Raw genomic sequence first — 57,671 nt, 5'->3', positions numbered from 1 at the left:
GTGCCTAAAATTTTTTTGGTTACAATAAGAAAAGTAGAACTAGAAATTACCAGATAAATTAGTTATTGCTAATTTAGTCGTACATAAGTTGTAGAAAGCTTGTTCTATTTTATTCAAAAATATCATATTCCTTCTAGTAGGAGGGCGTTTAGGAAATGAGTAGAAGTCGGTTAAAAGTCTTAGCATTCGTTATGGCATTATTTCTAGCAATTTTAGTAGTTAGAAATCAATATACTAATCAATATGTGAGGAACTTATCTTCAAAAACGTCATTTGTAACAGCAAAAACAGATGGGTTATTTGATGAAATCAAAACAAAAGCGCCAACTTTCGAGATACCTCCAAAAGATGCCTATGTGGACTCGGTTTGGAAAGCAATACCTGGCTATAACGGTTTAACAGTCGATGTTAATGCGTCATATAAGAAAATGAAGGCAAATGGTAAGTTTGATGAGAATAAACTAGTTTTTAAAGAGGTTTCTCCAAAAGTTCATTTAAAGGATTTACCACCATCACCAGTGTATAAAGGGAATCCTGAAAAACCAATGGTAGCATTTACTATCAATGTTGCATGGGGAAATGAATATATTCCGGAAATGTTAGAAGTATTAAAGAAGCACAATGCAAACGCAACTTTCTTTCTTGAGGGTAGATGGGTAAAAAATAATCCAACTGTCGCTCAACTAATCACTGCTGCAGATCAAGAAGTTGGGAACCATTCTTATACACATCCTGATATGGCAAGATTAGGTAGTCAGCAAATAAGAAATGAAATAACCCAAACTAATTCAGTCATACTAGCTACAACTGATCAAAAAGTTGTATGGTTTGCTCCTCCAAGCGGTAGTTATCGTGATGAGGTAGTTAAAATCGCTTCAAGTTTAGGCTTAAAAACAATTATGTGGACAGCAGATACGATTGATTGGCAGAAACCGCCAAGAGAAGTCATTATTAATCGTGTTATGAAAAAAGTAGGCAATGGTACAATCGTTCTTATGCATCCAACGAAACCGACAGCTGAGGCACTTGATGAACTAATCACAAAAATAGAGGCATCAGGCCGAAAAGTTGTAAATATTTCAACTTTATTAGATGAAAAAAGGTACGATACAATTAAAAAAGTTGAAAACAAATGACAATTACTTTCAGCTTTGTTAAGATGATTGTAAAATATAGTTAAATTTTTCAATCTTATTACAAAAGTGTAAATAGATGGTGTATACATAGGAGGCATTACATGATTGTACGACATACTTGCAAAAATGGAGTTAGAGTAGTTATTGAAAATATTTCAACTGTTCGTTCAGTTGCACTTGGAGTCTGGATTAAAACAGGTTCAAGCAATGAAACGTCAGAACTGAATGGTGTTTCACATTTTCTTGAGCATATGTTCTTTAAAGGTACTAAAACACGCAATGCGAAAGAAATCGCTGAAAGTTTCGATTCAATTGGTGGACAAGTAAATGCATTTACTTCAAAAGAATATACTTGTTATTACGCTAAAGTATTAGATACTCATGCGGATTACGCTTTAGAAGTGTTAGGAGATATGTTTTTTAATTCAACTTTTGATGAAGGTGAATTAGAAAAAGAAAAAAATGTAGTACTTGAAGAAATCAAAATGTATGATGATACACCAGATGATTTAGTACATGATTTATTAGGTAAAGTTATGTATGAAACTCATCCATTAGGTTATCCAATATTAGGTACAGAAGAAACTTTAAAATCTTTTAACAGCGATACTTTACGTCAGTACATGAAGGATTTTTACACTCCGGATCAAGTAGTTATTTCAATTGCGGGTAATATTGATGAATCTTTTATTAAACGTGTTGAAGATTTATTTGGAAATTATGAGGGTAAAAAGAAAGATATCAACTTTGGAATCCCTACAATCCATTATGGACAAATTGCTCGCAAAAAAGAAACAGAGCAAGCACATCTTTGTGTTGGCTATAGAGGTCTTGAACTTGGACATAGCGATTTATATCCATTAATTGCTTTAAATAATATACTTGGTGGTAGTATGAGTAGTCGTTTATTCCAAGATGTTCGTGAGCAAAAAGGACTTGCATATTCAGTATTCTCTTATCACTCTGCATACCATGATAGTGGTACAGTTGCAATTTATGCAGGTACTGGAAAAAGCCAACTAAATCAATTATTTGAAACAATCCAAGAAACTTTAAAAGTATTAAATGCAGATGGAATAACAGAAAAAGAATTAAATAATTGTAAAGAGCAATTAAAAGGTAATTTAATGTTAGGATTAGAAAGTACAAATAGCAGAATGAGCCGAAATGGTAAAAATGAATTAATGCTAGGTAATCACCGTACTTTAGATGAAGTAATCCAACTAATTGATGGAGTAACAATTGATAAAGTAAATGATATTGCGAAGTTTGTTTTTACTGACGATTACGCAGTTTCATTAGTAAGTCCTGATGGAGTAATTCCAACAAATATTAAACAATAAGTTGATAAATTAGGGGGCCTTTATAGGGCTCTCTTTTTTATATTTCAAATGACCGAGAATAGAAATGCTCAGATTTAAACAGTTTTTTATTACTGCTCCTTAATTTTAGAAAGAATCTTCACCAATGCAATGGAAGATTCATAAGATATTTAGGAGAAAGATGTTAGGCGGTAGTCCTGCTTACAGAGATTAATTTCCATTTACCATAGTGAAGTAAAGAAGGTGAATGCTGCATGTTAACTGGCTTGCATATTGCTGTTATTGGTGGGGACGCCAGACAGCTAGAAGTTATTCGGAAGTTAACAGAGTTAGACGCAAAGGTAACATTAATAGGCTTTGAACAATTAGATAGTGGCTTTACAAGTGCATCAAAAGAATTAATGGCAGATGCAAATTTTGAAGATCTAGATGCAATCCTTCTACCTGTACCAGGTACGAATATTGAAGGAGTTGTCGATACAATTTTTTCAAATGAGAAAGTCGTGCTGACAAAAGAAATTTTAGACAGTACTCCTTCGCATTGTACGATTTACTCTGGAATAAGTAACTCATACTTAGATAGTATAGTTACAGCTTCAAATCGAAAGTTAGTAAAATTATTTGAACGAGACGATGTAGCTATTTATAATAGTATTCCAACCGTTGAAGGTACGATTATGATGGTTATTCAACATACGGAATATACAATTCATAATTCGAAAGTAGCCGTATTAGGTTTAGGTCGTACAGGAATGAGTGTCGCAAGGACTTTTCATAATTTGGGTGCAAAAGTAAAAGTAGGGGCTCGTAAATCAGAACATATTGCTAGAATTGTTGAAATGGGCTTAGAAGCTTTTGAATTTAAGAATATTGAAGAGGCCTTAAAGGATGTAGATGTTGTAATTAATACTGTTCCAGTTCAAATCGTGACAGCAAGTGTTATTTCAAAATTACAACCTCATTCATTAATTATTGATTTAGCCTCTAAACCTGGAGGAACAGATTTTCGTTATGCTGAAAAAAGAGGTATTAAGGCATTACTAGCACCAGGTTTACCAGGAATCGTTGCTCCTAAAACAGCAGGTCAAATAATTGGAAACGTACTAACACAGCTATTAAAGGTAGATTTAGATAAAAGGAAGGAGCAACAAAAATGACGTTGAAAGGTAAGAAAATTGGATTTGGTATTACAGGATCACATTGTACTTATGAAGAGGTAGTACCACAAATTCAAAAGTTAGTGGATGATGGAGCTGACGTATACCCTGTTGTTACATTTACTGTAAAAAGCACAACAACTCGATTTGGTGTAGGAGAAGACTGGATCGAAAAAATAGAAGAAATTACAGGGCGTAAAACAGTTGATTCAATTGTAGGAGCAGAACCATTTGGTCCAAAAGTACAATTAGATTGCATGGTAATTGCACCGTTAACAGGAAATTCAATGAGTAAGTTTGCTAATGCTCAAACTGATAGCCCTGTATTAATGGCAGCTAAGGCTACATTAAGAAATGGAAAACCTGTTGTTTTAGGTATTTCTACAAACGATGCTTTAGGTTTAAATGGAACTAATTTAATGTGACTTAGATGGTAATACCAAATCAGTTAACAAGATCACCTGGGGAGCTTTGGGTAAAGTATAAGTGTAAAATCATCTAGTTTTTGATGTGGCTCTTTTTGATACTCAACTTTAAATAAAACTGATTTAAGGAGACGATTTTTAAGTTCTATATCGGTTGTTTTGTAATATAAATCTAACACTTTTTCAAAGGTTGGAATAAATTGTTCGTTTAGCAACTCTCTATTGTGATATTTAGCTAGTTCATCCGAAACTAACGTCTTACTATTTGAAAGTTCCTCTAGTCGGTTAGAGAGGATTTCAGAACGTTCATTGTAAATCGATTCATCATAAACACCACGTTCTAGTAAATTAAATAAATTATTTTTTTGTTTTACTACTTCATTTAATTCATTTTCGATTTGTTTAAGTGCCTGTTTTTTTAAATTAATCACATCAAAATCTTTCTCGTCGGTTTGATTTGTAAAACTTATTTTGTATTCTTTTAACCAAATTTCTAACCCCTGTAAGAGTTTCTCTTCAATTAAATGAGTGTAGGAAGAGCGGGTGTTACAACGGTTATTTGTACAAACAATTTGTCTAGGCTTGCCTTTTGGATAACGCTGCTGTAATTTTGAACCACATTTACTGCAAAACATTATTCCAGCTAGCTGATTACTTAATTTAGTATTATAAGGGGCATGGTAACGACTATTTAAAATATTTTGTGCTGAGTTGAATATATCAAGATCAATGATTGCTTCATGTTTTCCATCAACAATCAACCAGTCAGATTTTGGTTTTCTTATACCCTTACTTGATTTTTTATTCCAAGTCACCTTACCGATATAAATAGGATTTTTTATCATCTCCAAAATGGAATGGTAACTCCACTTTTTCCCTGTATAGGACGGGATATTCATTTGATTTAAACGGTTAGCAATTTCATTTGCACCAATCAAATCCTTCGTATACCATTCAAAAATACTTTTTACTACCTTTGCCTGATTGCTATTAATACGTAAAGAGCGGAATTCCTTTGTTTCATAAATCTCATAACCATAAGGTGCAAAGGTTCCTAAATAATTTCCTCTTTGGACTGATAATACTCGACCTCGTTGAAGCCTTCGAGTAATTATTTTTAATTCTTTCCGCGCCATAAATGCCTCAAATTCACTGTATTCCTCATCAAACTCATCATGAAGGTCATAGGTCTTTCTTGGTGTAATAATTTTTGTTCTAGATGATTTAAAGGTTTCTAAAATAATGCCTTGCTCCTTCATATTACCGCGTCCAAGACGGTCCATATCCATTACTAACACGCCATCATATTTAAATTCTTCAACTTCTTGTAAAAGCTTTAACATTTCTGGCCGGTAAACAAGCGATTCACCAGATGCAATTTCCTGTCGGATACAAATTATATTTAAATTATGGTCCTTAGCGAATTTTAAAAGCTGCTCCTTATGCTTTGATAAGGTCTCACCTTCACCTCTAGCCTCTGCATCTAGATCTGCTCGACTTTTACGCAAGTACAATGCAATTCGTTCCATTTAATCACCTCATAGACTATATATATGTCTAATTAAGGAATTAATTAATTTTTGAATCAATCGGCAACAAATGGTTGGTTAGTCCGTCATAAAACGAAACATACAATGAATTATGGGGGTGGTGATACTGAGTAAACAAACAGAATTTACTGCTACCTATCAATTTGGAAAAACAAAAGTGAATATAATTGCGCCAAATGATGTTACAGAAGAAAATAGAAAGAAAATTATTAAAGAAATTCATACGATTGGCTGGAAGATTGTTAAAGAAGAATTGTATAAGAAAGATGATCAGTAAGATGAATTTAGTAAGCACCAAAAAAGGGTGCTTTTTTTATTTTATAGTTTCTATTGACCTAGAAAGAATTAGCGATTATTCCAAATGACAGGATACCTTAGGGAAACAATATTTTTTGTACTTTTACAACGGTAAAAAACTAAATATGCAATCAATTTAACTGTAGATATAATAGTGACCATGATCAAGGTGATTCATGTATTTCAGAAAAATTCTGAGACAGATTACTCAAAAATCTGTCATTTTTTTTACATAACGATCGTAATTATAGTGATAGTGATTCTAAATATTCATCATAGAGAGGAATGTTGGTTATTATCGAATATCATTTAAAAAAACAATTTTTTTCAAAGGAAAAATTGATCGAACGTAAGCTTGCTGATCATTTAATATTAAATGTAAGAATAAAAGATGTCATAGAACTAGCTTATCAAAACTGGGCTTTAGATTATGCTAAAGGTGTAGTTGCTTTTAATCTTACAAATGGTGAATTAATCGGTTATTCACTTAAGGGTGCAAATAATAGAACTAGAAACGACAATGAGATTATTATTTTTGAACTAGATGCAAATGTTGACGTGGAAGATGTTACTGTTTTAATGGGGAATATTGGTGTTCGAGCTGTACGGACATTTTTTGAAATCGACGATGAAACTTTTTCAAACAATATGGTATTTTGGACTGAAACCTATTTACGGTTTCATAATTTGACGATTAAATCAATTAGAGATCGGTTTTTAAAGGTACTATATACTGATTATAAACAAACCTTTTATAATACTTGCATTAAAAAACAACTTGATACTGTTTACGCTAAATATATTGTTCATTACAATCTTAGGGTGAGATCTTAAAAATTATTTTACTAAGGTTAATTTTTGTTTCAATCCCCTTTTAAATCCTTTAATCGGCTCCTATTAATGTCAATTTTTTACTGTCCCAAACCAATGATATTCCATTTATAGGTATTATCCTCTAAGTCATAATTTAATGCGTTTAATGAGTACAAAAAATATCTATTTTATTCCCTTTGGTCAAGATGATCCAATAAAAAAACCGAATTCTTTAGTGGCAAGAATGGAATCATTGCTTGATACAGTGAAATCTTCTATTGAAGGAAAACAACTTCAACCTGTTTTAGTTGAAAAATATCGCGATCTCCAATAAATATTTTAGAAAAAATAAGACTGAATTATTTTTTCTATGTTAGAATGAAGAAAATTGAGTATGTGTCATTAGGATACATACTCGTTACTATGAAATCAATTATTCAAGCGAAAACCTTTGAATATAAACTTCATTTGACGTAAACTATTTAATAAAAGTGAAAACAGGGATGGTGCAAAAAAAGTGGGGAATAAACAAAGTTATGTAGTAGCTGTAGTAGGTGCAACTGGAGCAGTTGGACAACAAATGATTGCAACATTAGAGAAAAGAAATTTTCCAGTAAAAGAAATTAAATATTTATCTTCAAAACGTTCTGCAGGAACAAAGTTAACATATAAAGGTGAAGAAGTAATCGTACAAGAAGCTACTCCTGAAGCTTTTGAAGGTGTTGATATTGCTTTATTTAGTGCTGGTGGCTCAGTATCAAAAGATCTAGCTCCTGAAGCAGTTAAAAGAGGGGCAGTAGTAGTAGATAACACTAGTGCATTTAGAATGGCTGAAGATGTACCTTTAGTTGTACCTGAAGTAAATGACAAAGATTTATTTAATCATAAAGGTATTATTGCAAATCCTAACTGTTCAACAATCCAAATGGTTGTTGCCCTAGAACCAATTCGTCAATCAATTGGTTTAAATAAAGTAGTAGTTTCAACTTACCAAGCCGTTTCTGGTGCTGGAGTTACAGCAATTGAAGCATTAAAGGATCAGGCGCAAGCATTCTTAAATGGCGAAGAAGCAACTCCATCAGTATTACCGGTAAAAAGTGGTGAGAAGCATTATCAAATTGCTTTTAACGCAATTCCACAAATCGATGTATTTACTGAGAATGGATATACTTATGAAGAAATGAAAATGATTAATGAAACGAAAAAAATCATGCATTTACCTGAATTACAAATTAGTGCAACTTGTGTAAGACTTCCTGTAATTTCTGGTCACTCAGAGTCAGTTTACATTGAAGTTGATAAGGAAATATCGGTAGCTGAACTTAAATCACTTTTAAGTGATGCACCTGGAATCGTTTTACAAGATGATCCAGAACAACAACTATATCCAATGCCATTTTACAGTATTGGAAGTAATGAAGTGTTTGTAGGACGTATCCGTAAAGACCTGGATAATCCATTTGGATTCCATTTATGGATCGTTTCAGATAATCTATTAAAAGGTGCTGCTTGGAATTCAGTGCAAATTGCTGAAAGATTAATTGAGTTGAGCATCATTTAGTGAAAACTGCTAGAGAGGTGCAAGAATGAAAATATTAGTCCAAAAATTTGGAGGAACTTCAGTACGTGACGAAAATGGAAGAAAGCACGCACTTAAGCATATAAAAGAAGCATTAGAAAAAGGATATAAATTAGTAGTAGTTGTTTCTGCAATGGGACGAAAAGGTGAACCATATGCAACAGATACACTATTAAATTTAGTTGGCGCAAAAAAAAGTAAGGTAACACAAAGAGAACTTGATTTATTAATGTCATGTGGTGAAACAATTTCATCAATTGTTTTTTCAAATTTATTGAATGAAAACGGTATTCATGCCATGGCAATGACAGGTGCATCTGCAGGTTTCCGAACAAATGATGAATTTGGAAATGCAAAAATTCTTGATATGAAATGTGGCCGTCTAATTAAAGAGCTAGAAAACTATGATGTTGTAGTAGTCGCAGGATTCCAAGGATCAACATCAAATGGTGATATCACAACATTAGGTAGAGGTGGAAGTGATACTTCTGCATCTGCACTTGGGGTTGCTGTTGGCGCAGAAACAATCGAAATCTTTACTGACGTTGAAGGTGTAATGACAGCAGATCCAAGGATTGTAAAGGAAGCAAGACCTTTATCAGTTGTGACTTATGCAGAAATATGTAATATGGCATATCAAGGAGCTAAAGTAATTCATCCTAGAGCTGTAGAAATCGCGATGCAAGGGAAGGTACCTATTCGAATTCGTTCAACTTATTCAAATAGTTTAGGTACACTAGTAACATCGAATCCTACCCAACGAATTATTGGTGAAAATATTCATGATCGTTTAATTACAGGAATCGCACATGTACCGAATGTTACACAAATTAGAGTAACTTCAAAGGAACATACTTTTGATTTACATTCTCAAGTATTTAAAGCAATGGCAAATAAAGGAATAAGCGTAGACTTTATTAATATTTCACCTAATGGTGTAGTATACACTGTAAGTGATGAAGTTGCTTCAAAAGCGATTGAAGTATTAAAAGGTATTGGCTATGAGCCTTCATACATTACAGGGTGTGCAAAAGTATCAATAGTTGGAGCGGCAATTGCAGGAGTACCTGGCGTAACTTCAAAAATTGTAACTGCATTAGCTGAAAAAGGGATTCAGATTTTACAATCAGCTGATAGTCATACAACGATTTGGGTACTTGTCAAAAATGAAGATATGGTCGAAGCAGTTACTGCACTTCATGATGCATTTGAACTTAGTTCAGTTAAAATGGATTAATATTTGATCGGAGTGGAACAATGAGTAGATTTGGTAAAATTTCAACAGCGATGGTAACACCTTTTGACTCAAAAGGAAATATTGATTTCGCAAAAACAACAAAACTGGTGAACTACTTAATTGAGAATGGTACTGATTCTATCGTAGTTTGTGGAACAACTGGAGAATCTCCAACGTTAACTTCTGAAGAAAAGTTAGCTTTAATTAGCCAAGTTGTTTCAACTGCAGCTGGAAGAGTACCAGTAATCGCGGGTACAGGAAGTAATAATACTCGTGAAACAGTTGAATTAACGAAAAAGGTTTCTGCTTTAGGTGTAGATGCAATAATGGTAGTTGTGCCTTATTATAATAAACCGAACCAAGAAGGCCTATATCAACACTTTAAAGCGGCAGCTGAAAGTACTGAACTGCCTGTAATGTTATATAATGTACCAGGTAGAACAGTTGCTAGCCTTACTGTAGATACAGTTGTAAGATTAGCAGAAATTTCGAATGTAGTTGCAATTAAAGATGCGACTGGTAACTTAAGCATAATGACAGAAATTATTGACCGTACTCCTGAAGATTTTGAATTATACTGTGGTGACGACGGCCTAACACTTCCTGCATTTGCAATTGGCTCAAAGGGAACGGTTTCAGTTGCATCACACGTGTTAGGAAATGAAATGCAGCAATTAGCTGAAAGCTTCTTCACAGGAGATATGGCTAAAGCACAATTCTTACACCGTAAACTATTACCATTATTTGAAGGATTCTTCATGGCTCCAAGCCCAGGTCCAATCAAAACAGCTTTACAAATGAAAGGTTTAGATGTTGGTGGAGTTCGTTTACCGCTTGTACCACTTTCAGAAGCTGAACGCACAACAATCGGTATATTAATAAATAAATTAGACGAAGCATTACAAAGTAATTAATAACAAAACCACTTACAAATAATCCGATTAATTTGGATGGCGTAAGTGGTTTTTATTAATCTATGGACTCATCCTCAAAAAAACAGAATATTCCTAATGAATCACAATAAATGGTCTCATCATTTCATAGTCCTCGTGTTCCAACATATGACAGTGCCAAACATATAATCCTGTGAATGGCCCAAACCTCATAATTATTCTAGTTACTTGATTTGGATTAGCTTGAACTGTATCCTTCCAACCACATTCTTGTGGCTTTGGTGGAGTCGGTGGATCTGTGTAATGAATGATCCTTTCCTTTTTATACTTTTCTACATCAAAGTTTCTTCGATCTAAGATTTGGAAATCAATTAAGTGGAGATGGATAGGATGAGCATCTGGCGTTAAGTTAATTAAATACCATATTTCGGTCGTTCCCAATTTCGGATTTTCTGTAATGGGGGCATCCCAATGTTTATTATCCAATAACATAATTTCTCGTCCATACTGATCCAACCTGTGATCTAATGTTAAGTATCGCTTAATTGAAGCAGACTGTTCATTTATTTTTGGAATAGTCACCATATTAGCTGGTATCATACTCGTATCCACGTTTGACAATGGCAATGAAACTAGAAATTGCATCACAGTTCCCGTATTTTCATCAACAGGTTTTCCAGATGGAAATGGGGTAGGAGCATCATTCTGCATAATAATCTTCTTACCTTCAAGATTAGTAAAATCGATGATTACTTCTGCTCGTTCTGCAGGTGATAACATGAGCTCATTTATTCCAATCGGATGCTGCATGAATCCACGCTCAGTTGCGATTTGATACATAAGTTGACCAGAATCAAGCTTAAATCGAAAAAAGCGTGAATTAGAACCGTTTAATAACCTAAATCGATATTTTCTTGGTTCAACTTTTAAATAAGGATGAACTTTACCATTCACGATTACTGTATCACCAATAAATTCAGGGATAATAGACATTTGTAGTTCTTTGATTGGTTGATCTGGTTGTTCTGGTTGTTCTGGATAATAAAGTGAACCATCGTGATTAAAACTTTTATCTTGTATCAATAGTGGCAAATCATATTTCCCATTCGGTAAATTAAATGAACTTTCCTTTTGATCACTAATTAGATAGAATCCTGCTAAGCCAGCATAAATATTAAGCCTTGTAATACCGAGTGCATGATCATGGTACCAAAGCGTAGATGCACAATTGCAATTATCATATCGATATACTTGCTTTCTAAAATAACGACCAACTTGTTTATAATCTTTTGTAAACCAAGCTTCAGGATAGCCATCGCTTTCAGGTTCAACACAAGCACCATGTAAATGTACAACTGTCCTTACATGAGGGACATCTTTTTGAGCACCATGAACAGTATAATCTATCGGAAACAGGTGTTTGTCCGGGAGATCATTGATCCATTTAATAAACACGATTTCACCTTGCTCTACTTTAATTGTAGGTCCAGGATAGCTTCCTTCATACCCCCAAACAGTTGAGTCATTTAACTCACTATGGAGCGATTGCTTAAACTCCTTCATCGTTACTTCATAATAAGTATAAAAATGATCTTTCCAGCGAGGTTTTAAAATTGGTGGAATGGGTAGTTCATCAACGAATTTAGAAAGATTCATTTTTGGCGGCTCTCTGTCATTAAAATTCATATCAGTCCTCCTTTTCTAACCTATTCATATTCCAGCAATAAGCAATAATTGACCATTCAATTACTACAAAATAAAGAAATTCAATAAAGACACTTTTTTAACAACACCCCTAGAGCTAACTTTGTCATTTTCTCATCTTAGAAAGATCTATTAATTGGTTTATTAAGAAGTCAAAGGTAACCCATCTTTTTATCGCTTAATTCAAGTAATCTTAACTCCTATGTTAAGTAGAAAGATGAAGTGGAAATAAGAATTTTCCTTTTTAAAATTAGCTTTAACAACCTGAGCGTTAAAAAATGATTAAAAATACATCCCCAAAGTAATCCGATTTTCCTATTTAAGGAAGAATGTATCTTGTTTTACCTGTTCGGACTAGGATATAATGTTTGTAAGATTTTGAACGGTCTGTAAATTTAAAGAACTTACTAGGAGGAACAGGTTGTGGTGAAGGAAATGAAGGAACAAGTAAAAGTTTTTGCCCTTGGTGGGGTAGGTGAAATCGGAAAAAACATGTATATTGTCGAAGTTGGTGAATTGATTTATGTGTTAGATGCAGGATTAAAATTTCCTGACCAAGAAATGTACGGAATAGATCATGTTATACCTGATGTAAGTTATTTAGAGAAAAACGCACATAAAATAGTAGGTGTTTTTATAACACATGGACATGAAGATCATATTGGTGCGATTCCATATATTATGAATAAACTTCCACAAGTAAAGTTTTACACGAATAAATTAGCTTATTTATTTATAAGGGAAAAATTAAGTGAAAAGGGTATTAAAAACCTTGAGCAATTGGAACTATATGACGAAACTACTTTATTAACATTTGAAAATAGTTCAATTAGTTTTTTTAGGACTACTCACAGTATTCCTGATTCATTTGGATTTTGTGTAAATACACCACAAGGTGCGGTCGTTTTTACTGGAGACTTCAAATTTGATCAATCGAAAAGTCCTTATCCAGGTGCTGATTTAGGTAAACTAGCATTAATAGGAGATAAAGGTGTCTTATGTTTGCTATCTGATAGCACAAACGCAGAAAGGCAAGGGTTTTCGGGTTCTGAGAAGAAAGTATCGGAAGAAATTAAAAAAGAAATAATGTTTGCAAAAGGAAGAGTTTTAGTAGCTTGCTTTTCTTCAAATATATATCGGATCCAACAGGTTATTGATGCAAGTGTAGCTTCTGGTAGAAAACTAGCAGTAGTCGGAAGTAGTATGATGAAATCGATTGAACTAGCGAAGGAATTAGATTATTTATCGATTCCTGATGATTTAATGATTTCAGTTGTGGATACAGATAATTATAAAGAAAGAGATATTGTCATCCTTACAACAGGTACACAAGGAGAACCGATGGCAGCCCTTTCAAAAATTGCTAAAGGTACGCATAAACAAGTTTCAATTCGAAAAGGTGATACTGTACTAATGGCGGCAACAGCTATTCCAGGAAATGAAATGTTAGTTTCAACTTCTGTTAATCTATTATTTAGAGCGGGTGCAAATGTTATTTATGGTTATAAGAAGGTACATGTATCTGGCCATGGCTATGAAGAAGAATTAAAATTAATGCTTGAATTGATGAAGCCAAAATATTTCATACCAGTTCATGGTGAATATCGAATGCAAAAAGCACATTCACATATTGCAGAAGAAGTAGGGATATCAAAAGAAGATATTTTCATTATTGAAAAAGGGGACATCGTTTCGTTTAAAAATGGTCAAGCTTCTCGTACTGAAAAAATTGAAGTTGGCAACGTTTTAATTGACGGAATTGGTGTCGGTGATGTTGGAAATATCGTATTACGTGATCGTAAGCTACTTTCTCAAGATGGAATTTTAATCGTTGTGGTAACGTTTAACAAGCAAAAGAAAGCAATCATATCTGGTCCAGAAATCATCACTCGTGGCTTTGTATATGTTCGTGAGTCCGAAAAATTAATAACTAGATCAACTGAAATTGTAAAAGACATTACACAAAAAATGCTACAGAACGATCAAATTGAATGGACATTATTAAAAAATTCAATAAGAGATGGATTAAGCGCTTACTTATATGAAGAAACAAAAAGAAGACCCATGATTCTTCCAATATTAATGGAAGTATAATTTTAAATTGCGAGGTATTTCTTAATCCAAGATGGGTATGATTTCCTTATTATTTTCACATACTAACTTGTATGAAAAATGATAGGGGGAACCGTTTTGACAAATTCAAATAATGAAACACCTATTCCAAACGAAGATGCACCTCCAAAGCCAAGTGATCAAAAGGATATGAGCATTGTTGAAAAAATTCAGCAATTAGGACAAACAAATGTTCCAGCAAGCAATGATTCAAAAATCCATTGTCTAACGATAATTGGACAAATTGAAGGGCATGTGGCATTACCACCTCAAAATAAGACAACTAAATATGAGCATTTAATCCCGCAATTAGTGGCAATTGAACAAAATCCTAAGATTGAAGGATTATTGATTGTTCTAAATACTGTCGGTGGAGATGTGGAAGCAGGCCTTGCGATTTCAGAAATGATTGCAACATTAACGAAACCTACTGTATCAATCGTTTTAGGCGGTGGACATAGTATCGGAGTACCAATTGCAGTAAGTACTGACTTCTCATTTATTGCTGAAACGGCAACAATGACGATTCATCCAATTCGATTAACTGGTTTAGTAATTGGTGTACCTCAAACATTTGAATATCTTGATAAAATGCAAGAAAGGGTAACTCGTTTTGTTACGAAGCATTCGAATATTACGGAAGAACGTTTCAAGGAATTAATGTTTACAAAAGGTAATTTAACAAGAGATATCGGCTCTAATGTAGTCGGTGGAGATGCGGTAAAATATGGACTAATTGATGATGTAGGTGGGATTGGGCAAGCACTAAGTAAGTTGCAGGAATTAATTGACGAACGAAAAGAAAAGTTTAATAAAGAGGAGAATGAATTTTGATTCTTTATACAATAATGCCAATTGAATCGATTTTTCCTGTTGATCAACAAGAATACACATCGCAGCAGTTTTTGGAATACAATGGTGTTCCCATGTTGGTTGATAGTGTTGGGGGTACAGCTTTTGAAATTAAAAGAATTGTAAGTACCGATCCGCAGCATTTTATGCAATATACACCAGGCCAAAGAATTTTAGTTCTTCCAACTTGAGGTAATTATTAACAATACATGGTAAACATATGTTCTGATATGTTATAATAAATTCAATTTAAGAAAGCAGCCAAAAGGCTGCTTTCTTTGGCGAATCTGCAAATTTTGATGGGGGTGAATTACATGGCAAAGCAGAAGCAGCAAAAGTCAAAAGCTCGAAAATCAGTAAGTGGCAATGGTTCAATATGGTATGAAATTAGTGGATTAATATTTTTAGCACTATCAATCGTAACAATATTAAAGCTTGGTATTGTAGGTAAAGCCTTTGTATTATTCTTGAGATTCTTCTTTGGGGAATGGTACATGCTTAGTTTTCTTTTTATCATCGGTTTATCTGCATATAGCATAATTTATCGAAAAAGACCTCCATTTGTTTCGAGTATTACGATTGGTGGATTGTTAATCTTCTTTAGTATATTGATGTTTAGTCATGTTACTCTATTTGATTTATTAGCAAAAAATAATCAATTTCATGATCAATCTGTCATAAAAAGTACGCTAGATTTATTTTTAATTGAAGCCAAAGGCAAAATTAGTACGGTGGATCTTGGTGGAGGTATGATTGGAGCGATACTTTTTGCAGTTTTATATTTCTTATTTGATCGAACCGGTGCGATTCTATTCGGAATCATTGCAATTGTTGCGGGTGTTTTATTTATTACTGGTAAGCCACTTGGTGGTTATGTATATCAATATATAATGCCAAAAGTAAGAAATTTAATTTCAGATAGTTGGAAGGATTTTACAAATTTCTGGAAACGTGGTCGTGAACAAAAAACTACTAGTAGACGAGCTGAGGCTAAGCAAAAGAGAAAAACAAGGAAAGATTCATATGAAGACAATGATCATGAAGAAGTGTCTACTGGTAATAGTTTAAATTACCAAGTTAAAAATTCATATGAAGATGAGATCATCGAGCCGAAAAAAGAAATTCAAATCGAATATTCTCCTACATACCAGCCACCTAAGGAACCAGAATTAATCACCGCAAATAATTCAAATCAAATCCAGGCGCGTTTTGCAGAGGAAGACGATCAGTCAATCGAATTGCCAGTTGCAGAAGTAGGAATTGATGATAAGGTAGATTACGTATTGCCATCAATGGATTTATTGGCCTACCCAAAGGGTACTAAAAAACGTGAAAATGAATCTAAACTAAAGGAAAATGCGGACAAGCTTGAAAGAACATTTCAAAGTTTTGGTGTAAAGGCTACAGTAACAAAAGTACATCATGGACCAGCGGTAACAAAATATGAAGTATACCCTGAAGCAGGGGTAAAAGTTAGTCGTATTGTAAATCTTAGTGATGATTTAGCACTTGCACTTGCAGCAAAAGACATTCGTATTGAAGCTCCAATTCCAGGTAAATCTGCAGTAGGAATTGAAGTTCCTAATACGAATATAACGACTGTATTACTTAGAGAAGTTCTCGAAGCAAAAAATCCGAAATTACAAAATCCATTAGCTGTATCGTTAGGAAAAGATATTGCCGGTGATGCTGTATTTGCTGAGCTTAATAAAATGCCTCATTTACTAGTTGCTGGGGCGACAGGTAGTGGGAAAAGTGTATGTATAAATGGAATCATTGTTAGTATCCTAATGAATGCAAAACCATCTGAAGTAAAGCTAATGCTAATCGATCCGAAGATGGTTGAATTGAATGTTTATAATGGTATTCCTCATTTGCTAACTCCGGTTGTAACAAACCCTAAAAAGGCTTCACAAGCGTTACGAAAAGTTGTTAGTGAAATGGAAAGAAGATATGAGCTTTTTTCTCATTCAGGTACTAGAAATATCGAAGGTTTTAACGAATTAACTAAACAAAATAATACGATGACTGATTCCAAACAACCTTTATTACCATTTATCGTCGTGATTGTTGATGAGTTAGCGGACTTAATGATGGTAGCTTCGAGTGACGTGGAAGATTCTATCACTAGATTAGCTCAAATGGCTCGTGCAGCGGGTATCCACTTAATTATTGCTACACAACGACCGTCTGTTGACGTTATCACGGGTGTCATTAAAGCAAATATACCTTCTCGAATTGCTTTTAGTGTATCTTCTCAAACAGATTCTCGTACAATTCTTGATACTGGTGGAGCAGAAAAACTATTAGGAAGAGGAGATATGTTATATCAACCAATCGGTGCATCTAAACCAATCCGAGTACAAGGAGCATTTTTATCTGATGATGAAGTTGAAAGAGTAGTCGAGTTTTCAATCTCTCAACAAAAGGCTCAATACCAAGAAGAAATGATGGTAAAAGAGGAAAAAGATGGAAAATCCGAGGTAAATGATGATCTCTATAATGAAGCTGTTGAGTTAGTAACAAATATGCAATCAGCCTCAGTATCACTACTACAAAGAAGATTTAGAATTGGTTATACAAGAGCAGCAAGATTAATTGATGCGATGGAAGATAATGGTATAGTTGGTCCGTATGAAGGTAGTAAACCTAGGGAAGTATTAATTAGTAAACCAATAGAAGATGAGCAAGCCTTGTCTTAAACAAAAAGAAAAAATTGTCGAAACATTATTGACATTTTTAGACATAGAATGATATTATTTCTTCAGATAAATTGATAGTCCTCATATAATATCGACATAATGGGTCGGAAGTTTCTACATTGCAACCAATATTTGCAATACTATGGGGAAAAAGCATTATTATGGAGAAATGATTTATATTTACGATAATCAAAAACTCTTATAATCTAGCTTTTTCACTAAGTGGAACGGTAGATTATAAGAGTTTTTTTTTGTTAAATATAAACAAATGATTCATGAACGTAATAAAAAATAAAGCGTTTACAAAAAAGTGTTGAAATGAGTAAAAAATAACAGTATAGTAAAGAAGGATTATACGACAGATGTCTAACAACTGATGTCTGAAATCCGAAGTTTGGGGGATGGGAAATGAAGATTAAAACAGACACCAGATTACTTTATCTCCAAGTGATGGATCGAATAAAACAAGATATTGAGAATGGTATTTACTTGCCACATCATAAGTTACCATCAGAGTATGAGTTATCTAAAATCTTTGGAGTATCAAGAGCAACATTAAGAGAAGCATTAAGAGTCTTAGAAGAAGAAAATATCTTAGTTAGAAGACACGGAGTCGGTACATTTGTGAAACCGAAACCAATTTTTAGGACAGGCATTGAACAATTAAGTAGTGTCTCAGAAATGATTGTTGATGCAGGTAAAGAGCCTGGTACAATCTTTCTATCTTCTAAACTATTAGTTCCTACGAAAGATGATTTAAAAAGTTTCACAATCACTGAAGATGATCGTATGCACGTAGTAGAAAGAATTCGAACAGCAAATGGTGAACCTGTAGTTTATTGCATTGATAAATTACCGACTAATTATTTTAAACAGGTTCCGTCCTATGAAGATCATTCGTTCTTCACATTCATTAAAAAAGAAACTGGTCGAAATATTGAATATTCAAGTGGAAGAATTGAACCTATAGGTTATCACGATAAAGTTTCTCCTTTATTACAGTGTGAACCAGATGTTTCATTATTATTAATCGAACAGTTACATTTTGACGATTTAAACCGTGCAGTTTTACATTCTTATAATTACTTCAGAGCGGATCAGTTCAGCTTTAATGTATTAAGAAAAAGAAATTAAATTGTATAGCCAAAATAATATTTACGAAAAATAAGTTTTGGCTGGTTTTTAAATATTGTTTACTGAAATTTCATTAAATTATTAGGGAGGTGGATCGTTAAGTTAACGATTATAAACCAAGCTAGTACAAATGTAAATAAAAATTTAAGGGGGCAAAATTTTTATGAAGATGAAAAAAGCTGGTCTTGTTCTTTCAATGGCCTTAGCTGCAGGTACAATTTTAGGTGCTTGTGGTAAAGGTGGAGATACAAAAGACGCAAAAGGCGCATTTAAAGTAGGTATGGTAACTGACTCTGGTACGATTGATGATAAGTCATTTAACCAAGGTACTTGGGAAGGGATCCAAGCTGGAGCTAAAGATTTAGGTTTCAATCTTAAGCAAGATACAAAATACTTAAAACCTGCTGGTGAAACTGAAGCAGATTACTTAAAAGAAATCGGAAACTTAAATGATGCAGGGTTTCAATTTATCATAACTCCTGGTTATAAATTTGAAACAGCAATTAACAAAGCGCAAGATAAATATAAAGATGACAAATTTGTAATTATCGATGGTACTCCACACACAGCTAAAGATTTTACTCCAAATGTAAAAAATAACACAGTTTCAATTTTCTTCTCAGAACATGAAGCTGGCTACCTAGCTGGTATTGCAACAGCAGTTCAATTAAAAACTGGTGATGTTGGATTTATCGGTGGTATGGAAATTCCAGCAGTTCAAAAATATAACTGGGGATTCCAACAAGGTATTAAATATGCAAACGAAAACCTTGGAACAAGCATTTCTTTAAAAGCTAATAACGTAGTTTATTCTGGAAGCTTTACAGACAAAGCTGCAGGTCAACAAATTGCAGCTCAAATGTATGACCGCGGCGTTAAAGCGATTTTCGCTGCAGCAGGTGGAGTAGGACAAGGTGCTATTACTGAAGCTAAAAACAGAGTAGCTAGTGGTAAAGAAGTTTGGGTTGTTGGTGTAGACGTAGATCAGTACGCTGATGGTGTTTATAAAGATAACAAATCTGTAATTTTAACTTCAGCTATGAAAGGTGTTGCAAAAGCAGCTTCTGATATGGTTAAAGCTGAAAAAGATAAAAAATTCCCTGGTGGACAAACTTTAACTTACGATGCAAAAAATGATGGAATTGGTTTACCAAAAGAAAATCCAAACTTAAGTTCTGATACTTTAACAAAAGTTAATGATGTATTTAACAAAATTAAGTCTGGTGAAATTGTAGTAGCAAATGAAAGAGGAAATTTAATTAAGTAATTATCTTTCTAATTAATAAATGATAGAAGAAGCATAGGAAAGGAGACCCTTTTATATGCTTCTTCTACCCTAAAAATGATTTTTTTCTTTCATGCTTTAATCAATTGCAAGCACTTAACTGGTAAAGCTTCCAATTGATTAGGGCATGACGATCGGGAGAGAGAGTTACGCCCTCCTTAAATAAAAAATATAGAAAATATTTCGAAATCAAGTAAAACTTTAAAATAAAAAATGACTTCGTAATATCAAGGAGGAAAATTATGGAATATGTAGTGGAGATGCTAAATATAACAAAAGAGTTTCCTGGCATTATAGCGAATGATAATATTACACTACGATTAAAAAAAGGGGAAGTTCATGCTTTATTAGGTGAAAACGGAGCAGGGAAATCAACTTTAATGTCCGTCCTTTTTGGAATGTACACACCCGAAAAAGGGATTATAAAAATAAAAGGTAATGAAGTTAAAATTTCAAATCCAAATGTTGCTAATGAACTAGGAATCGGAATGGTTCATCAACATTTTAAATTAGTTTCAAATTTTACAGTAACAGAAAATATTATTCTAGGTCTTGAACCTAAAAAGGGTCTAGTAGTAGATATCAAGACTGCAGCAAAACGTATTGAAGAGCTTTCTAAAACTTACGGTTTAAATGTAGATCCATATGCAAAGATTGAAGATATTACAGTAGGGATGCAACAAAGAGTTGAAATTTTAAAAACTTTATACCGTAATGCTGAAGTATTAATCCTAGATGAGCCAACAGCAGTACTTACTCCACAAGAAATACAAGATTTAATGAAGATTATTAAAAACTTGATTAATGAAGGTAAGTCAATCATTATCATTACTCATAAATTAAAAGAAATTAAAGCTGTTGCAGATCAATGTACAGTAATTCGTCATGGGAAGTACATTGGTACAGTTGATGTAAAACAAACATCTGAAGCTGAAATGGCATCTATGATGGTCGGACGTCAGGTGTCTTTCAAGGTAGATAAAGTAGAATCAAAACCTGGTGAAGTTGTACTAGATGTAAATAATTTAAGTGTCAAAAATAATAAAAAAGTTTTAGGTTTAAAAAATGCTACACTTCAAGTTCGAGCAGGTGAAATCGTTGGGATTGCCGGAGTTGAAGGAAATGGACAATCTGAACTTGTTGAAGCAATTACAGGGTTAAGACCGATTGAAGAGGGTTCTATTTTATTAAAAAATCAAGATATTACAAAAAACAGTATACGTGAGCGAATTAGAAGCGGTATTGCACATATTCCAGAGGATCGTCAAAAAAGAGGACTTGTTCTTGAATATACAATTGAAGAAAACGTTGTTTTAGAGATTTATAATCAAGAACCATTCTCTAAATATGGAGTTTTAGATAAAGCTGCGATTGCCAAACATGCAAAGAAAATCATTGAAGAATTCGATGTACGCTCTGGTGAAGGTGCTAAAACAGTCGTTGAATCAATGTCTGGAGGAAACCAACAAAAAGCAATCATTGGTCGCGAAATCGAACTTAAGCCTGAGTTATTAATTGCGTGTCAGCCAACACGTGGATTAGATGTTGGTTCGATAGAGTATATTCATAAGAGATTAATTGAGCAAAGAGATAGTGGAAAAGCTGTTCTATTGATCTCGTTAGAACTAGATGAAGTTCTTAATTTATCTGACCGCATTGCAATCGTAAATGCTGGAGAAATCGTTGATATCGTTAATGCCAAAGACACAAATGAAGATGAATTAGGATTAATGATGGCTGGTATAAGGAGAGGTGAAGGGGCATGAAAAAGGGAGGAATCATTTCTCTAATTGCCATATTATTAGGTTTACTAGCTGGAGCATTATTAATTTTAGTAACAGGTAATGATCCAGTAGAAGGGTTTACTTATTTATTCCAAGGTGGATTAAAAGATCCGGAGCGCATTGGTAATACATTTGCTACTGCTACTCCGTTAATTTTAACAGGACTTTCTGTTGCATTTGCATTCAGAACAGGTTTATTTAATATTGGTGCAGCTGGCCAAATGCTTTTCGCAGGATTTTGTGCTTCTGCAGTTGGTTTAACTGTCGATTTACCTACTCTTATCTTAGTTCCGATTATGGTAATTGTAGCCTTTATTGCAGGTGCAGTATGGGCATTTATTCCAGGGTTACTAAAAGCTAAATTTAATGTTCACGAAGTAGTTTCTACGATTATGATGAACTGGATTTCATACTGGACTGTTTATTATTTAGTACCACAATATTTTAAAGGTAGCACTGAAACAGAGTCAAAAATGCTAGCAGATGCTGCAACATTAAAAATGCCATTTTTATCAAATTTATTTGGTGGTTCATATATTAACTTCGGTTTATTTATCGCCGTTATTATGGTAATCGTTATTTCATTTATTATTAATCGTACAGTATTAGGGTATGAATTAAAAGCTGTAGGTTACAACCGTAGTGCTGCTGAATACGCGGGTATTTCAGTAAATAGAAATGTTATTTTATCAATGATGATTTCAGGTGGACTTGCAGGGTTAGCAGGTGTTGTTCAATTCGCTGGTAATGCATCACTAATTCAAATAGGTGTTTTACCTACCGAAGGATTCGACGGAATTGCCGTGGCACTTTTAGGAATGAATACACCAGTAGGCGTATTTTTCTCAGCTATTTTCTTTGGACTATTGTATTCTGGTAAAGGTTTTATGAGTGCAATGACTTCAATTCCACCAGATATTGCTGATGTTATTATTGCAATCATTATTTATTTCTCTGCAACTAGTATTTTAATTAAGAAAGTTATAGATCGAGTATCGAAATCACGCAAATACAAAAACAGCAATGTAGGAGAGAAGGTGAAATAAGGCATGGATTTAATTATACAAATTTTCCCATATGCAATTGCCTATACGATTCCATTATTAATCGTAGCATTAGGTGGTTTATTTTCTGAGCGAAGCGGTGTCGTAAATATTGGTTTAGAAGGATTAATGGTTGTTGGTGGTTTTGCTAGTGCCTTAACAATTTCAAAACTTCAAGAAACTCATCAAGGTGAAGTTTGGGTAATCTGGGTAGGAATTCTTGTTGCAGTTCTTACAGGTGCTTTATTTTCTTTACTACATGCGTTTGCAAGTATAAATTTACACGCAGATCAAGTAATTAGTGGTATCGCAATTAATATGATTGCAGGTGCTTTAACAATCTTCTTAGCAAGAAATATTACTGGATCAGGAAATATCAGTATTAACGGTATTACACGTACTGATATCCCAGTCTTAAAGAACATTCCAATTCTAGGAGATTTATTCTTTAAAAACACTTATTCTACAACATGGTTAGTCATCGGTATTCTAATCATTAGTACATTTATACTTTATAAAACTCGTTTAGGCTTACGTCTACGTGCATGTGGTGAATACCCTCAAGCAGCTGATGCAGCAGGTATTAACGTATACCGTATCCGTTACCTTGGCGTTATTATTTCTGGTGCATTCTCTGGACTAGGTGGAGCAATTATTTTAGTAACATACTCTGGCGAATTTACAGGTAGTGTTGCAGGTCTTGGTTTCTTAGCAATTGCTGCATTAATTTTTGGACAATGGAAACCACTTGGAATTTTAGCAGCGACATTATTCTTTGGTGTAGCTACAACAATTGCCAATGTATCGCAAGTTATTCCAAGTTTAGCTCATATCCCACCATTAGCATTAAAGTTATTCCCATACGTAGTAACTTTAATCGCATTAGTAATTTTCTCAAAATCATCTCAAGCACCAAAATCAGTTGGTGTTGCATATGAAAAAGGTAAACGATAAATAAATGTTTATGAAGCTTCCTATTAAAAGGGAAGCTTTTTTCTTTTGTAGAAAATTAGTCTTCCGTATTTATGCAGTTTTTTTATCATTTGATTTTTAAAAATCAAGAATTATGAACTAAGATCATGAATTAAATACTTGAAATATTTTTATAGATAATTGAATAAATTTTAGGTTAAATGATATTTGAAAGGTTTAATTAATAAAAATGATTTTGAAGTGTTTAAGTAAACATATCTTTTTTAATAAGTTGATTGGAATTGAAGTATGTTCGACTCCTGTGGGAAATGCGGGAAGGTTAAAGACCACGCAGGAACGAGGAGGCTACTGTAGGGGAAATCAACCACATACAACTTATTTTATTAAGAGAAATCTTGATATTAATTGTCTGTTTTCTTTTGTAAGAGTACGAAGAAGCTTCCTTTATAAAATCCGAAGCTTCTTTTTATTTGAATTAATTATTTTGGGTAAACTAAGCAGTAGGTTTTATTTTTGGTAAAATTAGAGATACAATGAAGATATTGGAAATAAATATGAGTAAATAGTATTTGACTAAGGAGGGTTCAATTTGAATTTGTTACAGTACAAAAATAGTGATATAAACGGTATTAAACTACATGTGGTAACAACTGAAAAATTTAAAACAAATTCGATTACGTTAAAAGTACGTGGAAAACTTGAAGAAGATACAGTATCGTATCGCGGAATTTTACCTTATGTATTGCAAAGTGGAACAAAAGATCTTCCTACCAATGGTGAAATTCGAAGAAAATTAGAAGAATTATATGGGGCGACCTTCTTTGTAGACGTATCAAAAAAAGGTGATTATCATGTTATGTCATTTACAATTGATATTGCAAATGAAAAATACCTTTCAAATCAAGGTTCATTATTAAATGAAGCGCTCTTGCTTATTGCTTCAATTTGGCAAAATCCATTTTTAGAAAATGGTGTTTTTTCAGCTAAGCATGTTGAAACTCAAAAAAGAACACAAGTACAACGAATTCAATCAATTAATGATGATAAATTGAAATATGCAAATCAACGACTAGTGGAAGAAATGTTTAAGGATGAACCTTATGCGTTACTTGCAAATGGAAAAACAGAAGATGTCAATTCAATTACAGCTGAGTCACTTTATAAGTACTATGAAAAAGCTTTGCAACAAGATTTAATTGATCTTTATATAGTTGGAGATGTTGCATTTGACCAATGTAAACAATTAGTTGAAGAGAATTTTAGAAACACAACTAGTAGAAAATTAACAGTTGATACAACAAAAGCAACACCAGTCGATTCTCCTAATGAAGTAATTGAAGAGCAAAAATTAAATCAGGCAAAACTACACATCGGTTATACTACTGGGATCTCGATTAAAGATCCAGATTACTTTGCACTTCAAGTATTTAATGGACTTTTTGGCGGATTCTCTCATTCAAAATTATTTATCAATGTACGAGAAAAAAATAGCTTAGCATACTATGCTGCTTCTCGTTTTGAAAGTCATAAATCAATTTTAATGGTCATGTCTGGTATAGCAAGTGAAAATTATGAAAAAGCAACAACAATTATTGCTGAACAGCTTGAAGAGATGAAAAAGGGAAATTTCACTGAAGAGGAAATTGATCAAACAAAATTAGTGATTAAAAACAGTCTATTAGAAAGTATGGACACTGCTTATGGAATCATTGAAACATTATTCAATGACCAATCTGCAGGAAATGAACGTCCGATCGAGGACTGGTTCCCTGAAATCGAAAAAGTTACTAAAGATGAAATTGTAACTGTAGCTAATAAAATTAAACTTCACACAACTTATTTCTTAAAGGGTCAGGAGGGAGCATAATGGAAAAAAAGTATTTTGAACAATTAAATGAAACGCTTTATTTCGAGGAGCTTGAAAACGGATTAAAAGTATATATTCTTCCTAAACAAGGCTACAACAAAACATATGCGACCTTTACAACTAAATACGGTTCGATTGATTCTGAATTTATTCCTTTAGGAAAAGATGAAAAATTAGTTGTACCAGATGGGATTGCTCATTTTTTAGAGCACAAATTGTTTGAAAAGAAAGATGGGGACGTATTCCAGGTTTTTAGTAAACAAGGCGCATCTTCTAATGCGTTTACAAGTTTTACCCGAACTGCTTATTTATTTTCAGCAACGAATAATGTAGAACAAAATTTAATGACTTTAATTGATTTTGTTCAAGAACCCTATTTTTCTGATCAAAGTGTTGAAAAAGAAAAAGGGATCATTGGTCAAGAAATTAAAATGTACGAAGATAACCCTGATTGGAGACAATATTTTGGGATGATTGCAAATTTATATGGTAAACATCCTGTTAGAACAGATATTGCTGGTACGGTTGAATCAATTTCAAAAATTACAAAAGAATTACTTTATACTTGTTACGAAACTTTTTATCACCCAAGTAATATGTTGTTTTTTGTTGTAGGTCCAGTAGACCCTGATAAAACAATGAATTTAATTAGAGACAACCAAAGCAAAAAAACGTTCAAAGATGCAAATGAAATAAAGAGATTTTTCCCTGAAGAAACTCCTGAATCTGCAGAAAAGAAAAAAGTGTTACATATGAATGTCCAATCATCGAAAGTGCTGGTTGGCGTGAAAGATTTTTCTGCACCTAAAGGTGGAAGTGAATTATTAAAGCATGAATTATCAATTTCAGTATTACTTGATTATTTATTTGGTAAAGGCTCAAATACGTATCAACAAATGTATGAAGATGGTTTAATCGATGATACGTTCTCATATGATTACTCTGCAGAAAATGGTTTTGCTTTTGCGATCATCGGAGGGGATTCCACTTCACCTGAAAAACTTTCAGAAAAAATAAAAGAAGTGCTATTAGACTCAAAAAATCATCAGTGGGAAAAAGAAATTGTTGATCGCGTAGTTAAAAAGAAAATTGGCGGATTCCTACGCTCATTAAATTCTCCAGAATATATCGCTAACCAATTTACGCGATATGCGTTCTTAGATATGCATTTATTTGACATCGTATCTGTGTTACAATCTATTTCTGTAGAGGATCTAAAAGAAAGTGCTAGTCATCTAATAAATGAAGACTATATGAGTGAATTTTTTGTTCTTCCTCATTGAATGAATTTAAAAGCATCCTTATATGGGATGCTTTTTGAAATTTAAAAAATTAAGGATTTATAAAGAATCTAAGTGTACTATTTATTAATAAAAATTTTTAAGAGAGTCTCTTTCGCTTGCCTTTATATTTCTTAATACTCTTTAAACCTGCATTAAAACCTCGAAAAAATGGAGATTATAATAAATGAGAAAAAGAATTCTAGTAATTGGAGCTAGTGGTGACATTGGCTTTGCAATTTCGAAAAAGTTAATCAATGAAAAATATGATTTAGTTGTCCATTATAATAGTAATAAAGAACCACTTAACGAACTGATTGAATTGGCTAATAAGATTGAAGTAAATTGCCAATTCGTTCAAGCGGACTTATCAGTTGAAAATGGAGTTGAAATTTTAACATCACAAATAAATGATAAAATTGATTCAATTGTGTATGCATCGGGTTTTTCAATCATTGGTTTGATTAACGATGTAAGTGATGAAGAAATCGATCGAATGACTCAATTACATATAAAAAGTTTGATCAAAGTAGTCAATCATTTTCTTCCTAATATGGTGGCTAAAAAATCTGGTAGCATCGTTGTTATTTCGTCCATATGGGGACAAATTGGTGCTTCATGTGAAGTATTATATTCAACTACTAAAGGTGCTCAAAATGCCTATGTAATGGCATTAGCTAAAGAATTAGGGCCAAGTGGAATAAAAGTAAATGCTGTTGCTCCGGGTGCCGTCAAAACGAATATGTTAAATTTCTTTAGTGAAGAAGAGTTAAAAGAAATTGCAAATGAAATTCCAATGAATCGTTTAGCTCTTCCAAGTGAAATTGCGAATACTGTAAATTACCTAATTTCCGAACAATCTTCTTATATAACTGGCCAAATTCTTGGAGTAAACGGCGGTTGGCATACTTCATAGTAAAAATTCCCGTCGAAAGTTATTTATTTCACATATTTTACCTTTTATATTATGGCGAAATCGTTTATTATTAAATGTAGAGTTAAGTAGTTAACAAATAGGGGGTATAGGTATGGAGTTAATCGAATGGTATTTTGAGTATGAAATACATAAGAATCGCCCTGGACTACTTGGAGATATTGCATCGCTAATCGGTATGCTAGGGATTAATATTTTAACAATCAATGGTGTCGACACAATGAAACGCGGCATGTTACTTGGTTGCGATAACGATGATCAAATTACTAGATTTGAATCAATTTTAAATACTATGGACAATATAACAATAATTAAACTTAGAAAGCCAACTCTAAGAGATCGTTTAGCTGTAAGACATGGTACTTATATTCAACGAGACGTAGATGATAAAAAGACTTTTCGTTTTGTCCGCGATGATTTAGGAATGCTTGTTGATTTTATGGCAGAGTTATTTAAAATGCCAGGCCATAAGCTAATCGGAATTAGAGGGATGCCTCGTGTTGGTAAAACTGAATCAGTTGTAGCAGCAAGTGTATGTGCAAATAAACGCTGGTTATTTGTTTCATCAACATTAATTAAACAAACATTAAGAAGTCAATTAATAGAAGATGAATATAATTCAGATAATGTATTTATTATTGATGGCATTCTTTCTCATAGAAGAGCAAATGAGCAACATTGGCAATTGGTTCGCGAAATTATGGCAATGTCTTCTGTGAAAGTAGTGGAGCATCCTGATGTATTTGTACAGCAAACTGAATACTCTTTAGAAGATTTTGATTACATAATTGAATTAAGAAATGATGAAAATGAAGAAATTAAATATGAACTTGTAGACCAAATGGATAAAAATGGACACAACTCGTTCTCGATGTTTGATTTTTAAAGTTAGTTGGGGTGTAACTTGTGACAGAATTAGGAAAATATTTACGAGAAGCAAGAGAAGCGAAAGGCTTATCAATTGACGATGTACAAGAGTTAACGAAGATTCAGAAACGTTATCTTGAAGCAATTGAAGAAGGTAATTATGAAATATTGCCAGGGCAATTTTATGTTCGTGCATTTATTAGACAATATGCAGAAACAATTGGTGTTGACGTTTCTGGATTTCTAACTGAAAAGCCAGTAGTAGAGGAATCAACTGTGGCAAATCCAGTAGAAGAAGTAAAGCATGAAGAGATTCCTAGTAGAGCATCGAAGCTTAAAGAACCATTAAACAATGTTAAGACATCACGTATAATGGATTATTTACCAAGGATACTAGTAGCGATTCTTATCATTGGAATCTGCATCGCTATTTATATGATGTTCCCATCAAAAAATGATGATAAATCTGCGGATACGAATCAATCTCAATCTAACTCTAATTCTGAAATTGAAAAACCAAAAAATAATGCGCTAGATCAGGCAAAAGTTAATAATACGAAAAAAACAGAGAAACCGAAAAATGATGTGACTGAGCAAACACCAGCGCAAAAAATTACTGTTGACTCTGCAGCGGGTAAACGAACTACTATTTCTTTATCTGGTACGGATGTATTTAAATTAGAAGTAGTTGCAAATGGTGAAAGTTATGTAGATTTAAAAAATGCTGATGGAAAAATGTTTTATTCAGGAATTTTAAAACACGGACAAACTCAAAACTACGACTTAACAGCTGAAAATGAAGTAACAGTAAATATTGGTGCTTCTAATAATGTTGAGCTACGAATTAACGATGAGGTATTTAAATATCCAGTTAGTCCAACAGATGCTGTTCACCAAAAGATTACGATTAAAAATTTAAAAATGAATCAATAGTCATCTTTAAGATGGCTTTTATTCATTTATTATAAATGCTTCATTTTTAGAAAGTTTTGGAGGGTTTTACCATGAATTTACCAAATAAGATCACAGTGTCAAGGGTTTGTCTAATTCCATTATTTATGATTGCCGTTTTAATCGATTTTGGATGGGGAAAAGTTACATTAATGGGTGATTTAATACCAGTTAATCATTTAGTAGGAGCTGCAATTTTTATTATTGCCTCAGTTACTGATTTTATAGATGGTTATTACGCAAGAAAATATAATCTAGTTACTAATTTTGGTAAGTTTTTAGATCCACTTGCTGATAAATTACTTGTTTCTTCAGCATTAATTATCTTAACTGATTTTCATTATGTTCCTGCGTGGATTACGATTGTCATAATAAGTAGAGAGTTTGCTGTAACTGGATTACGAATGATTTTAGCTGGCTCTGGAGAAGTACATGCTGCTGCAATGCTAGGTAAAATTAAGACTTGGGCTCAAATAGTCGCGATTTCTGCATATTTCTTACATGACTTCCCATTGAATTTCTTACCATTTTCGATTGCAGATGTATCACTTTGGGTCGCATTATTCTTTACAGTATATTCTGGTTGGGATTATTTTTATAAAAATAGAGATGTTCTTCTTAAATCAATGTAATTAATAATATAGGGGGAAATGATATGAAGCGTGCTGAAATTATCGCAGTAGGTACTGAGCTACTTTTAGGCCAAATTGCAAATACCAATGCTCAATTTATAGCTAAACATTTATCTGCATTAGGATATCACCATCATTTCCAAACAGTTGTAGGAGACAATTCCGAACGACTTAAAAGTGCATTAGAAATTGCTTCATCAAGAAGTGATTTAATCATCTTAACTGGTGGACTTGGACCAACAAAGGATGATTTAACGAAAGAAGTTGTCGCAGAATTTGTTCAAGAGTCACTTGTTTACCATGATCAATCACTAGAGTATATTGAACAATATTTTATTAAAGTAAATCGACCAATGACTGAAAATAATAAAAAACAAGCATTAGTCATTAATAATGCACATGTTTTATTGAATAAAAACGGTATGGCACCTGGAATGGTTTATGAAGCGAAAGATAAACAATTTGTATTATTACCAGGACCACCTAAAGAAATGATTCCGATGGTTGAGAAAGAACTAATTCCTTATTTTTTAAATGGAAAAGAAGCAAGTACGATTATTTCGAAAGAGCTTAAGTTTTTTGGCATAGGGGAATCGATTTTAGAAACTGAAATTCTTGATTTACTTGAAAATCAATCAAATCCAACAATTGCTCCTTTAGCGAGTGAGGGAGAAGTAATGCTTCGAGTTACTGCAAGTGCTAGTAATCAACAAGAGGCAGAAAAACTAATTGGACAAGCTGAAGAAAAAATACGTGAGCGTGTTGGGCAATTTATATATGGTACAAATAATGAAAACTTATTTACAGTTTTATCAAGTAAGCTAAAAGATTTTAAGCTGACTATTTCTGCTGCTGAAAGTTTAACTGGAGGTCTATTCAGTAAAAGAGTGACAGATATTCCTGGGAACTCGTCCATTTTTAAAGGTAGTGTTGTTTGTTATTCTAATGAAATGAAACAAAAACTTTTAAATGTGCCATCAGACATTCTTAATAAAAATGGTGCAGTAAGTGCAGAGTGTGCAAAATCACTAGTTGAAAATATTCAAAGATTAACAGGAAGTGATATTTCAATTAGTTTTACTGGTGAAGCAGGACCGTCTACATTAGAAGATGTGCCCGTAGGGAAAGTATTTATCGGTATAAAAATTGGTGATTCTGATTCAATTGTAAAAGAGTTTCAATTCAGTGGCACTAGAGAACAAATAAGATTATCAAGTGTCAAAAATGGCGCGAACTTGTTGATAAAATTAATTAATTCAAGTTTTGAAAGTCAAGACTTATAAAATGAAATAGAATATTTTATAATATAAAAGCTCGGTATATTTAGCCGAGTTTTTTAATTTTATAGTTTCGATATTAATAAAAATCTAGTTTTATAGACCGAAAAATACGAAACAAGCGTTTCTATTCTTTAAAAATTAAGTTTAAATACGAAAAACATCGAATAAACGTTCTATTTTTTTGTTGGCAAACGAACAAAAAACAGTTATTATATAGTTAAGAGATAAATGAATCCTGAAGGAGGAATCTAAATGAGTGATCGTCAAGCTGCATTAGATATGGCTTTAAAACAAATAGAAAAACAATTCGGTAAAGGTTCAATAATGAAACTTGGAGAACAAACTGACCGCCAAATTTCAACTATTTCTAGTGGATCGTTAGCACTAGATGTAGCATTAGGTGTAGGTGGATATCCAAGAGGTCGAATTATCGAAGTATATGGTCCTGAAAGTTCAGGTAAAACAACTGTAGCATTACATGCAATCGCTGAAGTTCAAGCAAATGGAGGACAAGCGGCGTTTATAGATGCTGAGCATGCATTAGATCCGGTTTATGCTCAAAAATTAGGTGTAAACATAGATGAGTTATTATTATCTCAACCAGATACAGGTGAACAAGCACTTGAAATCGCTGAAGCATTAGTGCGTAGTGGTGCAATTGATATTATCGTAATTGACTCAGTAGCTGCATTAGTTCCAAAAGCTGAAATTGAAGGTGAGATGGGTGATGCTCACGTCGGTCTACAAGCTCGATTAATGTCTCAAGCATTACGTAAACTTTCAGGTGCAATTAACAAGTCAAAAACGATCGCATTTTTCATTAACCAAATTCGTGAAAAAGTTGGGGTTATGTTTGGTAATCCTGAAACGACTCCAGGTGGACGTGCGTTAAAATTCTATTCAACAATTCGTTTAGAAGTACGTCGTGCTGAACAATTAAAACAAGGTAATGATATTGTGGGTAACAAAACAAAGATTAAAGTAGTTAAAAATAAAGTAGCACCACCATTTAGACAAGCAGAAGTAGACATTATGTATGGAGAAGGTATTTCTAAAGAAGGAGAAATTCTTGATATTGGATCTGATTTAGATATCGTTCTTAAGAGTGGAGCATGGTATTCTTACAATGAAGAGCGTCTTGGACAAGGTCGTGAGAATGCTAAGCAATTCTTAAAAGAAAATAGAGAAATACGTGATACGATAAAACAATCGATCCGTCTTCACCATGGTTTAGATAATCCTGTTACTGTAACTGAAACAGATGACGAAGAACAATTCTCTTTATTAAATGAGTAATCATTAGTTAGTTTAAAGCAACAAAAAATGCGGGCGCTTATTAAAAGTGCCTGCATTTTTTTATATTTATAATTTCATATTTCTTTGATTTTCTAAATAGCAGTAATTATTGATATTCAAATGGTTTTAAATGTAATATAGAAAAAAATTTCACGAATATGAAAGAGTTGATTCAAATGGAAGGATTAAAGACTCCTATAAAAAATGCGAATTGAGACCCTAGGGGAACGACCATGAAGAGGCAATTCAAGTCACTCTTGGTAATTAGGTGTCCTGCATTGGGATCTCGCATAATTTTATTATCAGGAATTAAAAAAACAGCCAATTTCTACTTTTTTTATATTTATAAGTAGTACTTTATAAATGAAAAGTTCTATTAATTTGCTTACTAATCAGATCTTAATAAAAAAATTAATGAATAAAATTTAGATTTTCATGTATGAAATCTAGTAAAAATGTAATAAATATTGATAAATCAAGTAAGTAAGCGATTTACAAGGCTTGACATCATTTGGTAAGAGATTTAATATTTAAGTGTATATTCTAAAAAAATATTACTATTTTGTGAAAAATTGAATTGAAGTGTGCTGTATGTTGATGCAATTATTTATACAATATAACAGCCGACAAAAATGAAACTAACTAAATAGCAAGAGGAGGTGAAATCATGGGTGCAAATACTATAATTTTGATCATCTTCGCATTGCTTGCCACATTCGGAGTCGGTTATGCTGTCGGATTTTTTGTCCGTAAGTCCATTGCAGAAGCTAAAATAAATGGCGCAACTAATCATGCAAATCAAATTATTGAAGATGCAAAACGTGATTCAGAAACAATTAAAAAAGAAGCCTTATTGGAAGCAAAGGACGAAATTTTCAATATTCGTACAGATGCAGAGAACGAAATTCGAGACCGTCGTAGTGAACTACAAAAGTCAGAAAACCGTTTAATGCAAAAAGAAGAGAACTTAGATCGTAAAGATGATGGACTTTCAAAACGTGAGTCTGTTCTTGAAAGAAAAGAGGAATCTCTTGTTTTAAAACAACAGCAGATAGAAGAAATGGAAAGCAAGATAGAAGCATTAATTGCTGCTCAACAAGAAGAGTTAGAGAGAATTTCTAGCTTAAATCGTGAAGAAGCAAGACAATTAATACTTACTAAAGTCGAAAATGAATTATCCCATGAAACAGCAATACTAGTAAAAGAAACAGAAGCTCGAGCAAAAGAAGAAGCAGATAAGAAAGCAAAAGATATTTTATCATTAGCAATCCAGCGATGTGCTGCAGATCACGTTGCTGAAACAACTGTTTCAGTTGTAAATCTTCCAAATGATGAAATGAAAGGTCGTATTATTGGCCGTGAAGGACGAAATATACGTACTTTAGAAACGTTAACTGGAATAGATTTAATTATTGATGATACGCCTGAAGCTGTAATATTATCAGGTTTTGATCCAATTCGTCGTGAAACTGCACGAATTGCACTAGATAAATTAGTACAAGATGGTCGAATCCATCCTGCACGAATTGAAGAAATGGTTGAAAAATCAAGACGAGAAGTAGATGAGTACATACGTGAAGTCGGTGAACAAACTACTTTTGAAGTTGGTGTTCATGGAATTCACCCTGACTTAATTAAAATATTAGGTCGTCTGAAATTTAGAACTAGTTATGGTCAAAATGTGTTAAAGCATTCGATGGAGGTAGCGAACCTAGCTGGTCTTATGGCTGCTGAACTTGGTGAGGATACAAAACTTGCTAAACGTGCAGGTTTACTTCACGATATTGGTAAAGCAATTGACCATGAGGTAGAAGGAAGTCACGTTGAAATCGGTGTCGAATTAGCAACGAAATATAAAGAACATCCAGTAGTTATTAATAGTATTGCATCTCATCATGGAGATACTGCGCCAACTTCAATTATTGCGGTTCTTGTAGCTGCTGCAGATGCATTATCTGCTGCTAGACCAGGAGCACGTAGCGAAACATTAGAAAACTATATCCGTCGTTTAGAAAAGCTTGAAGAGATTTCTGAATCATACGAAGGTGTAGAAAAATCATTCGCTATTCAAGCAGGTCGTGAAGTACGCATTATGGTAAAACCAGATACAATTGATGATCTACAAGCTCATAGATTAGCGAGAGATATTAGAAAACGTATTGAAGATGAACTGGATTATCCAGGTCATATAAAAGTTACGGTTATTCGAGAAACTCGAGCTGTCGAGTATGCAAAATAAAGTGGTATATGCCACTTTATTTTCTTTTTTGTAACAAAATAAGGTATTTTTTAAAATAGCTCCAACTAATACATATCTGAAATGAATCTTAGTTGAATGGCATAGATGAAAGATTCAGATTGTGCTAGTAATGGGGCTTTTCGTATTTTTGGGTAATCTAAAAGTAAAATCAGTGCTGTGTATTTACAGTGGCAAGTTGGAAGGATGTAACGAAATGAGAATAATGTTTATAGGCGATGTAGTTGGTTCAAATGGTAGGGCAATGGTAAAGGCTAATATTCAAGCTTTAAAAAGGAAATATAATCCTTCAGTTACGATCATAAATGGTGAAAATGCAGCACATGGTAAAGGAATAACGGAAAAAATTTACCGCGAATTTTTAGAATTAGGTGCTCAAGCAGTAACACTTGGTAACCATGCATGGGATAAAAAGGATATTTTTGAGTTTATTGATCAAGCAAAATACTTAGTTAGACCAGCTAATTTCCCTGAAGGTACACCTGGTAATGGATTAGTATTTTTAAATTTTAATGATGTTGAAATAGCCGTTATAAATTTACAAGGTAGAACATTTTTACCACCACTTGATTGTCCTTTTAAAAAAGCTGATGAGTTAATAAAAATCGCTAAAAAACGAACAAACATCATTTTTGTTGATTTTCATGCTGAAGCAACAAGTGAAAAAATTGCTATGGGCTGGTATTTGGATGGAAGAGTAACAGCGGTTGTTGGTACACATACACATGTTCAAACGGCTGATGAGCGAGTTTTACCTGCTGGTACAGCGTTTATTACGGATGTTGGAATGACTGGTCCATATGATGGCATTCTAGGCGTTACGAGAGAAGCTGTTATTAAAAAATTCCTAACGAACTTACCAGTTAGATTCGAAGTAGATGAAGGTAGAGGTCAGTTAAGTGGTGTGATCATCGAATTAGACAAACAATCTGGGCTAGCAAAATCAATAAAAAGAATACAAATAAATGATGATCATCAAGAGCTATAATATCAATTAAAAGAATTGTGAAAATTTTTAAAAAACTTTTAAATATTTGCAGGAATAACTTCTTGTTATCGAGAATAGTTTTTATTGTACACAATAATAGCTTTGTAAGTACAAGGAGGATCAGGAATGGAAATATTAAAAGTTTCAGCAAAGTCAAACCCTAATTCTGTAGCAGGAGCACTTGCAGGTGTATTGAGAGAGCGTGGTACAGCAGAAATTCAAGCAATTGGTGCTGGCGCGTTAAACCAAGCTGTAAAAGCAGTTGCAATTGCAAGAGGATTTGTTGCACCAAGTGGTGTAGACCTTATTTGTATCCCTGCATTTACAGATATTCAAATCGATGGGGAAGAGCGTACAGCGATAAAATTAATCGTAGAGCCTCGTTAATAATAACAACCTGTTAGCCTAAAGCGACAGGTTGTTTTATTTTTAATTAAAGAAAGAATAAGTGGTAACGAGTCAGATTACGCAAATTTGTAATTAAAAAATGGAGCTAAGACTTTAGCTCCGACTTGAAGCTCGTCAGTCGACGAGTTTTTTTTGCGTATAATTATTACTTTTAATATTGGATTTATTAATATGTTACACTAGTTTCAATAGTCAAAAAAATGGGAGGGTGTTAATATATGAAAGTTTTTGATGCTCATTGTGATGTATTGATGAAATTACTTGAAAAGCCTTCGATCAATTTTGAAAATGATGATTCACTACAAGTTTCAGTTAATCGATTAAAACAAGGGAATAGTAAAATACAATGTTATGCGATTTATATTCCCGAAAGTGTACATAAACTAATCAAATTTGATGCAGCTCTTCAGTGTGTCACACTTTTTTATGAAAAAGTAGCTACAGAAAATAATCATATTAAAGTTATTCGAACAAAAGAAGATGAAGTTGGATTAAAAAGTGAAGAAATGGGTGCTATTTTGACGCTAGAGGGCTGTGATGCACTTTTAGGTGATATTAATCGCCTAAAGATATTACATCGTCTAGGCGTACGTAGTGTCGGTCTAGTATGGAATTATGCAAATGAAGCTGCAGATGGAATTCTTGAAGAAAGAAATGGGGGTTTAACTAATTTTGGAAGAAGTGTAGTTCATTACTTAAATGAGCATAATATGTGGTGTGATCTTTCTCATTGTACTGAAGCCGCGTTTTGGGATGCATTTGAACAAGCAAAATATCCAACTGCGACTCATTCAAATGCTAAAGCAATTTGTAAACATCCAAGAAATTTAAATGATGAACAGCTAAAGGCAATGTTTAATAGAGGAGCAATTGTAGGAATTAATTTCTATCCTACATTTTTAGTCGATGAAGGTATTGCAACGATTTCAGATATTCTTAAACATATCGAATATATGTGCTCTCTAGGTGGAGAAAAATTTATCGCGATGGGATCCGATTTTGATGGAATCGATACTCATCCAACAAATTTACATCACGTAGGACTTTATCAAAATTTAACAAATGAATTGCTTAAACACTATACAGAACAACAGGTTAAAGGCTTTATGTATGAGAATTATTCATCATATATACATTACAAATAACACGTTACTTGTTCAGAATAATAAAAATATAAAAATTAAAGGAATAATTTCTTTCAAAATCATTGATTTTTTTGATTAATAGGTCTAGAATTGAAAGCGAATTAACTCATATCAAAAGATATGTTTTAAATCGCTTTCATTCTTTTATAAAAATGAATGATATGCAAAAAAATTATCCATTTATAATTTAATTTATTACGAATGAGGGCATTCAAAGGGGTGTAGGAAATGATTGAACAACTTTCGTGGAAAGTTGGAGGACAACAGGGTGAAGGTATCGAAAGTACAGGTGAGATTTTTGCAATTGCGCTAAACCGTTTAGGTTACTACTTATACGGATATCGTCATTTCTCTTCTCGTATTAAAGGTGGTCACACTAATAACAAAATTCGTGTAAGTACAACTGAAGTTCGTGCAATTTCAGATGACTTAGATATTTTAGTAGCATTTGACCAAGAAACAATCGATGTAAACTTTTATGAATTACGCAAAGGCGGTATCGTAATCGCTGATGCTAAATTTAATCCGACAATTCCAGATTCAACTGACGTAACACTTTATTCAATTCCATTTACAGAATTAGCTACTGAACTAGGTACTTCGTTAATGAAAAACATGGTTGCAGTTGGAGCATCAAGTGCAATTTTAGGTCTATCAATTGAAGTTTTCAGAGAAGTTGTAGATGAAATTTTTGGTAAAAAAGGTCAACAAATTGTTGAGAAAAACATAGAAGCAATCGCACGTGGAGCAGAAGAAATGAGAGAAATGCTTGGCGTGAATGTAAATAAAATGCAATTATCAGAAGCTGATGGTAAAAAACGTATGTTCCTAATCGGTAACGATGCAATCGCAATGGGTGCTTTAGCTGGTGGTTCTCGTTTTATGGCAGCGTATCCAATTACGCCAGCATCTGAAATTATGGAATACTTAATCAAAAAATTACCTCAGTATGGTGGAGCAGTTATTCAAACTGAAGACGAAATTGCTGCATGTACAATGGCAATCGGTGCTAACTATGCTGGTGTTCGTACATTAACATCATCTGCAGGTCCTGGTCTTTCATTAATGATGGAAGCAATCGGTCTATCTGGTATGACTGAAGTTCCTTTAGTAATCGTTGATACTCAACGTGGTGGTCCAAGTACTGGTCTTCCAACTAAACAAGAGCAATCAGACTTAATGGCTATGATCTACGGAACTCACGGTGAAATTCCGAAAGTAGTAATCGCTCCAAGTACAGTAGAAGAAGGATTCTACGATATGGTGGAAGCATTTAACGTAGCTGAAGAATTCCAAGTACCTGTTATCGTAATTACTGACTTACAACTTTCTTTAGGTAAACAAACTGTTGAGCCACTTCAATTTGAAAAAGTGCAAATTCGCCGTGGTAAGTTTGATTACAAACAAGAATTACCTGTATCAGAAAACAAAGAGTACTTCAAACGTTTTGAAGTGACTGAAGATGGCGTTTCTCCTCGTGTAGTACCAGGTATGAAAGGTGGAATTCACCACGTAACTGGTGTTGAGCATGATGAAATGGGTAAACCATCAGAATCACCAACTAACCGTAATCAACAAATGGATAAACGTATGCGCAAGTTAAATAACCTAAAATTCCCTAACCCAGTGTTAGTGAACTCTAAACACGACGATGCTGATGTATTACTAGTTGGTTTTAACTCAACTCGTGGTGCGATTGAAGAAGCAATGATTCGTTTAGAGCAAGATGGTATCAAAGTTAACCATGCTCATATTCGTCTAATTCACCCATTCCCAACAAACGAATTAATGCCTGAGCTTAAAAAAGCTAAACGTGTAATCGTTGTTGAAAATAATGCTACTGGTCAATTAGCAAGCATTATTAAAATGAATTGTGGTCATGCAGAAAAGATTTCAAGCTTACTAAAATATGATGGAAATCCTTTCTTACCAAAAGAAATTTACAATACTTGCAAGGAAGGAGTTGTTCTAAATGGCAACATTTAAAGAATTTCGTAATAATATTAAACCAAACTGGTGCCCAGGATGTGGAGACTTCTCTGTACAAGCATCTATTCAACGTGCAGCAGCAAATGTTGGTTTAGAACCTGATAACCTTGCAGTAGTTTCTGGTATTGGATGTTCTGGTCGTATTTCTGGATATATTAACTCTTACGGTTTACATGGTATCCATGGTCGTTCACTTCCAATTGCACAAGGTGTAAAAATGGCTAACCGTGATCTAACTGTTATCGCTTCTGGTGGTGACGGTGATGGATTCGCTATCGGTTTAGGTCATACAATTCATGCAATTCGTCGTAACATCGACATTACGTATATCGTAATGGACAACCAAATCTATGGTCTTACAAAAGGTCAAACTTCACCTCGTAGTGATGTAGGATTCAAAACAAAGAGTACGCCACATGGTTCTGTTGAATCTGCACTTTCAGTAATGGAAATGGCATTAACAGCTGGTGGAACATTCGTAGCTCAAAGTTTCTCAAGTGATTTAAAAGAATTAACTTCATTAATTGAGCAAGGTATTAACCACAAAGGTTTCTCTTTAATTAACGTATTCAGCCCATGTGTAACTTACAATAAAGTAAACACATATGACTGGTTTAAAGAAAATCTTGTTAAACTATCTGATATTGAAGGATATGATCCATCAAACAAAGAAATGGCTATGCAAACATTAATGCAAAATAAAGGTTTAGTAACTGGTCTTATCTACCAAAACAAAGAGCAAAAATCATACCAACAATTAATTTCTGGATACAGTGAAGAACCATTAGTTGAATCAGAACTACAATTAGAAAAAGCACAATTCGAAAAATTAGTTGCTGAATTCATGTAATAAAAAGAAAAACTCCTCATTTTTGAGGAGTTTTTTTTATTTTATATCTTAAATATAGACAAGTATGACAATACATTATGAAGGATACTGCGATTTAATGTTGAAGTAGTTTGTAGTTAGGAGGGTTTTTGATGATGAATATTAAAATAAGAAGACCAAGAATAGAGGACATGAAAGAGTTAAATCAATTTTTTAAAATAGTAATTACTGACACTTTTGCAAAAGAAGGTATTAGCAATCAGGTGGAAAGTATGAATGAAGAAATTGAAACAAAAGGAAACTATTTAGAAAATGATTTTGAAAGTAATGGTGAGGAACGATTTTTTTTGATTGCTCTAGATAACGAAAAAATTATTGGTTCGATTGAATATGGTCCAGCTAGTGATTTTATTTTAAATTGTACAAACCATGCATTAAAAGGGCTGCCTGAGGTCGGTACTGTATTTGTGCATCCGGACTATCAAAAAAATGGAATTGGAAATTTATTATTAAAGAATATGTATGTTACTTTAAAGAATAAAGGGATAGAAGAATTTTGTTTAGATAGTGGCTATTGTAGTGCCCAAAAAATCTGGAAAAAGAAATTTGGAGTACCTGATTATTTATTAAAGGACTATTGGGAAAAAGGATATGATCATATGATTTGGAAAATTAAAGTCACCGATATATTAATATAGCAATAATAAGGAGATAAGAAGAGGTTTTCTCATTTTAAAACGCTCTGTACTATGGCGGTATAAGAAGTGGGAGGTATTTCAACTTCAGTTTTCATTTGTAGTTGATTTAATTGACCGTTTTAAAAGAAAATTAGCATATTTTATTCGATTTAGTAAGTTTTAAGAGATTATTTGTTTGTTTTTTAAGTTAAAAGCATCTACTATGTACAATTATTAGGTCGTAATACCTTAACGGGTATAGGTAATTTTAAATTTTAATTGCAGTTCTACTAGATTTAATTGCAGATTTGTTAATTTTATTTGCAATTCCGTTTTTTTAATTGCAGTTTTGCCGAATTTATTTGCAATTTTCAGGTTTTATTTGCATACCACAGTTTATTAGCCAAAACTCATCATTACAGAAGAACCCTTTATTTGTGATTCCAAAACTCTTAATAGGAGCCTAGACATTATTATCACTTCTCTTTATAAATCTACAATTTTACTAACATTTAAAGATTCTCTAAGAATAATTCCCCTAATAAAAAGGAGTGTTTCAATTTTGGAAACCCTCCTTTTTTAATTACAAAAGTAACACTTAAATCAATTCTTAAATTTAAAAATAGGCAAATAAAGGAAATCGCTTGATATTATCGAATTTCTTAATTAAAAATAATTGAAAGGAGAAAAATTTTGTTATCCTCACTCGTACCTGCTTTAATTACTTTTATTTTGGTAAGTATTCTTTCACCATTTTTAATTGCGACGTTAAGAAGATTGAAGTTGACTCAGCCGATAAGAGCGGAATTACCAGCTGATCACCATAATAAAAAGGGAACTCCTTTAATGCTGGGAAGTATATTTTTGATAGGTATTTTAGTAGCTTTCGTTAATTATTCAAGTCCACTTATGCTTTTTTTAGTTGGAACTTTTATTTTATTCAGTGTTGTTGGATTTCTTGATGACTTTTGGAAAGCATCAAAACAGGATCCAGGAGGAATATCAGCTAAAACAAAATTAGTTTTTCAATTTTCTTTTACTATTTTTTTACTTATTGTATTAATTATTTTTTTTGAAGTAGACACAACCTTTCGGATTACGGATTCTATAAGTGTCTTTTTACCAATATGGGTTTATTTGGCCCTAATCACTTTGTTTATTGTAGGATCAGCAAATGCTATTAATTTTACTGATGGAATGGATGGACTGCTTGGTATGGTATCAATCCCTACCTTCTTTTTCTTTTTTCTGATTTCAGATCATATTGAAGTGAAAATTTTTAGTCTCATAATGATCGCTAGTTTAGCTGGTTTTTTAATTTATAACTTATATCCAGCAAAAGCTTTTATGGGCGACACAGGTTCAATGGCAATTGGAGGTTCTTTATCTTTTTTAGCGATTATTGAAAAAGTAGAAATCTTGATTCCAATGTTGTTTTTTATTTATTTAGCTGAACAATTTTCGGTTATTTTTCAAGTTTTCTACTTTAAAAGAACAAGAAAAAGATTATTTCTAATGGCCCCTATACATTTTCATTATGGAATTAAAAATGGTTGGTCAGAAAATGTCATTGTCATGAATTTTACGATTGTTTCCTGGGCAGGTTGTTTCTTGAGCTACTTATATTTTTATTTTTTTATGTAACTTATGAACACACAGTTATCATTCTGAGAATTATTAATTTAAGAGGATCCTTCGATGGATTCTCTTTTTATGTTGAAAAGGTGCCTTTTTAGACTTCGAGGGGGATCGGGTCACGGTCCAAGAGTGAGGATCATATATTTGAAATCAACATTCTTCTATTAATAATTAAAGCGCTTTATTATTTAAAGAAATGTTTTCTTAATAATGAATAAAATTATTCAAATATACTACTATTATCAGCTTTCTTTTTTGCGTAACGCACATTGTATATTGTAGAATAACGTTATATACTTAAGTAATGTGTGGACGCTCGAGAAGAAAGGAGATTGTTTCATGAATGAACAACAACGCCTTCAAGGCACTAATATAAATAATTCAAAAGATAAAAACGATAAAGATTATAGTAAATATTTTGAAAAAGTTTACCAAGCTCCATCTTTAGCTGATGCAAAGCGACGAGGTAAAGAAGAAGTTACTTATGATCGTGGATTCGAAATTCCTGAAGAAATGAGAAATTCAGGTATAGGCAAGAAATTCTTAATCCGTACTTACGGCTGTCAAATGAATGAACATGACACTGAAGTAATGGCAGGTATTTTAACGACGATGGGTTATGAAGTAGCTACATCAGTTGAAGATGCTGATATTATTCTATTAAACACATGTGCAATTCGAGAAAATGCTGAAAATAAAGTGTTTGGTGAAATAGGTCACTTAAAACCGTTAAAACTTCAAAGACCAGATCTATTAATTGGTATTTGTGGTTGTATGTCTCAAGAAGAAGCAGTTGTTAATCGAATCTTACAAAAACATTCATTTATAGATATGGTATTTGGTACACATAATATTCATAGATTACCATTTATTATTCAAGAAGCGATGTTTAGTAAAGAAATGGTTATTGAAGTATGGTCAAAAGAAGGGGATGTAATCGAGAACCTTCCGAAAGTACGTCGTGGAGAAATTAAAGCTTGGGTTAATATTATGTATGGCTGTGATAAATTCTGTACGTACTGTATTGTTCCTTACACACGTGGTAAAGAACGTAGTCGTCAACCAGAGGATATCATCAATGAAGTACGTGAATTAGCAAGACTGGGCTATAAAGAAGTTACTTTATTAGGTCAAAATGTTAATGCTTATGGAAAAGACTTAGATGATGGTACATATGGATTAGGTCATTTAATGGATGAAATCCGTAAAATTGGCATCCCACGTGTTCGCTTTACAACAAGTCATCCACGTGATTTTGATGATCATTTAATAGAAGTATTAGCAAAAGGTGGCAACTTAATGCCACATATTCATTTACCAGTTCAATCTGGTAGTTCTGAGGTTCTAAAACTAATGTCACGTAAATATGATCGTGAACAATACCTAGAACTTGTAAGAAAATTAAAAACAGCAATGCCTCAAATTTCATTTACAACAGATATCATTGTTGGATTCCCAAATGAAACGGATGAGCAATTCGAAGAAACAATGACATTATATGAAGAAGTTGGTTTTGATTTAGCATTTACATTCATTTATTCACCACGTGAAGGTACACCGGCTGCAAAAATGGTAGATAATGTACCAGAGAGTGTGAAAAAGGAAAGATTACAACGTCTTAATAAAGTTGTAAATGATAAATCTGCTGAATTTAATAAACGTTTTGAAGGTCAAATACTTGATGTATTAGTAGAAGGAGAAAGTAAGAAAAACCCTGATGTACTTGCTGGGTATACTCCTTATAATAAACTTGTAAACTTTAGAGGTCCTAAATCAATCGTTGGTCAAATTGTAAAAGTAAAAGTAACAAAAGCTAAAACATGGTCATTAGATGGAGAATTAGTAGAAGAAACAGTAGAGGTGCTATAATGGGAAAATATACAAAAATTGATATCGTTGAACGTGCAAAAGAATTAGCAGTAATGATTTCTGAAACAGAAGAAGTAGACTTTTTTAAACGTGCTGAAGCGCAAATTAACGAGAGTGAAACTGTAAGAACTTATATTGAAGAAATTAAGTCATTACAAAAACAAGCAGTTAATTTAGAGCACTGGGGCAAGAAAGAAGCTCTTAAAAAGGTTGAGCAAGAGCTTGATGAATTAAACGAAAAACTAGAAACAATTCCGGTTGTACAAGAATTTCAATCTTCTCAAGTAGAAGTGAATGATTTACTTCAATTAATCGCTCACACGATCTCAAATGGTGTGACAGACGAAATCATTAAGTCAACTGGTGGTAACTTATTAAGTGGTGAGACAGGTTCAAAAGTAGCACATGGACCGGATGCTTGCAAAACAGATAGCTGCGGCCATTAATAAAAAAAGACTCAAGGAAGCAATTAATTTTGCTGCCCCGAGTCTTTTTTTTATGTAAAGCTAATAAAGTAATTACTAAATAGCCTTAATATCATAATTTTTATGTTTATTTTTTAAATTCTTCAATTTAGAGTCAACTTTATTAGGCTGTCGTCATACAATTTATCATCACATGTTTTTTTAACTTGTATAAAAGAATTTTCATGTCATTAACACATTCCGCATATGTCACGCATAGAATGAAATGAAAATGGAACGAGGAGGGTCACACCTATGTCTGAACGCGAACATAGAGAGATTATAACGAAGGCAGTCGTAGGAAGAGGCAAGAAATATAACAAAGTCACACATACACTCACACCAAATCATACTCCATCAAGTATTTTAGGCTGCTGGGTTATAAACCATGTATATGATGCAAAAAAATGTAAGGATGGAGTAGAAGTATCTGGTAAATATGATATTAATATTTGGTACTCCTATGGTGACAATACGAAAACAGAAGTAGTTCCTGAGTCTGTTAAGTATACTGAAGTAGTAAAGTTAAGACACAGAGATGAAAACTTTACTGGCGAAGATTGTGAAGTAATTGCCAGATCATTAAAACATCCAAATTGTTTAGATGCAATTATTTCTCCAAATGGAAATCGATTTATTGTAACTGTAGAGAAAGAAGTATTAGTTGAAGTTGTAGGCGAAACGAAGATAGTCGTACTTGTTGCACCACATGGTGTACACGACGATGACGAGTTCTTTGATGTAGATGATGAGTTTGAAGATTTAGATCCAGATTTTGTTTTAGAGGGCGAAGAAGAGTAAGCTAGGCTAGGAAGGTGATACTTCCTAGCTTTTTTATTTTATAAAGATTTTGCATTTCCAATCGGTTGGAAGTTTTCTTTTTCTTAACTTTCGAACTTTCTAAGCCTTTTCGCAAAATGTGATATAATATGCGAAGAATGTTTTTTGATGGAGAGGATAGAATGGCAACTTATACGCCAATGATTGAGCAATATTTAAATATAAAGAAAAATTACCAAGACGCATTTTTGTTTTTTAGACTTGGTGATTTTTATGAAATGTTTTTTGAGGATGCAATTAAGGCATCTCAAATTTTAGAAATTACTTTAACCGGACGAGCAGGAGGAACTGATGGACGTATTCCGATGTGCGGGGTACCATACCATTCTGCTGCAGGATATATAGAACAATTAGTTGAAAAAGGATATAAAGTAGCTATTTGTGAACAAGTCGAAGATCCATCCGTCGCAAAAGGAGTAGTTCGAAGAGAAGTTGTTCAGTTGATTACTCCAGGGACGCAAATGGAGGGTAGATCGATTGATGAAAAGCAAAATCATTATATCTCAACATTATCAGAAGTAACACCAAGTTCATATGCTTTGGCTTGGATTGATTTGACGACTGGTGAGGGCAATGCTTTATTACTTATTGGTTCAATTGAAGAAGCAGTTTTAAAAATTGCAGCAACTGGTACAAAAGAAGTAGTTGTAAATGAAGATTTTTCATCTAAAGCGATTCAAACACTTGAAAAAAGTTTTTCAATTACCGTTTCATTCGAGGAGAACAATCGTTTATCAGAAGAGTTTACAAATGTTGTAAAATCAATTGATCAAACTAGTTTAAAATCTACTGCCGCAAGATTATTAAATTATTTATCCAGAACACAAAAACGAACACTTTCTCATCTTCAAGAAATAGTCGTTATTCATCAACATGATTTTTTAAACATGGACATGTATTCGATGAGAAATCTTGAATTAGTTGAAACACAACGTTCAAAAAACAAACAAGGTTCTTTGAATTGGTTATTAGATGAAACGAAAACAGCGATGGGTGGACGATTACTAAAAAAATGGATTCAACGTCCACTAGTAAGTACGAAACAAATCGAGCATCGTTTGACAATTGTGGAATTGCTAATGGATAACTATTTTATACGTGAAGACCTAAAGGAATTATTAAAAGATGTATATGATTTAGAGCGTTTAGCTGGTAAAGTCTCATTTGGTAATGTAAATGCAAGAGATTTATTACAATTAAAACGTTCACTTCAAACAATACCTTCAATTATTCATGCTTTAAAATCAATTAGCCATGAAACGATAGATGAACTAATTAATCAAATCGATCCATGTGAAGAACTTCATATGCTTTTAGAGAATGCAATTATTGAAGATGCGCCTTTATCAATTAAAGAAGGAAACATGATTAAAGATGGCTTTCATAAAACATTAGATGAATATCGATTCGTTAGTAAGAACGGTAAAAATTGGCTAATGGAATTAGAACAAAGAGAAAGAGAAATTACGGGGATTAAGTCCTTAAAAATTGGATACAATCGAATCTTCGGCTACTTTATCGAGGTAACTAGATCAAATATTAGTCAATTACCAGAAGGGCGTTACGAACGTAAACAAACGTTAGCGAATGCAGAACGCTTTATAACTGAAGAGCTAAAAGAAAAAGAAACAATGATTCTTGAAGCTGAAGAAAAAATGATTGGATTGGAATATGAGTTATTTATTTCAATTCGAGAACAAGTAAAACAATATTTATCTAGACTTCAAACATTAGGACAAGTAATTAGTCAAATTGACGTTTTACAAAGTTTTTCTGTAGTTAGTGAAAAAAATGGATATATAAGACCCACATTTACCGAGGAAAGAGAATATATCGTGAAGAATGGAAGACATCCAGTAGTTGAAAAGGTACTTCTAGGCTCAGAGTATATTCCGAATGATACAAATTTCGATGTTGATACTCATCAATTTTTAATTACAGGACCTAACATGGCTGGTAAAAGTACGTATATGAAACAAGTTGCATTAATAAGTATACTGGCTCAAATTGGATGCTATGTACCTGCTGAATATGCGAAATTACCTGTTTTTGATCAAATATTTACGAGAATTGGTGCTGCAGATGATTTAATTTCTGGGCAGAGTACATTTATGGTCGAAATGTTAGAAGCTAATTATGCAATCACGAATGCAACAGAAAAAAGTTTAATCTTATTTGATGAAATTGGTAGAGGAACATCAACATATGATGGAATGGCTTTAGCTCAAGCGATGATCGAATATATACATGATCATATCGGAGCAAAAACGCTTTTTTCTACTCACTATCATGAATTGACGGTATTAGCAAATCAACTTAAGTTTTTGAAAAATATTCACGTAGCAGCAAAAGAGCAAGATGGAAAAGTATTATTCCTTCATAAAATCTTTGAAGGTGCAGCGGATCAAAGCTACGGTATCCACGTTGCCGAATTAGCAAACCTTCCGAAAGATGTAATCGTTCGAGCAAAAGAACTATTAAATGATTTAGAATCAAATAATCATTCCTATGTTAAAGAGGAAATTAAAAATACAGAAAAAGAGATTGTAAATATTCAAGTACCTAAAAAAGAAATTGTTCAAACTACAAACGACAAAGAGGATGCTGAATCTCAGTTAAGTTTATTTGACGATCATCAACCGGTGGTTAAAGAAGTTGTTAAAAACCATCCTGTCATTGATCAATTAAAAGGATTAAATATACTAGAATTAAATCCTATGGAAGCATTTAATTTACTATATGAACTTCAAAAGCAAGTTAAAAAATAAAAGAAGGCCAATTGGCCTTTCTTTTTATTCATAGTTAAAATTATGATAATAGCTTAATGTACTATACCTTTTTTTATTGTTTAGTGCATTTATTTAGAGAGGAGGTTCACTAATGTCAAAAATACAGAAGTTAGATGAGATTTTAGCCAATCAAATAGCGGCAGGTGAAGTTGTAGAACGTCCTGCATCAGTTGTAAAGGAATTACTTGAGAATGCAATTGATGCAATTAGTACACGTATTACAGTTGAAATTAACGACGGTGGACTCTCACGAATTTTTGTAAGTGATAATGGCGAAGGGATGACAAAGGAAGATAGTATTCTTGCATTTGAGCGCCATGCAACTAGTAAAATAAAAGATGAAAATGACTTGTTTCGAATACGTACATTAGGCTTCCGAGGTGAAGCATTACCGAGTATTGCATCTGTTAGTTATGTTACAGTTAAAACATCAACCGAAGACGGACCTGGAATTGAAACAATTTTAAAAGGTGGCGTATTGCAATCTCAAAAAGAAATTGCTAAATCAAAAGGGACGAGTATTGAAGTTTCGAATTTATTTTTTAATACACCAGCTAGATTAAAATATATGAGAACGGTTCAAACAGAATTAAGTAATGTGACAGACGTTGTCTATCGATTAGCATTAGCAAATCCACAAATCGCTTTTGATTTGAAACATAATGATAAATTGATGTTCCGTAGTAATGGAAATGGAGACGCAAGACAAATTCTTGCATCATTATACGGTCTACAAATTGCAAAAAACATGGTTCATTTTAAAGGCGAGTCATTAGACTTTCAAATTGAAGGCTATTTATCCATGCCTGAATATACACGAGCAACTAGAAACTATATATCACTATATGTAAATGGAAGATATGTAAAACACTATGGCGTAAACAAATCAATAAGCGAAGGCTATCATACTTTGCTCCCAATTGGTCGTTTTCCAATCGTTTCGTTATTTATTAAAATGGACCCTCAATTGGTCGATGTAAATGTACATCCAACAAAACAAGAAGTTCGTTTTAGTAAAGAGGATCAATTATTTACATTAATTACTGAAAGTATAAAAAAAGTTTTTAGAGGTCGTTCCCTTATTCCAGAAATAAAGTCAACAGCTCCAAAAGAAAAAATATTTAGTGAACAATCAACCTTTTCGTTTGAACATTCTTCTATAAAAGAAGATGTAGAAAAAAAATTACCATTCTCGCTTCAAGATCGTTTTACTACTAATTCGAATTATTCTAATGAGACTAATGAAACAATAAAGGAAGAAAATTCAACTGAATTCAATTCAATTACTCAAATTGATTCATCAACTCCAACCGATTATGAGAGTCTTTATTTTGAGAAGCATGAATCTAATAAAGACGTAGGATATTCAAATTCTGTAAATGAAGACGACCAATCAAATATAGAAGAAACAGTCATTGTGAACGAAGAAGTATATGATGAGCAAAATATAGACCAACTACCTCCTTTATATCCAATCGGACAAATGCACGGAACGTATATTATTGCTCAAAATGAAAAAGGATTATATTTAATTGATCAACATGCCGCACAGGAACGTGTTTACTATGAATATTTTAAGGAAAAAATAGGGGAAGTTGCATCAGAACTACAAACTTTATTAATTCCAATCACATTTGATGTTTCACCAGAACAAGCTATTTTATTAGACCAATACCAAGATGAACTTCAAGAAGTTGGGCTATTTATCGAGAAGTTCGGATCGAATAGTTATGTCATTCGTGAACATCCAAATTGGTTTCCAAAAGGGCAAGAGGATACATTAATTGATGAAATGATTCAAGAACTATTAAAACGCGGAACAATTAATATAAAGAAACTACGCGAAGATAAAGCCATCATGATGAGCTGTAAAGCATCGATAAAAGCAAATCAATATATAACAAACGATGAAATTTTTAATCTATTGGAATCGTTGAGAAAATCAAGCAATCCATTTACATGTCCTCACGGTCGACCAATCGTTATCCATTTTAGTTCATATGAGCTTGAGAAAATGTTTAAGCGTGTTATGTAATATTGAATTTTTAAAGTGCTGTTGTTTCCATAAATCAGGTTAACTGAATATGGAACAACAGCACTTTTTTTATTTGCTAATTTTAATAAGTAGTGGGAGGTATTTCTGCTGCTCTATGCACTTGAAGTCGATTCTTTTTACAAATTTTAGCAGAGTTTTATCTGTTTTTTATTCGATTTAGTATGAAGAAGAGCTTATTTGCAAATTTTCCAATTGAAAGTAGCTAGTTTGGAGTCGTAATACCTTAACTGGTATAGGTAATTTTTTACTTTATTTGCGATTCTTCGAGATGTAATTGCAGTTTCACTAATTTTATTTGCGGTTATCAGATTTTAATTGCAGTTTAGCCATACTTAATTGCGATTTTCAGATTTTAATTGTATTTTGCTGTTTTAAGCAATTTGCACAGATAGATTCTTTAATTTCAGCTCATACTTAATAGGCAGCTAGTTGAATAAGAAATATTTATTTGATACAAAAGATTAAAAAAGGGTAATCTTAAAGTGTTGCCGACCATAAATATTTTTTGTCACTTCTTATGGGTTGAATAAGTATATTCTTTTTTGTAAACTTTCTAAAACTTCTTCAGGAATTTTCCTTAACTTGATATCTTCACCTAAGTAAAGTAGCCAATTCGTAAACTCGTTTAATTCTTCAGAATTTTTAACATATATATAAGTCCTTAAAATAGCTGTGGTTTGGTAAGGATTTGTATAGGAAATTGAGACTTTTAAAGGATGGTACTTTTTGAACTGAGCAATCGCCATTGGACCAAGTTCAAATATAAGATTAATTTCTTCTTCTTGCTTACTTAGTTTTTCTAGAATTCTTTTTTTACTTAATCTTTTTTTTGTATGGTGTGGTATGACATCAATAAGATTGTCGACAGGAAAAATCTTTTTCTTTTCATCCACCAAGTCAAAACCTTCAATTAGCCAATAGCCTTTGTCATGATATAGGTGCAGAAGATAAATCGGATAAGAAATGGATTCAAACTCTTCTTTGATGGTAATCAATAAACAAGTATCTAATAGAATGACTTGAATGAGTTTTTCTAACATTGGATGAGGTAAGTCTGATAGATCAAGTAAGTCAGGATTCTTCGGATTAGTCCCTTCAAAAAGCAATATTTGATTTAAATGGACAAGCTCATCTTGTTGGTTTTCTGAGATGAGACCAAGTAATTTTTCTGTTAAAGATTGACGACTCTTTAGGTAAGGGAGTTGTTTATTTCTTGTTGCCATAAATGCAATAAATAGCGCCTTTATTTCATTATCTGTAAAGCGAACAGTTGGGAGGACAGAGTTGTTCAAAACAAAATAACCCCCATCTCTTCCAACTTCAGCGACAAGAGGCATCCCCATCGCTTCAATTTCTTTGATATCTCTTAAAGCAGTTGAACGGGAGATGTCAAATTCTTGCATGATCTCTGAAATTGTAAACTTTGCACGATTGTTAATATATCGCATGATGATATTAATGCGTTCAACTTTTTTCATCGGTATCTCCTAAACAGTATCATTTTTTGACATGATTTAAGTTTATTATAAACGTATCAGCTGATGAAATAAATCGCTTGATAAATTTAAAAAAGGCAGGTTTTTAATATGACAAATTATAAATTAGAAGAAAAAGACAGTTTTAGAGTTTTAGGTATTGGAATTGAACTTAAAAGCGATTATACAGATTATGTAGGGATCAACAAAGAAAAGGAAAACTTCTGGGGAGCTATTAAAGAAGATGGTAGATTGAATGCTTTAAAAGCCATAGCTACAAATGATTATATTTTTTCTGTGAACGAAGCTGTGAATAACAAGATGATGCATTATGCTGGAGTCATGACAGACTCAACAGTGCCTGAGGAATCTAGAGATATTCAATTCCCTAAAGGAGAATACCTAGTTGTAGAAGGAGAAGGGAATACAGCTGATGAATTGTCTAATAACCTTGCTGGCATCGCCTTTGGTCAAGTATTACCAGAAGTAAAGGATTTTGCCTATGTTGGTGGTCCAAACGCAGCGGTTATTATGGGAAATCGAAACGGCTTAGTCTTTGGAGAAATGTGGATTCCTGTTGTGAAGAAATAATGAAAAGGGGAAAGTAAAAATGTCATATATCGTTGATTCAAAAATGTTTCTACCGTTGGTTTAGAGACTTCCCCTATTGCAGAAGCCCTTGCAGGTTTACCTGCTAATGAAGCTCGTTACTTAATGAACAAAACATGAATGTATACAAGCGTAACCTGAAATTATTACGATTAAATAGTAAAGAAGTATGGACTGTTACTTAGTTTGTTCATACTTCTTTTTTGCTTATTTAGAACTCAATTCAATTAAATTTAGTACTAACCAGCACTCGACATATCTTGTCTAGAGATAAATAAACCCATATCCAAAAATTAAATTTAGAGATCCCATCTTTTTAAATGTTACTTAACAATTCCAATCACAAAACCATCATATCCTTTTAATCCAACAGTCTGAATAGCGGTAGTGTCAATTCGAGTGTCTGTAGTGATTAGTTCCATAAGCTGACGGACACCTTTGACACTTTCATCTTGACTCGTTTCATAAATTACCTCTCCGTTTCGAACAACATTATCCACAATAATTAATGCACCAGAACTAGCTATTTTTAATGCCCATTTTAAATAGTGAGGATTATTTGGTTTATCGGCATCGATAAATATAAAATCAAATAAAGGCTTTGATTCTTTTAGAGTTGGTAATGTATCTAACGCTTTTCCTATAATAATTTCGACTTTATTTTGCAATTTTGCCTCTATGATATTTTGTTTGGCAACTTTTGCATGCTCATGACTAATTTCTAGGGTTGTTAATTTCCCATCTTCGGGAAGTGCACGAGCTAACCAAATACTACTATAACCACCTAAGGTACCAATTTCTAAAATGTTTTTAGCGCCTTTAATTTTTGCTAATAGATAAAGTAATTTACCTTGAGTAGGAGACACATCTATACTTGGTAGACCGGCTTGATAATTTGCAAGTAATACATTTTCTAAGATTGGATCATTCGGAATTAGTTTTTCTATAAAATATTCATCAACATCGTTCCAAATTACGTTATTAGGCAAGATTACTTCCTCCTTACTTTGTACTGTTCAAAAAAGTATATGGTATTCTTTTATAAAAATGCTTCTACAGGAAAAAAGTCATATATATGAAGATAAAGTTAATACTTAATCGGTTTGTTTTACGGAATTGTGTTTGCTAAAATAGATTGGTAGTAAAATTAACCAGTAGAGGAGATTTTTATATGATTAATAAAATCGGTAAAGTTACTGTTTATGTGGAAGATCAAGAGCAAGCCAAAGATTTTTGGATTAATAAAATGGGGTTTGTTTTAAAAATAGAAATGCCAATGGGACCAGATGCTAAATGGATTGAAGTAGGTCCAACCGAAAGTGAATTTACTACTTTAGTTCTTTACTCTAAACCTTCGATGGAACAATTTAAACCAGAAAAAATAGCTCATCCATCTGTACTTTTTAGCACAACAGATATTGAAGCTGCTTATGAAAAAATGAAACAAAATGGCGTAAAAGTTGATGACCTGATGAAAATGCCATATGGTTCAATGTTTAATTTCTACGATCAAGATGGTAATGATTATTTAATAAGAGAAGACAAATAATACATAATAAAAAGAGCTGTTTCCATTTAGAGAAACAACTCTTTTTTACTTAAATAAGATGTTCAAATTTTACTCGTTTATTTAAATAATACATAATCGGTATTCCAACAACCATCACTACAAATTCACCAATGGCTGTAGTTAAATAAGTCATTGGGAAAGGTAAATGAAATGCTAGTTTTAACTCGATTGCGATTAAGAACATAGTAATCGTAAAGACAACCGTGTTAACAATCATTCTCGGTATAATACCTTTTATAAATTTTGACGTTGCAATTGTAATTAATAACGAAATAATCGATTGGCCAACACCAAAGACTAAATCATATGCCATTATTGGAGAAAAGAAAAAATTAGCTAATATAACTCCTAAAACTACTCCATATATGTACTTTTTATTAAATACGACTAAGTGGTTAAATATTTCGGATACACGAAATTGTACATTCGTAAACCCAAACGGTTGAATAAAGTACGTTACTGCAATATATAGTGCAGCAAATACTCCATTAACAGTAATTGTCTTTAACTTCATTTTGTTTCTCCTTAGTTTTTTTTCGTGGGAGGTTCTCGAACCACGTAAAAAATATATTTTTTAAACGTAAAAATAAATATTATACTTAAAAATAATTTTAGTCAATAATAATAAAGAAATTAATGATGAAAATAAGTTCAAAAAAATACTTTATTAAAAATATATTATACTGGTATAATTAGTGAATCAAAACAATTTATTTTTCTTTCAGTTTAAAGTGAAAGGACTGACAAAATGACAATTCCTTCTAATCCATATATATTAGTATTTGGTGTTTCGATATGTGATATTATCGGATTTACGAAAAAAAATTATCGTCCATATGATTCAAATCCTGGTAGTGTAAAAGTATCGTTTGGTGGTGTTTGCCGTAATATTGCAGAAAATATGGCAAAGATCAACTTAAATACAAAGTTTATTTCAGTTATTGGTGATGATATTAATGGAATCAATATGTTAAATCACGCAAAAAATATGAACATAGATATGGAAGACACGTTAATTATTAAAGGAGAATCTACCCCAACATATTTAGCCATTTTAAATGAAAGCGGAGAAATGGTCTCTGCAGTAGTAGATTTAGATATCACAAACAATTTTACAAAGGAGTTTATAGACTCCAAAGCAGAAGTTATTCGAAATGCTGAATATATGGTAGTTGACGCGGATAATCCTAGTATTTTAGCTTATTTATTAACAAACTTCCATAATGAAACAAAATTTATTTTAGATCCAGTTTCTGCTTCAAAAGCTTCAAAAATAAAAGACTATATTCACTATTTCCATACGATTAAACCAAATCGACATGAAGCTGAAGTATTATGTGGATTTGATATTACTTCTGTTGAAGATGTACGAAAAGCTGGCAAATATTTTAGAGAATTAGGCGTAACAAAAGTTTTTATTAGTTTAGATGCAGAAGGAATTTATTATAATGATGGTATAGAAGAAGGTATTATCCAAGCCGATGGAGTTTCAGTCGTTAATGTAACAGGAGCGGGAGATGCTTTAGTTGCTGGGATCGGATATGGCTATATGAATAATATGAGCATTGTAGATACAGTTAAATATTCGGTTTCAATGTCTTCTATTACAATTTCACATGTGGATACGATTAACCCGAATATGTGTTGTAACGTTGTAGATCACCATATTAATGAACTTAATTGGGTAGAAATGCAATTTTAGTTGAGAACCTTTTATTGGGTTCTTTTTTTTTGAACTGGATTGTGGAGATATAAATAAAGTTGGTGGGTAGGTAATGTAATTGAAGTAAGTGCAAATAAGGCCTGAGAAGCTGCGAATAAAATTAACGCGAGTGGAAAATAAGATCTGTGAATCTGAAAATAAATGTGATTATAAATTAGGTGGATTTTTTAATATCTTTTATAAAAGGATATTAGGAATTTATGTTAACATATACAATATGGAAAATTAGAAGAGGTGATTTTGTTGGTTTTTTCTACCAAATTATGTGAAGCCTGTAAATTAGATTTAATTCATGTTGAGGAAAATTCTGAAGACCCAAATCAACCTTATAAATTATGCGATTATTGTCATGAAAGATTATTAAAACGATCCTTGAAACCTATTGAATGGTACAATTTAGCAGTTGTCCATTCGCCCAAGAAGTATTTACTACATGATGATTTTTACGATGATGATGGTAAAGCTTGTCAACCAGAAGAAGACGTAATTGTATCAAAAAAAGACAAAGCACCAACTTTGAAAGATGTTCGAAAAGATTTAGAGACATTGTTAGATTTCTCTATAACTAGATGGTTTCTTGAGGATGAAGTAATTAGTGCATTTAAAGTACATAATGATTTATCAATTTTAAATTCTGTTAAATCAAGGTTTAATGCAACTGGAAATTATGAAATAAAATCGCGAATGTTGGAAATAGTGGCTGATGTCTTGGGAAGTTCTGCTTTAGAGTGGATTAGAGAACTATGGAATAATTATGATGAAGAGTTACTATTTGAACTATCTTTGGCTACATCGAGCAGTTTACCAATTGAAGAAGGCTTAAATAATGTGTTAAATAAATTGAAATTAGTTAATGAAAAAGAGTTGCCGTTACAAGCGTTTAGTTGTCTATATCGTTTTCGTTCAATTGATGTACTAGATTGGATAGAATTGAATTGTATTGAATTTAATGATAATTGGGGAAGGCTCGCAGCAGTATGCTTTCCAACTTGGGGGAGAATGAAATCGTGGTTAAATAAAGGAAGACCTCTCAGCTTAATTGCTCTTGACACAATGGCAAATTGCGTAGTTAGAGGTGGGGACCCTTATGTAGAGCAATTCAAACCTAAAATACTAGAAACAAACAAAAGTGAAATTGAAAATGAACTTGACGGATATTACCAAAAAGATAGAGTTCCTCGTGTTAAAAATAGAAGGGAATATATTTTATATAACAAAAAAGTTATATTCGCTTAGTTACAATAAAAAGGACAACTTATATTACGATTTAAAAACGCTTG

At 32.8% G+C, this 57,671-nt stretch carries 47 protein-coding genes, 3 pseudogenes and 2 riboswitches; of the genes and pseudogenes, 45 read left to right on the top strand and 5 right to left on the bottom strand.

Features of this window, described 5'->3' with window-relative positions; translation table 11 throughout:
* Positions 1-155: 155 nt before the first annotated feature.
* The 4 genes and pseudogenes from COI44_RS05110 to dpaB form a co-directional block, all read left to right on the top strand.
* A complete protein-coding gene (locus COI44_RS05110; protein ID WP_098426965.1) occupies positions 156-1,136 on the top strand; it encodes a polysaccharide deacetylase family protein in 981 nt (326 codons plus the stop codon).
* A gap of 101 nt (positions 1,137-1,237) precedes the next feature.
* A complete protein-coding gene (locus tag COI44_RS05105) occupies positions 1,238-2,479 on the top strand; it encodes a M16 family metallopeptidase (protein WP_098426964.1) in 1,242 nt (413 codons plus the stop codon).
* Between the two features lie 233 nt (positions 2,480-2,712).
* Positions 2,713-3,615, top strand: coding sequence for a dipicolinic acid synthetase subunit A (gene dpaA / locus COI44_RS05100; protein WP_097975454.1), 903 nt, complete (start codon positions 2,713-2,715; stop codon positions 3,613-3,615).
* Positions 3,612-4,037: pseudogene (gene dpaB, locus COI44_RS05095) on the top strand (dipicolinate synthase subunit B); the annotation flags it as partial. The gene dpaA and the pseudogene dpaB, both read left to right, overlap by 4 nt.
* A 35-nt stretch (positions 4,038-4,072) precedes the next feature.
* On the opposite strand, the gene COI44_RS05090 reads toward dpaB, so the two are convergent.
* On the bottom strand, positions 4,073-5,569 hold the full coding sequence (locus COI44_RS05090) for a recombinase family protein (RefSeq protein ID WP_098426963.1): 1,497 nt from the start codon (positions 5,567-5,569) through the stop codon (positions 4,073-4,075).
* Positions 5,570-5,690: 121 nt separating this feature from the next.
* On the opposite strand from COI44_RS05090, the gene COI44_RS05085 reads away from it, so the two are divergent.
* The 6 genes and pseudogenes from COI44_RS05085 to dapA all read left to right on the top strand — a co-directional run bounded on the left by COI44_RS05085 (position 5,691) and on the right by dapA (position 10,430).
* Entirely contained in the window at positions 5,691-5,867 is a 177-nt protein-coding gene (locus COI44_RS05085; RefSeq protein ID WP_098426962.1) for a cell division protein FtsZ, read from the top strand.
* A 305-nt stretch (positions 5,868-6,172) separates the two neighbouring features.
* Complete coding sequence (locus tag COI44_RS05080) at positions 6,173-6,721, top strand: hypothetical protein (protein WP_142329229.1); 549 nt, start codon at positions 6,173-6,175, stop codon at positions 6,719-6,721.
* A gap of 130 nt (positions 6,722-6,851) precedes the next feature.
* Positions 6,852-7,034, top strand: a pseudogene (gene spoVFB, locus COI44_RS05075) (dipicolinate synthase subunit B); the annotation flags it as partial.
* A 183-nt stretch (positions 7,035-7,217) separates the two neighbouring features.
* Positions 7,218-8,261: an aspartate-semialdehyde dehydrogenase gene (gene asd / locus COI44_RS05070; RefSeq protein ID WP_098426960.1), complete on the top strand. Its 1,044-nt coding sequence runs from the start codon at positions 7,218-7,220 to the stop codon at positions 8,259-8,261.
* A gap of 25 nt (positions 8,262-8,286) precedes the next feature.
* Positions 8,287-9,516 carry an aspartate kinase gene (gene dapG / locus COI44_RS05065; protein ID WP_098426959.1) on the top strand — a complete coding sequence of 410 codons (1,230 nt, stop codon included), beginning with the start codon at positions 8,287-8,289 and terminating at the stop codon, positions 9,514-9,516.
* A 20-nt stretch (positions 9,517-9,536) separates the two neighbouring features.
* Positions 9,537-10,430: a 4-hydroxy-tetrahydrodipicolinate synthase gene (dapA, locus tag COI44_RS05060; RefSeq protein ID WP_098426958.1), complete on the top strand. Its 894-nt coding sequence runs from the start codon at positions 9,537-9,539 to the stop codon at positions 10,428-10,430.
* Positions 10,431-10,523: 93 nt separating this feature from the next.
* On the opposite strand, the gene COI44_RS05055 is transcribed toward dapA, so the two are convergent.
* Entirely contained in the window at positions 10,524-12,065 is a 1,542-nt protein-coding gene (locus COI44_RS05055) for a multicopper oxidase family protein (RefSeq protein WP_098427110.1), read from the bottom strand.
* A 471-nt stretch (positions 12,066-12,536) separates the two neighbouring features.
* Here COI44_RS05055 and COI44_RS05050 point away from each other — a divergent pair, with 471 nt between their 5' ends.
* The 30 genes from COI44_RS05050 to mutL all read left to right on the top strand — a co-directional run bounded on the left by COI44_RS05050 (position 12,537) and on the right by mutL (position 50,993).
* Positions 12,537-14,207: a ribonuclease J gene (locus tag COI44_RS05050; protein WP_098426957.1), complete on the top strand. Its 1,671-nt coding sequence runs from the start codon at positions 12,537-12,539 to the stop codon at positions 14,205-14,207.
* A 168-nt stretch (positions 14,208-14,375) separates the two neighbouring features.
* The gene (locus COI44_RS05045; RefSeq protein WP_286163784.1) at positions 14,376-15,059 is read left to right on the top strand and encodes a ClpP family protease; all 684 of its coding nucleotides are present in this window, start codon (positions 14,376-14,378) and stop codon (positions 15,057-15,059) included.
* Positions 15,056-15,268: a YlzJ-like family protein gene (locus tag COI44_RS05040; RefSeq protein ID WP_025568559.1), complete on the top strand. Its 213-nt coding sequence runs from the start codon at positions 15,056-15,058 to the stop codon at positions 15,266-15,268. Before COI44_RS05045 ends, COI44_RS05040 begins: the two co-directional genes overlap by 4 nt.
* A gap of 123 nt (positions 15,269-15,391) precedes the next feature.
* Positions 15,392-17,779: a DNA translocase FtsK gene (locus tag COI44_RS05035; protein WP_098426955.1), complete on the top strand. Its 2,388-nt coding sequence runs from the start codon at positions 15,392-15,394 to the stop codon at positions 17,777-17,779.
* Positions 17,780-17,840: 61 nt separating this feature from the next.
* Positions 17,841-17,942, top strand: a riboswitch (purine riboswitch).
* A gap of 245 nt (positions 17,943-18,187) precedes the next feature.
* Complete coding sequence (locus tag COI44_RS05030) at positions 18,188-18,913, top strand: GntR family transcriptional regulator (RefSeq protein ID WP_098426954.1); 726 nt, start codon at positions 18,188-18,190, stop codon at positions 18,911-18,913.
* Positions 18,914-19,082: 169 nt separating this feature from the next.
* Complete coding sequence (locus tag COI44_RS05025; RefSeq protein WP_179887024.1) at positions 19,083-20,180, top strand: BMP family lipoprotein; 1,098 nt, start codon at positions 19,083-19,085, stop codon at positions 20,178-20,180.
* 260 nt (positions 20,181-20,440) lie between these two features.
* Entirely contained in the window at positions 20,441-21,964 is a 1,524-nt protein-coding gene (locus COI44_RS05020; RefSeq protein ID WP_098426952.1) for an ABC transporter ATP-binding protein, read from the top strand.
* Positions 21,961-23,028, top strand: a complete 1,068-nt coding sequence (locus COI44_RS05015; protein ID WP_098426951.1) for an ABC transporter permease — start codon at positions 21,961-21,963, stop codon at positions 23,026-23,028. Before COI44_RS05020 ends, COI44_RS05015 begins: the two co-directional genes overlap by 4 nt.
* A 3-nt stretch (positions 23,029-23,031) precedes the next feature.
* A complete protein-coding gene (locus COI44_RS05010; protein WP_097975431.1) occupies positions 23,032-23,979 on the top strand; it encodes an ABC transporter permease in 948 nt (315 codons plus the stop codon).
* A gap of 568 nt (positions 23,980-24,547) precedes the next feature.
* Entirely contained in the window at positions 24,548-25,825 is a 1,278-nt protein-coding gene (gene yfmF, locus COI44_RS05005; RefSeq protein WP_098426950.1) for an EF-P 5-aminopentanol modification-associated protein YfmF, read from the top strand.
* Positions 25,825-27,108 (top strand): EF-P 5-aminopentanol modification-associated protein YfmH, encoded by a 1,284-nt coding sequence (yfmH, locus tag COI44_RS05000; protein WP_098426949.1) that lies wholly within the window; start codon positions 25,825-25,827, stop codon positions 27,106-27,108. The genes yfmF and yfmH overlap by 1 nt, the downstream gene beginning before the upstream one ends.
* Before the next feature lie 184 nt (positions 27,109-27,292).
* Positions 27,293-28,021 (top strand): elongation factor P 5-aminopentanone reductase, encoded by a 729-nt coding sequence (gene ymfI / locus COI44_RS04995; RefSeq protein ID WP_098426948.1) that lies wholly within the window; start codon positions 27,293-27,295, stop codon positions 28,019-28,021.
* A gap of 112 nt (positions 28,022-28,133) precedes the next feature.
* A complete protein-coding gene (locus tag COI44_RS04990; protein ID WP_097975425.1) occupies positions 28,134-28,925 on the top strand; it encodes a DUF3388 domain-containing protein in 792 nt (263 codons plus the stop codon).
* Positions 28,926-28,945: 20 nt separating this feature from the next.
* A complete protein-coding gene (locus COI44_RS04985) occupies positions 28,946-29,839 on the top strand; it encodes a helix-turn-helix domain-containing protein (RefSeq protein ID WP_098426947.1) in 894 nt (297 codons plus the stop codon).
* A 71-nt stretch (positions 29,840-29,910) separates the two neighbouring features.
* Positions 29,911-30,489 (top strand): CDP-diacylglycerol--glycerol-3-phosphate 3-phosphatidyltransferase, encoded by a 579-nt coding sequence (pgsA, locus tag COI44_RS04980; RefSeq protein ID WP_098426946.1) that lies wholly within the window; start codon positions 29,911-29,913, stop codon positions 30,487-30,489.
* A gap of 23 nt (positions 30,490-30,512) precedes the next feature.
* The gene (locus tag COI44_RS04975) at positions 30,513-31,772 is read left to right on the top strand and encodes a competence/damage-inducible protein A (RefSeq protein ID WP_098426945.1); all 1,260 of its coding nucleotides are present in this window, start codon (positions 30,513-30,515) and stop codon (positions 31,770-31,772) included.
* Positions 31,773-32,021: 249 nt separating this feature from the next.
* Positions 32,022-33,065: a recombinase RecA gene (gene recA / locus COI44_RS04970; protein ID WP_098426944.1), complete on the top strand. Its 1,044-nt coding sequence runs from the start codon at positions 32,022-32,024 to the stop codon at positions 33,063-33,065.
* Between the two features lie 667 nt (positions 33,066-33,732).
* The gene (gene rny / locus COI44_RS04965) at positions 33,733-35,304 is read left to right on the top strand and encodes a ribonuclease Y (protein ID WP_098426943.1); all 1,572 of its coding nucleotides are present in this window, start codon (positions 33,733-33,735) and stop codon (positions 35,302-35,304) included.
* Positions 35,305-35,518: 214 nt separating this feature from the next.
* The gene (locus COI44_RS04960) at positions 35,519-36,310 is read left to right on the top strand and encodes a TIGR00282 family metallophosphoesterase (protein ID WP_098426942.1); all 792 of its coding nucleotides are present in this window, start codon (positions 35,519-35,521) and stop codon (positions 36,308-36,310) included.
* Positions 36,311-36,436: 126 nt separating this feature from the next.
* Positions 36,437-36,697 (top strand): stage V sporulation protein SpoVS, encoded by a 261-nt coding sequence (gene spoVS / locus COI44_RS04955; protein WP_088041153.1) that lies wholly within the window; start codon positions 36,437-36,439, stop codon positions 36,695-36,697.
* Between the two features lie 239 nt (positions 36,698-36,936).
* Positions 36,937-37,863: a dipeptidase gene (locus COI44_RS04950; RefSeq protein WP_098426941.1), complete on the top strand. Its 927-nt coding sequence runs from the start codon at positions 36,937-36,939 to the stop codon at positions 37,861-37,863.
* 228 nt (positions 37,864-38,091) lie between these two features.
* A complete protein-coding gene (locus COI44_RS04945; protein WP_098426940.1) occupies positions 38,092-39,849 on the top strand; it encodes a 2-oxoacid:acceptor oxidoreductase subunit alpha in 1,758 nt (585 codons plus the stop codon).
* Positions 39,836-40,702, top strand: a complete 867-nt coding sequence (locus COI44_RS04940) for a 2-oxoacid:ferredoxin oxidoreductase subunit beta (protein ID WP_098426939.1) — start codon at positions 39,836-39,838, stop codon at positions 40,700-40,702. The genes COI44_RS04945 and COI44_RS04940 overlap by 14 nt, the downstream gene beginning before the upstream one ends.
* 131 nt (positions 40,703-40,833) lie before the next feature.
* Complete coding sequence (locus tag COI44_RS04935; RefSeq protein WP_098426938.1) at positions 40,834-41,379, top strand: GNAT family N-acetyltransferase; 546 nt, start codon at positions 40,834-40,836, stop codon at positions 41,377-41,379.
* 672 nt (positions 41,380-42,051) lie between these two features.
* Positions 42,052-43,002: a phospho-N-acetylmuramoyl-pentapeptide-transferase gene (gene mraY, locus COI44_RS04930; RefSeq protein ID WP_098426937.1), complete on the top strand. Its 951-nt coding sequence runs from the start codon at positions 42,052-42,054 to the stop codon at positions 43,000-43,002.
* A 333-nt stretch (positions 43,003-43,335) separates the two neighbouring features.
* On the top strand, positions 43,336-44,865 hold the full coding sequence (gene miaB / locus COI44_RS04925; protein WP_098426936.1) for a tRNA (N6-isopentenyl adenosine(37)-C2)-methylthiotransferase MiaB: 1,530 nt from the start codon (positions 43,336-43,338) through the stop codon (positions 44,863-44,865).
* Positions 44,865-45,311: a YlbF/YmcA family competence regulator gene (locus COI44_RS04920; protein ID WP_098426935.1), complete on the top strand. Its 447-nt coding sequence runs from the start codon at positions 44,865-44,867 to the stop codon at positions 45,309-45,311. The genes miaB and COI44_RS04920 overlap by 1 nt, the downstream gene beginning before the upstream one ends.
* Positions 45,312-45,584: 273 nt before the next feature.
* Positions 45,585-46,130: an outer spore coat protein CotE gene (cotE, locus tag COI44_RS04915; protein ID WP_098426934.1), complete on the top strand. Its 546-nt coding sequence runs from the start codon at positions 45,585-45,587 to the stop codon at positions 46,128-46,130.
* Positions 46,131-46,291: 161 nt separating this feature from the next.
* Positions 46,292-48,937: a DNA mismatch repair protein MutS gene (mutS, locus tag COI44_RS04910; protein ID WP_098426933.1), complete on the top strand. Its 2,646-nt coding sequence runs from the start codon at positions 46,292-46,294 to the stop codon at positions 48,935-48,937.
* Between the two features lie 112 nt (positions 48,938-49,049).
* Entirely contained in the window at positions 49,050-50,993 is a 1,944-nt protein-coding gene (mutL, locus tag COI44_RS04905; protein WP_098426932.1) for a DNA mismatch repair endonuclease MutL, read from the top strand.
* Positions 50,994-51,529: 536 nt separating this feature from the next.
* Here the strand turns inward: mutL and COI44_RS04900 are convergent.
* Positions 51,530-52,492, bottom strand: a complete 963-nt coding sequence (locus COI44_RS04900) for a helix-turn-helix transcriptional regulator (protein WP_098426931.1) — start codon at positions 52,490-52,492, stop codon at positions 51,530-51,532.
* Positions 52,493-52,600: 108 nt separating this feature from the next.
* Between COI44_RS04900 and COI44_RS04895 the strand changes: the two genes are divergently transcribed.
* Both COI44_RS04895 and COI44_RS04890 read left to right on the top strand, forming a co-directional pair.
* A complete protein-coding gene (locus tag COI44_RS04895; protein ID WP_098426930.1) occupies positions 52,601-53,080 on the top strand; it encodes a GyrI-like domain-containing protein in 480 nt (159 codons plus the stop codon).
* 19 nt (positions 53,081-53,099) lie between these two features.
* Positions 53,100-53,212 (top strand): annotated as a pseudogene (locus tag COI44_RS04890) (phage tail protein); the annotation flags it as partial.
* A gap of 209 nt (positions 53,213-53,421) precedes the next feature.
* On the opposite strand, the gene COI44_RS04885 reads toward COI44_RS04890, so the two are convergent.
* Complete coding sequence (locus tag COI44_RS04885) at positions 53,422-54,087, bottom strand: O-methyltransferase (protein ID WP_098426929.1); 666 nt, start codon at positions 54,085-54,087, stop codon at positions 53,422-53,424.
* A gap of 182 nt (positions 54,088-54,269) precedes the next feature.
* Here COI44_RS04885 and COI44_RS04880 point away from each other — a divergent pair, with 182 nt between their 5' ends.
* Positions 54,270-54,647: a VOC family protein gene (locus COI44_RS04880; RefSeq protein WP_098426928.1), complete on the top strand. Its 378-nt coding sequence runs from the start codon at positions 54,270-54,272 to the stop codon at positions 54,645-54,647.
* A gap of 49 nt (positions 54,648-54,696) precedes the next feature.
* Here the strand turns inward: COI44_RS04880 and COI44_RS04875 are convergent, their stop codons facing one another.
* Positions 54,697-55,182 (bottom strand): QueT transporter family protein, encoded by a 486-nt coding sequence (locus COI44_RS04875; protein ID WP_056470694.1) that lies wholly within the window; start codon positions 55,180-55,182, stop codon positions 54,697-54,699.
* A gap of 5 nt (positions 55,183-55,187) precedes the next feature.
* Positions 55,188-55,232, bottom strand: a riboswitch (PreQ1 riboswitch).
* A gap of 184 nt (positions 55,233-55,416) precedes the next feature.
* On the opposite strand from COI44_RS04875, the gene COI44_RS04870 reads away from it, so the two are divergent.
* Positions 55,417-56,370 (top strand): carbohydrate kinase family protein, encoded by a 954-nt coding sequence (locus tag COI44_RS04870; protein ID WP_098426927.1) that lies wholly within the window; start codon positions 55,417-55,419, stop codon positions 56,368-56,370.
* A 264-nt stretch (positions 56,371-56,634) separates the two neighbouring features.
* Positions 56,635-57,627: a hypothetical protein gene (locus COI44_RS04865; RefSeq protein WP_098426926.1), complete on the top strand. Its 993-nt coding sequence runs from the start codon at positions 56,635-56,637 to the stop codon at positions 57,625-57,627.
* The last annotated feature ends 44 nt before the right edge of the window (positions 57,628-57,671 follow it).

Origin of the sequence: Bacillus sp. AFS088145 (assembly GCF_002564465.1) — a bacterium.
Taxonomy (GTDB): Bacteria; Bacillota; Bacilli; order Bacillales; family Bacillaceae_G; genus Gottfriedia.
The sequence above is the reverse complement of the archived record's forward strand: the minus strand, read 5'-3'. Positions and strand labels throughout refer to the sequence as shown.

Excerpts from the sequence above, each read along its gene's own strand:
- COI44_RS05110 (WP_098426965.1), top strand. The coding sequence starts at position 156 with ATGAGTAGAAGTCGGTTAAAAGTCTTAGCATTCGTTATGGCATTATTT.
- COI44_RS05105 (WP_098426964.1), top strand. The coding sequence starts at position 1,238 with ATGATTGTACGACATACTTGCAAAAATGGAGTTAGAGTAGTTATTGAA.
- dpaA (WP_097975454.1), top strand. The coding sequence starts at position 2,713 with ATGTTAACTGGCTTGCATATTGCTGTTATTGGTGGGGACGCCAGACAG.
- COI44_RS05090 (WP_098426963.1), bottom strand. The coding sequence starts at position 5,569 with ATGGAACGAATTGCATTGTACTTGCGTAAAAGTCGAGCAGATCTAGAT.
- COI44_RS05080 (WP_142329229.1), top strand. The coding sequence starts at position 6,173 with ATGTTGGTTATTATCGAATATCATTTAAAAAAACAATTTTTTTCAAAG.
- dapG (WP_098426959.1), top strand. The coding sequence starts at position 8,287 with ATGAAAATATTAGTCCAAAAATTTGGAGGAACTTCAGTACGTGACGAA.
- dapA (WP_098426958.1), top strand. The coding sequence starts at position 9,537 with ATGAGTAGATTTGGTAAAATTTCAACAGCGATGGTAACACCTTTTGAC.
- COI44_RS05055 (WP_098427110.1), bottom strand. The coding sequence starts at position 12,065 with ATGAATCTTTCTAAATTCGTTGATGAACTACCCATTCCACCAATTTTA.
- COI44_RS05045 (WP_286163784.1), top strand. The coding sequence starts at position 14,376 with ATGAGCATTGTTGAAAAAATTCAGCAATTAGGACAAACAAATGTTCCA.
- COI44_RS05035 (WP_098426955.1), top strand. The coding sequence starts at position 15,392 with ATGGCAAAGCAGAAGCAGCAAAAGTCAAAAGCTCGAAAATCAGTAAGT.
- COI44_RS05030 (WP_098426954.1), top strand. The coding sequence starts at position 18,188 with ATGAAGATTAAAACAGACACCAGATTACTTTATCTCCAAGTGATGGAT.
- COI44_RS05025 (WP_179887024.1), top strand. The coding sequence starts at position 19,083 with ATGAAAAAAGCTGGTCTTGTTCTTTCAATGGCCTTAGCTGCAGGTACA.
- COI44_RS05020 (WP_098426952.1), top strand. The coding sequence starts at position 20,441 with ATGGAATATGTAGTGGAGATGCTAAATATAACAAAAGAGTTTCCTGGC.
- COI44_RS05015 (WP_098426951.1), top strand. The coding sequence starts at position 21,961 with ATGAAAAAGGGAGGAATCATTTCTCTAATTGCCATATTATTAGGTTTA.
- COI44_RS05010 (WP_097975431.1), top strand. The coding sequence starts at position 23,032 with ATGGATTTAATTATACAAATTTTCCCATATGCAATTGCCTATACGATT.
- yfmH (WP_098426949.1), top strand. The coding sequence starts at position 25,825 with ATGGAAAAAAAGTATTTTGAACAATTAAATGAAACGCTTTATTTCGAG.
- ymfI (WP_098426948.1), top strand. The coding sequence starts at position 27,293 with ATGAGAAAAAGAATTCTAGTAATTGGAGCTAGTGGTGACATTGGCTTT.
- COI44_RS04990 (WP_097975425.1), top strand. The coding sequence starts at position 28,134 with ATGGAGTTAATCGAATGGTATTTTGAGTATGAAATACATAAGAATCGC.
- pgsA (WP_098426946.1), top strand. The coding sequence starts at position 29,911 with ATGAATTTACCAAATAAGATCACAGTGTCAAGGGTTTGTCTAATTCCA.
- COI44_RS04975 (WP_098426945.1), top strand. The coding sequence starts at position 30,513 with ATGAAGCGTGCTGAAATTATCGCAGTAGGTACTGAGCTACTTTTAGGC.
- recA (WP_098426944.1), top strand. The coding sequence starts at position 32,022 with ATGAGTGATCGTCAAGCTGCATTAGATATGGCTTTAAAACAAATAGAA.
- rny (WP_098426943.1), top strand. The coding sequence starts at position 33,733 with ATGGGTGCAAATACTATAATTTTGATCATCTTCGCATTGCTTGCCACA.
- COI44_RS04960 (WP_098426942.1), top strand. The coding sequence starts at position 35,519 with ATGAGAATAATGTTTATAGGCGATGTAGTTGGTTCAAATGGTAGGGCA.
- spoVS (WP_088041153.1), top strand. The coding sequence starts at position 36,437 with ATGGAAATATTAAAAGTTTCAGCAAAGTCAAACCCTAATTCTGTAGCA.
- COI44_RS04950 (WP_098426941.1), top strand. The coding sequence starts at position 36,937 with ATGAAAGTTTTTGATGCTCATTGTGATGTATTGATGAAATTACTTGAA.
- COI44_RS04945 (WP_098426940.1), top strand. The coding sequence starts at position 38,092 with ATGATTGAACAACTTTCGTGGAAAGTTGGAGGACAACAGGGTGAAGGT.
- COI44_RS04940 (WP_098426939.1), top strand. The coding sequence starts at position 39,836 with ATGGCAACATTTAAAGAATTTCGTAATAATATTAAACCAAACTGGTGC.
- COI44_RS04935 (WP_098426938.1), top strand. The coding sequence starts at position 40,834 with ATGATGAATATTAAAATAAGAAGACCAAGAATAGAGGACATGAAAGAG.
- miaB (WP_098426936.1), top strand. The coding sequence starts at position 43,336 with ATGAATGAACAACAACGCCTTCAAGGCACTAATATAAATAATTCAAAA.
- COI44_RS04920 (WP_098426935.1), top strand. The coding sequence starts at position 44,865 with ATGGGAAAATATACAAAAATTGATATCGTTGAACGTGCAAAAGAATTA.
- cotE (WP_098426934.1), top strand. The coding sequence starts at position 45,585 with ATGTCTGAACGCGAACATAGAGAGATTATAACGAAGGCAGTCGTAGGA.
- mutS (WP_098426933.1), top strand. The coding sequence starts at position 46,292 with ATGGCAACTTATACGCCAATGATTGAGCAATATTTAAATATAAAGAAA.
- mutL (WP_098426932.1), top strand. The coding sequence starts at position 49,050 with ATGTCAAAAATACAGAAGTTAGATGAGATTTTAGCCAATCAAATAGCG.
- COI44_RS04900 (WP_098426931.1), bottom strand. The coding sequence starts at position 52,492 with ATGAAAAAAGTTGAACGCATTAATATCATCATGCGATATATTAACAAT.
- COI44_RS04895 (WP_098426930.1), top strand. The coding sequence starts at position 52,601 with ATGACAAATTATAAATTAGAAGAAAAAGACAGTTTTAGAGTTTTAGGT.
- COI44_RS04880 (WP_098426928.1), top strand. The coding sequence starts at position 54,270 with ATGATTAATAAAATCGGTAAAGTTACTGTTTATGTGGAAGATCAAGAG.
- COI44_RS04875 (WP_056470694.1), bottom strand. The coding sequence starts at position 55,182 with ATGAAGTTAAAGACAATTACTGTTAATGGAGTATTTGCTGCACTATAT.
- COI44_RS04870 (WP_098426927.1), top strand. The coding sequence starts at position 55,417 with ATGACAATTCCTTCTAATCCATATATATTAGTATTTGGTGTTTCGATA.